Annotated in this window: 58 protein-coding genes and 1 tRNA gene (1 of these 59 cut by a window edge); 40 read left to right on the forward strand and 19 right to left on the reverse strand. The window is 68.0% G+C overall.

Annotated features, from left to right (window positions below):
- The 3 genes from A5696_RS11210 to A5696_RS11220 all read right to left on the reverse strand — a co-directional run.
- The coding region (locus A5696_RS11210) for a sigma-70 family RNA polymerase sigma factor (protein WP_156738343.1) at positions 1-538 on the reverse strand (538 nt) is incomplete at its 3' end.
- Positions 535-1,140 carry a carboxymuconolactone decarboxylase family protein gene (locus tag A5696_RS11215; protein ID WP_067877917.1) on the reverse strand — a complete coding sequence of 202 codons (606 nt, stop codon included), beginning with the start codon at positions 1,138-1,140 and terminating at the stop codon, positions 535-537. The genes A5696_RS11210 and A5696_RS11215, both read right to left, overlap by 4 nt.
- Positions 1,141-1,356: 216 nt before the next feature.
- Positions 1,357-1,671 (reverse strand): type II toxin-antitoxin system VapB family antitoxin, encoded by a 315-nt coding sequence (locus tag A5696_RS11220; protein WP_067877919.1) that lies wholly within the window; start codon positions 1,669-1,671, stop codon positions 1,357-1,359.
- A gap of 153 nt (positions 1,672-1,824) precedes the next feature.
- On the opposite strand from A5696_RS11220, the gene hrcA reads away from it, so the two are divergent.
- From hrcA to A5696_RS11235, 3 genes are read left to right on the forward strand one after another with little or no spacing between them, the layout of a single operon-like run.
- Positions 1,825-2,868, forward strand: coding sequence for a heat-inducible transcriptional repressor HrcA (gene hrcA / locus A5696_RS11225; RefSeq protein WP_067877920.1), 1,044 nt, complete (start codon positions 1,825-1,827; stop codon positions 2,866-2,868).
- Between the two features lie 58 nt (positions 2,869-2,926).
- Positions 2,927-4,072 (forward strand): molecular chaperone DnaJ, encoded by a 1,146-nt coding sequence (gene dnaJ, locus A5696_RS11230; protein ID WP_067877922.1) that lies wholly within the window; start codon positions 2,927-2,929, stop codon positions 4,070-4,072.
- A gap of 15 nt (positions 4,073-4,087) precedes the next feature.
- Positions 4,088-4,858 (forward strand): 16S rRNA (uracil(1498)-N(3))-methyltransferase, encoded by a 771-nt coding sequence (locus tag A5696_RS11235; protein ID WP_067877924.1) that lies wholly within the window; start codon positions 4,088-4,090, stop codon positions 4,856-4,858.
- A gap of 15 nt (positions 4,859-4,873) precedes the next feature.
- Here A5696_RS11235 and A5696_RS11240 read toward each other — a convergent pair whose 3' ends face one another.
- Entirely contained in the window at positions 4,874-5,617 is a 744-nt protein-coding gene (locus A5696_RS11240) for a maleylpyruvate isomerase family mycothiol-dependent enzyme (protein WP_082968993.1), read from the reverse strand.
- 105 nt (positions 5,618-5,722) lie between these two features.
- On the opposite strand from A5696_RS11240, the gene A5696_RS11245 reads away from it, so the two are divergent.
- From A5696_RS11245 to A5696_RS27970, 6 genes are all read left to right on the forward strand, one after another.
- Positions 5,723-6,337, forward strand: coding sequence for a TetR/AcrR family transcriptional regulator (locus A5696_RS11245; RefSeq protein ID WP_067877929.1), 615 nt, complete (start codon positions 5,723-5,725; stop codon positions 6,335-6,337).
- 86 nt (positions 6,338-6,423) lie between these two features.
- The gene (locus A5696_RS11250) at positions 6,424-7,473 is read left to right on the forward strand and encodes a PhoH family protein (protein ID WP_067877932.1); all 1,050 of its coding nucleotides are present in this window, start codon (positions 6,424-6,426) and stop codon (positions 7,471-7,473) included.
- The gene (ybeY, locus tag A5696_RS11255; RefSeq protein WP_067877935.1) at positions 7,470-8,003 is read left to right on the forward strand and encodes an rRNA maturation RNase YbeY; all 534 of its coding nucleotides are present in this window, start codon (positions 7,470-7,472) and stop codon (positions 8,001-8,003) included. Before A5696_RS11250 ends, ybeY begins: the two co-directional genes overlap by 4 nt.
- Positions 8,000-9,298: a hemolysin family protein gene (locus A5696_RS11260; protein ID WP_067877938.1), complete on the forward strand. Its 1,299-nt coding sequence runs from the start codon at positions 8,000-8,002 to the stop codon at positions 9,296-9,298. The genes ybeY and A5696_RS11260 overlap by 4 nt, the downstream gene beginning before the upstream one ends.
- A gap of 72 nt (positions 9,299-9,370) precedes the next feature.
- Positions 9,371-10,270 (forward strand): GTPase Era, encoded by a 900-nt coding sequence (gene era, locus A5696_RS11265; protein ID WP_067877941.1) that lies wholly within the window; start codon positions 9,371-9,373, stop codon positions 10,268-10,270.
- Positions 10,271-10,308: 38 nt separating this feature from the next.
- Positions 10,309-10,575 (forward strand): SDR family NAD(P)-dependent oxidoreductase, encoded by a 267-nt coding sequence (locus A5696_RS27970; RefSeq protein ID WP_197516949.1) that lies wholly within the window; start codon positions 10,309-10,311, stop codon positions 10,573-10,575.
- Positions 10,576-10,615: 40 nt separating this feature from the next.
- Here the strand turns inward: A5696_RS27970 and A5696_RS11270 are convergent, their stop codons facing one another.
- Positions 10,616-12,073 carry an aminotransferase class I/II-fold pyridoxal phosphate-dependent enzyme gene (locus A5696_RS11270; protein WP_067877943.1) on the reverse strand — a complete coding sequence of 486 codons (1,458 nt, stop codon included), beginning with the start codon at positions 12,071-12,073 and terminating at the stop codon, positions 10,616-10,618.
- Between the two features lie 59 nt (positions 12,074-12,132).
- A complete protein-coding gene (locus A5696_RS11275) occupies positions 12,133-13,629 on the reverse strand; it encodes an amidase (RefSeq protein ID WP_067877947.1) in 1,497 nt (498 codons plus the stop codon).
- A 61-nt stretch (positions 13,630-13,690) separates the two neighbouring features.
- Here A5696_RS11275 and recO point away from each other — a divergent pair, with 61 nt between their 5' ends.
- Genes recO through A5696_RS11290 form a run of 3 tightly spaced genes read left to right on the forward strand, consistent with a single transcriptional unit; the run spans position 13,691 to position 15,793 of the window.
- On the forward strand, positions 13,691-14,488 hold the full coding sequence (gene recO, locus A5696_RS11280; protein WP_067877949.1) for a DNA repair protein RecO: 798 nt from the start codon (positions 13,691-13,693) through the stop codon (positions 14,486-14,488).
- The gene (locus A5696_RS11285; protein WP_067877952.1) at positions 14,481-15,365 is read left to right on the forward strand and encodes a decaprenyl diphosphate synthase; all 885 of its coding nucleotides are present in this window, start codon (positions 14,481-14,483) and stop codon (positions 15,363-15,365) included. The genes recO and A5696_RS11285 overlap by 8 nt, the downstream gene beginning before the upstream one ends.
- A complete protein-coding gene (locus A5696_RS11290) occupies positions 15,365-15,793 on the forward strand; it encodes a hypothetical protein (RefSeq protein ID WP_067877955.1) in 429 nt (142 codons plus the stop codon). The genes A5696_RS11285 and A5696_RS11290 overlap by 1 nt, the downstream gene beginning before the upstream one ends.
- A 76-nt stretch (positions 15,794-15,869) precedes the next feature.
- Here the strand turns inward: A5696_RS11290 and A5696_RS11295 are convergent, their stop codons facing one another.
- The 3 genes from A5696_RS11295 to A5696_RS11305 all read right to left on the reverse strand — a co-directional run bounded on the left by A5696_RS11295 (position 15,870) and on the right by A5696_RS11305 (position 17,886).
- Entirely contained in the window at positions 15,870-16,862 is a 993-nt protein-coding gene (locus tag A5696_RS11295; protein ID WP_067877958.1) for an alpha/beta fold hydrolase, read from the reverse strand.
- Between the two features lie 136 nt (positions 16,863-16,998).
- The gene (locus A5696_RS11300; RefSeq protein WP_067877961.1) at positions 16,999-17,391 is read right to left on the reverse strand and encodes a Fur family transcriptional regulator; all 393 of its coding nucleotides are present in this window, start codon (positions 17,389-17,391) and stop codon (positions 16,999-17,001) included.
- 60 nt (positions 17,392-17,451) lie between these two features.
- Positions 17,452-17,886: a helix-turn-helix transcriptional regulator gene (locus tag A5696_RS11305; RefSeq protein ID WP_231964296.1), complete on the reverse strand. Its 435-nt coding sequence runs from the start codon at positions 17,884-17,886 to the stop codon at positions 17,452-17,454.
- Positions 17,887-18,074: 188 nt separating this feature from the next.
- Here A5696_RS11305 and A5696_RS11310 point away from each other — a divergent pair, with 188 nt between their 5' ends.
- The 8 genes from A5696_RS11310 (at position 18,075) to A5696_RS11345 (ending at position 24,584) form a co-directional block, all read left to right on the forward strand.
- Positions 18,075-19,472, forward strand: a complete 1,398-nt coding sequence (locus tag A5696_RS11310) for a glycine--tRNA ligase (protein ID WP_197516950.1) — start codon at positions 18,075-18,077, stop codon at positions 19,470-19,472.
- A gap of 509 nt (positions 19,473-19,981) precedes the next feature.
- Positions 19,982-21,178, forward strand: coding sequence for a PPE family protein (locus A5696_RS11315; protein WP_067878083.1), 1,197 nt, complete (start codon positions 19,982-19,984; stop codon positions 21,176-21,178).
- A gap of 86 nt (positions 21,179-21,264) precedes the next feature.
- Complete coding sequence (locus tag A5696_RS11320) at positions 21,265-21,561, forward strand: WXG100 family type VII secretion target (RefSeq protein WP_067877969.1); 297 nt, start codon at positions 21,265-21,267, stop codon at positions 21,559-21,561.
- A gap of 31 nt (positions 21,562-21,592) precedes the next feature.
- Entirely contained in the window at positions 21,593-21,877 is a 285-nt protein-coding gene (locus tag A5696_RS11325) for a WXG100 family type VII secretion target (RefSeq protein ID WP_067877972.1), read from the forward strand.
- A gap of 239 nt (positions 21,878-22,116) precedes the next feature.
- Complete coding sequence (locus A5696_RS11330) at positions 22,117-23,325, forward strand: PPE family protein (protein WP_067877975.1); 1,209 nt, start codon at positions 22,117-22,119, stop codon at positions 23,323-23,325.
- Between the two features lie 293 nt (positions 23,326-23,618).
- Complete coding sequence (locus tag A5696_RS11335; RefSeq protein ID WP_067877978.1) at positions 23,619-23,879, forward strand: hypothetical protein; 261 nt, start codon at positions 23,619-23,621, stop codon at positions 23,877-23,879.
- Between the two features lie 73 nt (positions 23,880-23,952).
- Positions 23,953-24,249: a WXG100 family type VII secretion target gene (locus tag A5696_RS11340; protein ID WP_066914021.1), complete on the forward strand. Its 297-nt coding sequence runs from the start codon at positions 23,953-23,955 to the stop codon at positions 24,247-24,249.
- Positions 24,250-24,299: 50 nt separating this feature from the next.
- A complete protein-coding gene (locus tag A5696_RS11345) occupies positions 24,300-24,584 on the forward strand; it encodes a WXG100 family type VII secretion target (RefSeq protein WP_067877972.1) in 285 nt (94 codons plus the stop codon).
- A gap of 104 nt (positions 24,585-24,688) precedes the next feature.
- Here the strand turns inward: A5696_RS11345 and A5696_RS11350 are convergent, their stop codons facing one another.
- Positions 24,689-26,671 (reverse strand): TPM domain-containing protein, encoded by a 1,983-nt coding sequence (locus A5696_RS11350; protein ID WP_067877981.1) that lies wholly within the window; start codon positions 26,669-26,671, stop codon positions 24,689-24,691.
- A gap of 43 nt (positions 26,672-26,714) precedes the next feature.
- Between A5696_RS11350 and A5696_RS11355 the strand changes: the two genes are divergently transcribed.
- The 3 genes from A5696_RS11355 to dnaG are packed head-to-tail and all read left to right on the forward strand — an operon-like array spanning position 26,715 to position 30,566.
- Positions 26,715-28,007, forward strand: coding sequence for a deoxyguanosinetriphosphate triphosphohydrolase (locus A5696_RS11355; RefSeq protein ID WP_369803325.1), 1,293 nt, complete (start codon positions 26,715-26,717; stop codon positions 28,005-28,007).
- A 9-nt stretch (positions 28,008-28,016) separates the two neighbouring features.
- Positions 28,017-28,619, forward strand: a complete 603-nt coding sequence (locus A5696_RS11360) for a superoxide dismutase family protein (protein WP_082968994.1) — start codon at positions 28,017-28,019, stop codon at positions 28,617-28,619.
- 27 nt (positions 28,620-28,646) lie between these two features.
- Positions 28,647-30,566: a DNA primase gene (gene dnaG / locus A5696_RS11365; protein ID WP_067877985.1), complete on the forward strand. Its 1,920-nt coding sequence runs from the start codon at positions 28,647-28,649 to the stop codon at positions 30,564-30,566.
- Here dnaG and A5696_RS11370 read toward each other — a convergent pair.
- Complete coding sequence (locus tag A5696_RS11370; protein WP_067877988.1) at positions 30,541-30,819, reverse strand: hypothetical protein; 279 nt, start codon at positions 30,817-30,819, stop codon at positions 30,541-30,543. The genes dnaG and A5696_RS11370 overlap by 26 nt on opposite strands.
- A gap of 171 nt (positions 30,820-30,990) precedes the next feature.
- Here A5696_RS11370 and A5696_RS11375 point away from each other — a divergent pair.
- Positions 30,991-31,063, forward strand: a tRNA-Asn gene (locus A5696_RS11375).
- 184 nt (positions 31,064-31,247) lie between these two features.
- Complete coding sequence (locus A5696_RS11380) at positions 31,248-31,862, forward strand: muconolactone Delta-isomerase family protein (protein WP_067877990.1); 615 nt, start codon at positions 31,248-31,250, stop codon at positions 31,860-31,862.
- Positions 31,863-31,993: 131 nt separating this feature from the next.
- On the opposite strand, the gene A5696_RS11385 is transcribed toward A5696_RS11380, so the two are convergent.
- Together A5696_RS11385 and A5696_RS11390 are read right to left on the reverse strand one after the other, a co-directional pair.
- Positions 31,994-33,637, reverse strand: coding sequence for an NAD-dependent malic enzyme (locus A5696_RS11385; RefSeq protein WP_067877992.1), 1,644 nt, complete (start codon positions 33,635-33,637; stop codon positions 31,994-31,996).
- 94 nt (positions 33,638-33,731) lie between these two features.
- The gene (locus tag A5696_RS11390; protein ID WP_082956370.1) at positions 33,732-34,391 is read right to left on the reverse strand and encodes a TetR/AcrR family transcriptional regulator; all 660 of its coding nucleotides are present in this window, start codon (positions 34,389-34,391) and stop codon (positions 33,732-33,734) included.
- Positions 34,392-34,484: 93 nt separating this feature from the next.
- Between A5696_RS11390 and A5696_RS11395 the strand changes: the two genes are divergently transcribed.
- The 5 genes from A5696_RS11395 to A5696_RS11415 are packed head-to-tail and all read left to right on the forward strand — an operon-like array spanning position 34,485 to position 38,788.
- Positions 34,485-35,018: a DUF4242 domain-containing protein gene (locus tag A5696_RS11395; RefSeq protein ID WP_067877998.1), complete on the forward strand. Its 534-nt coding sequence runs from the start codon at positions 34,485-34,487 to the stop codon at positions 35,016-35,018.
- Positions 35,015-36,064: an acyl-CoA dehydrogenase gene (locus A5696_RS11400; RefSeq protein ID WP_067878000.1), complete on the forward strand. Its 1,050-nt coding sequence runs from the start codon at positions 35,015-35,017 to the stop codon at positions 36,062-36,064. Before A5696_RS11395 ends, A5696_RS11400 begins: the two co-directional genes overlap by 4 nt.
- Complete coding sequence (locus A5696_RS11405; protein WP_067878003.1) at positions 36,040-36,768, forward strand: ABC transporter ATP-binding protein; 729 nt, start codon at positions 36,040-36,042, stop codon at positions 36,766-36,768. Before A5696_RS11400 ends, A5696_RS11405 begins: the two co-directional genes overlap by 25 nt.
- Positions 36,765-37,934: an ABC transporter substrate-binding protein gene (locus A5696_RS11410; protein WP_067878006.1), complete on the forward strand. Its 1,170-nt coding sequence runs from the start codon at positions 36,765-36,767 to the stop codon at positions 37,932-37,934. Before A5696_RS11405 ends, A5696_RS11410 begins: the two co-directional genes overlap by 4 nt.
- Positions 37,931-38,788: an ABC transporter permease gene (locus A5696_RS11415; RefSeq protein ID WP_082956369.1), complete on the forward strand. Its 858-nt coding sequence runs from the start codon at positions 37,931-37,933 to the stop codon at positions 38,786-38,788. The genes A5696_RS11410 and A5696_RS11415 overlap by 4 nt, the downstream gene beginning before the upstream one ends.
- Before the next feature lie 62 nt (positions 38,789-38,850).
- On the opposite strand, the gene A5696_RS11420 is transcribed toward A5696_RS11415, so the two are convergent.
- From A5696_RS11420 to A5696_RS29155, 6 genes are all read right to left on the reverse strand, one after another.
- Positions 38,851-39,303: a DUF4395 domain-containing protein gene (locus tag A5696_RS11420; protein ID WP_067878010.1), complete on the reverse strand. Its 453-nt coding sequence runs from the start codon at positions 39,301-39,303 to the stop codon at positions 38,851-38,853.
- Between the two features lie 14 nt (positions 39,304-39,317).
- Complete coding sequence (locus tag A5696_RS11425; protein WP_067878013.1) at positions 39,318-39,737, reverse strand: thioredoxin family protein; 420 nt, start codon at positions 39,735-39,737, stop codon at positions 39,318-39,320.
- A 26-nt stretch (positions 39,738-39,763) separates the two neighbouring features.
- Positions 39,764-40,447, reverse strand: a complete 684-nt coding sequence (gene cysE / locus A5696_RS11430; protein WP_067878015.1) for a serine O-acetyltransferase — start codon at positions 40,445-40,447, stop codon at positions 39,764-39,766.
- A 2-nt stretch (positions 40,448-40,449) separates the two neighbouring features.
- Positions 40,450-41,382, reverse strand: coding sequence for a cysteine synthase A (gene cysK / locus A5696_RS11435; protein ID WP_067878018.1), 933 nt, complete (start codon positions 41,380-41,382; stop codon positions 40,450-40,452).
- 9 nt (positions 41,383-41,391) lie between these two features.
- On the reverse strand, positions 41,392-42,660 hold the full coding sequence (locus tag A5696_RS11440; protein WP_067878021.1) for a thioester domain-containing protein: 1,269 nt from the start codon (positions 42,658-42,660) through the stop codon (positions 41,392-41,394).
- Between the two features lie 132 nt (positions 42,661-42,792).
- A complete protein-coding gene (locus A5696_RS29155; RefSeq protein WP_369803326.1) occupies positions 42,793-42,870 on the reverse strand; it encodes an Rv2334A family Cys-rich leader peptide in 78 nt (25 codons plus the stop codon).
- Positions 42,871-43,063: 193 nt separating this feature from the next.
- On the opposite strand from A5696_RS29155, the gene A5696_RS11445 reads away from it, so the two are divergent.
- From A5696_RS11445 to A5696_RS11490, 10 genes are all read left to right on the forward strand, one after another.
- Positions 43,064-43,987, forward strand: coding sequence for a family 2A encapsulin nanocompartment shell protein (locus A5696_RS11445; protein ID WP_067878024.1), 924 nt, complete (start codon positions 43,064-43,066; stop codon positions 43,985-43,987).
- Positions 43,974-45,992 (forward strand): family 2A encapsulin nanocompartment cargo protein cysteine desulfurase, encoded by a 2,019-nt coding sequence (locus tag A5696_RS11450; protein ID WP_067878028.1) that lies wholly within the window; start codon positions 43,974-43,976, stop codon positions 45,990-45,992. The genes A5696_RS11445 and A5696_RS11450 overlap by 14 nt, the downstream gene beginning before the upstream one ends.
- 586 nt (positions 45,993-46,578) lie before the next feature.
- Positions 46,579-47,346 (forward strand): ABC transporter permease, encoded by a 768-nt coding sequence (locus tag A5696_RS11455; protein ID WP_067878031.1) that lies wholly within the window; start codon positions 46,579-46,581, stop codon positions 47,344-47,346.
- Positions 47,343-48,191 (forward strand): ABC transporter permease, encoded by an 849-nt coding sequence (locus A5696_RS11460; protein ID WP_067878033.1) that lies wholly within the window; start codon positions 47,343-47,345, stop codon positions 48,189-48,191. Before A5696_RS11455 ends, A5696_RS11460 begins: the two co-directional genes overlap by 4 nt.
- Positions 48,192-48,195: 4 nt before the next feature.
- Positions 48,196-49,464 (forward strand): MCE family protein, encoded by a 1,269-nt coding sequence (locus tag A5696_RS11465; protein WP_067878035.1) that lies wholly within the window; start codon positions 48,196-48,198, stop codon positions 49,462-49,464.
- The gene (locus A5696_RS11470; RefSeq protein ID WP_067878038.1) at positions 49,461-50,489 is read left to right on the forward strand and encodes an MCE family protein; all 1,029 of its coding nucleotides are present in this window, start codon (positions 49,461-49,463) and stop codon (positions 50,487-50,489) included. Before A5696_RS11465 ends, A5696_RS11470 begins: the two co-directional genes overlap by 4 nt.
- Entirely contained in the window at positions 50,486-51,661 is a 1,176-nt protein-coding gene (locus A5696_RS11475) for an MCE family protein (protein ID WP_067878041.1), read from the forward strand. The genes A5696_RS11470 and A5696_RS11475 overlap by 4 nt, the downstream gene beginning before the upstream one ends.
- On the forward strand, positions 51,658-52,992 hold the full coding sequence (locus A5696_RS11480) for an MCE family protein (protein ID WP_067878045.1): 1,335 nt from the start codon (positions 51,658-51,660) through the stop codon (positions 52,990-52,992). The genes A5696_RS11475 and A5696_RS11480 overlap by 4 nt, the downstream gene beginning before the upstream one ends.
- Complete coding sequence (locus A5696_RS11485) at positions 52,989-54,110, forward strand: MCE family protein (RefSeq protein WP_067878048.1); 1,122 nt, start codon at positions 52,989-52,991, stop codon at positions 54,108-54,110. The genes A5696_RS11480 and A5696_RS11485 overlap by 4 nt, the downstream gene beginning before the upstream one ends.
- A protein-coding gene (locus tag A5696_RS11490; RefSeq protein ID WP_067878050.1) for an MCE family protein crosses the window boundary here: on the forward strand, positions 54,111-55,546 show its 5' portion. It continues 34 nt past the right edge of the window; the window shows 1,436 of its 1,470 coding nt (coding positions 1-1,436); the start codon lies at positions 54,111-54,113; its stop codon lies off the right edge, out of view. It abuts the gene before it with no gap.

Consider the following 55,546-nt stretch of genomic DNA (forward strand, 5'->3'; position numbering starts at 1 on the left):
GCTGCGCGGCGACGCCACCCTCGGGTGCCGGGTGTGCCTGCTCGATGCGCCGGCGGGCCCGGCTGGCCAGCTTGCGCGTCGCCTCCGGGGTGCGGTCGACGATGGGCGCGATCTCGTCGAACGGGACGGCGAACACGTCGTGCAGCACGAAGGCCAACCGCTCGGCCGGCGGCAACGTGTCCAACACCACGAACAAGGCCAACCCCACGGCGTCGGCCAGCATCGCCCGGTGTTCGGGATCGAATTCGCCCTCGACGTCGACGATCGGATCCGGCAGGTGCCCGACCGGCTCCTCGCGCCCGCCGCCGTGGCGGTCGCGCAGGGTGTTCAGGCAGATGCGGGCCACCACGGTGGTCAGCCACGCGTCGAGGTTGGCGATGTCCTGATCGGTGCGGCCGAGCCGCAGCCAGGCCTCCTGCACGGCGTCCTGGGCGTCGTCGATCGAGCCGAGCATGCGATAGGCGATGGCACCCAGCCGTGGCCGCGCCGCCTCGAAACGCGCCGCCAGCGCGGCATCCGACGCGTCCGCCGTCGTCACGCGCGACCCTGCTCGGAAACGGCGCAGACGCGGTGACCGGAGAAGCCCGACGATCCGATGTCGAGCGCGATGTTGAACCGGGCGCGCAGGTTGCCCAGCGTGATGACGTGGGTGAGCGCGACCAGCTGGGCGGTGTCGAAGTGTGCGCGCAGCGCGTCGAAGAGCCGATCGCTGACCTCGACCGGGGTGCGGCTGATCGCGGTGGCGTACTCCAGGATCAGCCTGTCGAGCTCGGAGAAGCACGAGGCGTTCCGGTAATCCGACATGCCCAGCAGTTCCTCGTCGGTGATTCCCCACTGGCGCGCGATCTGCGAACCCAGGTCGATGCAGTACTCGCAGCCGACGGTGGTCGCCGACTTCAGCTCGGCCAGCGCGCGGTGGCGGGGACTGAGGACGTCCAGCTTCGACTCGGCCTGCTCGAGCCTGCCGTAGGCGTTGAGCAGCCGGGGGATGTGCGCATACATCCGCAGCGGTTCGAGCATCCCCGCGGTCGCCACGTCTTTTAAGCCCGTCATCCGGGCCAGCTTGCGTCGGGTGAAGAAGAAGGCGATCTTGGCGCCGAGACCGGCGTCGCGGTCGGAGACTCCTTGAAGGCGAGGCATGGCGGTCCTCCTTGAACGTGGTCCTTTCTACGTCGACACCCGGCGACGCAGAAGTGTGACCGCGCGCAAGCGCTTGCCCGGCTACGCCGCGCTTGCGATTGCCACTATGTCTGCCGGTGGCAACCCGCTGCGCCCGGCTACGCCGCGCTTGCGATTGCCACCGGGTCCGACGGTGGCAACCCGCTGCGCCCGGCTACGCCGCGCTTGCGATTGCCACTATGTCTGCCGGCTCAGCGGCATGTCCATGTCGAACACCCGCGCGTGCAAGACGGTGCGGTTCCGCAGCGCGGCGCGCACCGCACGGTGCAGGCCGTCCTCGAGGTAGGTGATGCCCCGCCATCGCACCGCGTGCGGGAAAAGATCGCCGTAGAAGGTGGAGTCCTCCGACAGCAGCCGGTCGAGCGCCAGCACGGTCGTGGTTGTGACCAATTCGTCGAGCCGGATCTGCTGCGGGGGTATCTGGGACCAGTCCTTGTAGGACAGGCCGTGCTCGGGGTAAGGCTTGCCGTCGCGCACGCCCTTGAAAATCATTGGCGGATCGTCTCTGACGCATCCCCCGGGCCCGACGAGTACATGGTGGACAGGCTAGTCCGCAACGTGCCCGCGGTCGCCGCGAGACGCCGCGAATGGCGGTGAGGCCCTCGTGACACCGTAAAATGGACGCGATTGAGGAGGTGGGAGCCGATGGGAAGCGCCGAGGAGCGTCGCTTCGAGGTATTGCGCGCCATCGTCGCCGATTTCGTCGCCACCAAGGAACCGATCGGTTCCAAGTCGTTGGTCGAGCGTCACAACCTCGGCGTGTCGTCGGCCACCGTCCGCAATGACATGGCGGTGCTGGAGGCCGAGGGTTACATAGCCCAGCCGCACACCAGCTCCGGCCGGGTGCCCACCGAAAAGGGCTACCGCGAGTTCGTGGATCGGCTCGCCGAGGTCAAGCCGCTGTCGTCGGCCGAGCGGAGCGCGATTCAAAGTTTCCTGGAGTCCGGAGTCGACCTCGACGACGTGCTGCGGCGCGCGGTGCGGCTGTTGGCCCAGCTGACCCGCCAGGTCGCGGTGGTGCAGTACCCGACGCTGTCGGCGTCGACGGTGCGCCACCTCGAGGTGATCGGCCTGACGCCCGCCCGGCTGTTGATGGTCGTCATCACCGACTCCGGCCGGGTGGACCAGCGCATCGTCGAACTCGGCGACGTGATCGACGACCATCAGCTGTCCCAGTTGCGCGAGATGCTGGGCCAGGCCCTGGTCGGCAAGAAACTCGCCGCGGCGTCCACCGCCGTGGCCGACCTGGCCGGCGAGCTGCACGGGCGCAGCGGGCTGGCCACCAACCTCAGCGATGCCGTCGGCCGCTCCGCGACGGTGCTGCTCGAGTCGCTGGTGGAGCACACCGAGGAGCGCCTGCTGATGGGCGGCACCGCCAACCTGACCCGCAACGCCGCGGACTTCGGGGGTTCGCTGCGGTCCATCCTGGAGGCCCTCGAGGAGCAGGTGGTGGTACTCCGGTTGCTGGCGGCCCAGCAGGAGGCCGGCAAGGTGACGGTTCGCATCGGGCACGAGACGGCGGCCGAGCAGATGGCGGGCACCTCGATGGTGTCCACCGCCTACGGCACCTCGGATACCGTGTACGGCGGTATGGGTGTGCTGGGCCCCACCCGGATGGACTATCCGGGAACTATCGCCAGCGTGGCAGCGGTTGCTCTTTATATCGGCGAAGTTCTGGGTGCCCGATGACCGCGCACCCTGGTGTTTGTTGACGGCCGCATAACGGCGGCACAAGGAAGGTCAGGGCGTGGCACGCGACTATTACGGGCTGCTCGGCGTGAGCAGAAACGCCAGCGATGCGGAGATCAAGCGCGCGTATCGCAAATTGGCGCGCGAGCTGCATCCCGACGTCAATCCGGACGAGGCCGCGCAGGCGAAGTTCAAGGAGATCAGCGTCGCCTACGAGGTGCTGAGCGACCCGGAGAAGCGCCGGATCGTCGACCTGGGCGGTGATCCGCTGGAGAACGCCGCAGCGGCCGGCGGGGGATTCGGTGGCTTCGGCAACCTCGGCGACGTGTTCGAGGCGTTCTTCGGCGGCGGCTTCAACGCGGGTTCGGCCTCCCGGGGCCCGATCGGCCGGGTCCGGCCCGGTGCGGACTCGCTGCTGCGGATGCGGCTCGACCTCGAGGAGTGCGCGACCGGCGTGACCAAGCAGGTCACCGTCGACACCGCGGTGCTGTGCGACCGGTGCCAGGGCAAGGGCACCAACGGCGATTCGGTGCCCGTGCCCTGCGACACCTGCGGTGGCCGCGGGGAGGTCCAGACGGTGCAGCGCTCGCTGCTGGGCCAGGTGATGACGTCGCGGCCGTGCCCCACCTGCCGCGGCGTCGGGGTCGTCATCCCCGACCCGTGCCACCAGTGCATGGGCGACGGCCGGGTGCGGGCCCGCCGGGAGATCAGCGTCAAGATTCCCGCCGGCGTCGGCGACGGCATGCGGGTGCGCCTGGCCGCGCAGGGCGAGGTCGGGCCCGGCGGCGGCCCGGCCGGCGACCTCTACGTCGAGGTGCACGAGCAGCCCCACGACATCTTCGTCCGCGAGGGCGACGACCTGCACTGCACGGTGTCGGTCCCGATGATCGATGCGGCGCTGGGCGCCACGGTGACCATCGACGCCATCCTGGACGGTCAGAGCGAGATCACCATTCCGCCTGGCACGCAACCGGGTTCGATCATCACGCTGCGCGGCCACGGGATGCCGCACCTGCGTTCCGGGGTGCGCGGCAACCTGCACGTCCACGTCGAGGTGGTGGTGCCCACCCGGCTGGATCACCACGACACCGAACTGCTGCGGGAGCTCAAGAACCGCCGCAGCCGCGACGTCCCCGAGGTTCGTTCCACCCACGCCGGCGGGGGGCTGTTCAGCCGGCTGCGCGAGACCTTCACCGGGCGCTGAGTCCCTGGGCCCCGCATGGTGGCGACGCTGTTCTACGTTGACGCACTGCCCGACACAGGCGCGCTGGCCGTCGTCGACGGCGACGAGGGTTTCCACGCCGCCACGGTGCGCCGCATCCGGCCCGGCGAGCAACTGGTGCTCGGCGACGGCGCCGGTGGCCTCGCCCGGTGCGAGGTCGAGCATGCCGGGCGCGACGGGGTGCGCGCCCGGGTGCTGGGGCGCTGGAGCGTCGAACCCGGCCGCCCGGCGGTGACCGTCGTGCAGGCGCTGCCCAAGTCCGACCGCTCGGAACTGGCGATCGAGTTGGCCACCGAGGCCGGCGCGGACGCGTTCCTGGCCTGGCGGGCGGCCCGCTGCGTGGCCAGCTGGGACGGGCCACGGGTCGACAAGGGGCTGCGCCGGTGGCGTGCCGTCGCCCGCTCGGCGGCCCGGCAGTCGCGCCGGGCACACATCCCGCCCGTCGACGGGGTGCTGTCCACCGCGGCGCTGACGGGGCGGGTGCGCGACGAGGTGGCGGCCGGCTCGGCGGTGCTGGCCTTGCACGAGTCGGCGGCCGACCGGCTGTCGGAAGCCCATGTCGGCCAAGCGGATTCGGTGCTCCTGGTGGTCGGCCCCGAGGGCGGCATCGCGCCGGACGAGATAGCCGCGCTGACCGAGGCGGGCGCGGTGGCGGTCCGGCTCGGCCCCCAGGTGCTACGGACGTCGACCGCCGCGGCGGTGGCGCTGGGCGCGCTGGGCGTGCTCACGCCACGATGGGACTCTGCGGGCTTGGACGGCGGTGACTGAGGCCTCGGCGCCGCTTCAGAAAACGCTGAGCTGACGCACGATCTCGAGGTTCGCGCGGTCTCCTTCCGCTTGCACCCCGAGGGCTTCCCAGTTTCCGCGTTGACTGATCCACCGCACGAATGCGTCGGCGTCGGAGGTGATTTGGGCGGTCACGTCCCCCTCGCCGAAGCGCAGCGTGCGCGCGCAACCTCCGGTCAGGCGGATCTCGACCGCGTCGTCGATGCGCCCGAGCAGGGCAGCGTTCTGCTGGGGCAGTGCTGCCTCGATCCAGTCGACGGTTGGCTCGAGCCGCAATCCGTCGCAGGCCGGGGGCTCCGCCTGCAGCGGGCCATGCGGCTGCAATAGGTCATGTCTGATGTGCACGTAATGCTCGAAGGCGAACGCGGTGGGAATCACCGACGCGGGATAGGTCCCGACATCCCCCAGCGGCACCTCGAAGTCTTGGCCCTCCGCGGCGGCGAGGACCTCGAGGCCCTTCGAGCTGACTGATTCGTAATCGTCGACGATTTCCCGGGAGGTCATGGAGCGGCGCGACTCGACGTACAGGTCCGCTGCCCGCTCGGCGGGCAGGCCGCCGGGATCGGGCAGGTGCGACGGGTCGACGGCCAGCCAGAAACTGCACGCCATGTGCGACACGACGTCCCGCACCGACCAGCCCGGGCACCCGCTCGCCCGGGCCCAGTCGGAGTCGTGCAGCTCGGACAAGATCTTCAGCAGCGCCGCCCGGTCCGCCTCGACCGCCTGTATCGCTGAGCTCATCTCACGTGTCCCTTTCCGTGGTTCGGCCGTCCCGCTGCTATCTTGAGAGCGAGATTCATACAGTATGTATGAACCTACATACAGTATGTATGAAAGGCAACCGCTTTGAACGACGATCGCCGCACCCAGGCGGAGCGCTCCGCCGAGACACGGGAGGCACTGGTGGCAGCGGCACGGCCGTTGTTCGCGGCCAACGGTTTCGCGGAGGTCGCTCTGGAGGCGATCGTGCGATCGGCGGGCGTGACCCGCGGAGCGCTCTACCATCACTTCGCCGACAAGACCGAGCTGTTCGCGACCGTGTTCGAGCAAGTCGAGGCGGAGGTCGCCGCCCGGATGGCCGAGGCCATCGCGGCGGCAGGCGAAACCGACGCCATAGAGGTCATGCGATTGGGCGCCGCGTTCTGGTTGGACGCCTGCTCCGATCCCGAAATTCAGCGCATCGCGTTGGTGGACGCGCCGGCGGTGCTCGGTTGGACGCGGTGGACCGAGATCGGCAACCGCTACAACATCGGGCTGGTGCGGGCGCTGCTCTCCAGCGCCATCGAGACCGGCCGCATCCCGCCACAACCGATCGACGCGACCGCGCTGACGATGCTGGGCGCCATGCGCGAGGCCACCCTTTTCGTCGCGAGGGCCGACGATCATGACACTGCACGGCGGGAAGCCGGCGCGGTCATCGACCGGTTGATCCGGGCCCTCACCGCAAGCGACGGTGACTAGAAGGCTGACCATCGGGAGCCCCCGGCGTAGACTGAGTCAGCTGAGCAAACCCCTGACAAGCCGAGGAAGCAGGTATCGGAAACCACGTGACGCCCCGCGAAACCAGCGCTGTCGGCGCATCTTCGGGCTCTGCTCGAGTTCGCAGCAGCATCAACGTTCCGCCCGACCTCGTTGTGGGCCTGCTCGGCTCCGCAGACGAAAACCTGCGCGCCCTCGAACGCACCCTGAGCGCCGACCTGCACGTGCGCGGCAATGCCGTCACGATCTCCGGCGAGCCGGCCGACGTCGCGCTGGCCGAGCGGGCGGTCTCGGAGCTCATCGCGATCGTGGCCGGCGGCCAGCCGTTGACGCCGGAGGTGGTGCGCCACAGCGTCGCCATGCTGGTCGGCACCGGCAACGAGTCACCGGCCGAGGTGCTCACCCTGGACGTGTTGTCCTGGCGCGGCAACACGATCAGGCCCAAGACGCTGAACCAGAAGCGCTATGTCGACGCCATCGACGCCCACACCATCGTCTTCGGCGTCGGCCCCGCCGGCACCGGCAAGACGTACCTGGCCATGGCCAAGGCCGTCCACGCGTTGCAGACCAAGCAGGTGAGCCGGATCATCCTGACCCGGCCGGCCGTGGAAGCCGGTGAGCGCCTTGGGTTTCTGCCGGGCACGCTGAGCGAGAAGATCGATCCGTACCTGCGGCCACTGTATGACGCGCTGTACGACATGATGGACGCCGAGCTGATCCCGAAGCTGATGTCGGCCGGGGTCATCGAGGTGGCGCCGCTGGCATACATGCGTGGGAGAAGTTTGAATTCCGCGTTCATCGTCCTCGACGAAGCCCAGAACACCACCGCCGAACAAATGAAGATGTTCCTTACCCGGCTGGGCTTCGGGTCAAAGATGGTGGTCACCGGTGACATGACGCAGATCGACCTGCCCGGCGGCGCACGATCGGGCCTGCGCTCTGCGATCGACATCCTCGACAGTGTCGACGACATCTGCATCGCGGAGCTGACCAGCGTGGATGTGGTGCGCCACCGGCTGGTTTCGGAGATCGTCGACGCCTACGCCCGCTACGAGGAGCCCGGCTCCGGGATGAACCGGGCGGCCCGGCGGGCGTCGGGTGCCCGTAGCCGCCGATGAGCATCGAGGTCTCCAACGAGTCGGGCATCGACGTGTCCGAGGTCGAATTGGTCAGCGTCGCGAAGTTCGTGATCGCGCGGATGGACGTCAACCCGAGCGCCGAGCTGTCGATGGTGCTGCTGGACACCGCGGCGATGGCCGACCTGCACATGCGCTGGATGGACCTGCCCGGGCCGACCGACGTGATGAGCTTCCCGATGGACGAGCTCGAGCCCGGCGGTCGCCCTGATGCGCCCGAGCCGGGACCTGCGATGCTCGGCGACATCGTGCTGTGCCCCGAATTCGCCGCCGAACAGGCGGCCGCGGCCGGCCACAGCCTCGGACATGAGTTGGCGCTGTTGACCATTCACGGTGTGCTGCACCTGCTCGGCTACGATCACGGCGAGCCGGCCGAGGAAAAAGAGATGTTCGCGCTGCAGGACCGGTTGCTCGAAGAATGGGTCGCCGAACAGGTCGAGGCCTACCGGCAGGACCGCCAAGAGGAACGTGACCGCCGATTGCTGGACAAGTCAAGGTATTTCGACAATTGACCGGCGTTTCCCAGCTGCTGGGCGCGATCGCGTTGATCGCTCTGGGCGGCCTTTTCGCGGCGATCGACGCCGCCATCAGCACGGTGTCACTCGCGCGCGTGCAGGAACTGGTGCGCGAGGAGCGACCCGGCGCGGTGTCGCTGTTCCAGGTGATGAGCGAGCGGCCGCGCTACATCAACCTGATGGTGCTGCTGCGCATCATCTGCGAGATCACCGCGACCGTCTTGTTGGTGGTGTTCCTCTACGACAACTGGGGCATCAAGTGGGGGTTGTTCGGCGCGGCCGCCATCATGGTGGTGACCAGCTTCGTCGTCATCGGAGTCGGCCCCCGCACCCTCGGCCGCCAGCACGCCTATTCCATTGCCCTGGCGGCAGCCCTTCCGCTGCGGGTGATTTCGTGGTTGCTGATGCCGCTGAGCCGGTTGCTGGTGGTGCTGGGCAACGCGCTCACACCCGGCCGGGGGTTGCGCAACGGGCCGTTCGCCTCCGAGATCGAACTGCGCGAGGTCGTCGACCTGGCCCAGCAGCGCGGCGTCGTCGCCGCCGACGAGCGCCGGATGATCGAGTCGGTCTTCGAGCTCGGTGACACCCCGGCGCGCGAGGTGATGGTGCCACGCACCGAGATGATCTGGATCGAAAGCGACAAGTCCGCCAGCCAGGCGACAAACCTCGCCGTGCGCAGCGGGCACTCGCGCATCCCGGTGATCGGCGAGAACGTCGACGACATCGTCGGTGTGGTGTACCTGAAAGACCTTGTGCAACAGATGGTCCTGTCGCCCGACGGCGGCCGCGAGATCAAGGTGTCGCAAGTCATGCGCCCGGCGGTCTTCGTGCCGGACTCCAAGCCGCTGGACGCGTTGCTGCGCGAGATGCAGCGCGACCGCAACCACATGGCCCTGCTCGTCGACGAGTACGGGGCGATCGCCGGCCTGGTCAGCATCGAGGACGTGCTGGAAGAGATCGTCGGGGAGATCGCCGACGAGTACGACCAGGCGGAGACGGCCCCGATAGAAGATCTGGGCGACAAAAGGTTTCGGGTGTCGGCGCGACTGCCGATCGAAGACGTCGGCGAACTGTACGACGTGGAATTCGACGACGACCTCGACGTGGACACGGTGGGCGGCCTGGTGGCTCTGGAGTTGGGCCGGGTGCCGCTGCCCGGCGCCGAGGTCGTGTCGCATGGCTTGCGCCTGCGCGCCGAGGGCGGCCCCGATCACCGGGGCCGGGTGCGGATCAACACCGTCCTGCTGAGCCCGGCGGAATCCAACGGTTCGGCGGACGGGGCACTGCCATGACGCCGAACGTGCACTCACGGCGAAAAATTGCGGAAAAACGCGCCCTGAGTTCACGCTCGGCGATGGGTTGCCATGACTGAATTCCGTTCGGGTTTCGTATGTCTGGTGGGGCGGCCGAATACCGGCAAGTCGACGCTGACCAACGCGCTGGTCGGCGCGAAGGTGGCGATCACCTCGACGCGGCCGCAGACCACCCGGCACACCATCCGCGGGATCGTGCACCGGGAAGACTTCCAGATCATCCTGGTCGACACCCCCGGCCTGCACCGGCCGCGGACGCTGCTGGGCAAGCGGCTCAACGAACTGGTCCGCGACACCTACGCCGAGGTCGACGTGATCGGGTTGTGCATCCCGGCCGACGAGCCGATCGGCCCGGGCGACAGGTGGATCGTCGAGCAGATTCGCACCGTCGCTCCCAAGACCGCGCTGGTCGCCGTCGTCACGAAAATCGACAAGGTGCCCAAGGACCGGGTGGCGGCCCAGCTGGTCGCCGTCAGCGAGCTGGTCGGCGACTCGGCCGAAATCGTCCCGGTGTCGGCGGTGACGGGCGAGCAGGTGGACGTGCTGATCGACGTGCTGGCCGCGGCGCTGCCCGCCGGGCCGGCCTACTACCCCGACGGTGAGCTGACCGACGAGCCCGAGGAGGTGCTGATGGCCGAGCTCATCCGCGAGGCCGCGCTCGAGGGGGTCCGCGACGAGCTCCCGCACTCCTTGGCGGTGGTGATCGACGAGGTCAACCCGCGGGAGGGGCGGGACGATCTCATCGATGTACACGCGATCCTCTACGTCGAGCGGGACAGCCAGAAGGGCATCGTGATCGGCAAGGGCGGCGCGCGGTTGCGGGAAGTCGGCACAGGCGCGCGCGCCCAGATCGAGAAGCTGCTGGGCACCAAGGTCTACCTCGACCTGCGGGTCAAGGTCGCCAAGAACTGGCAGAGCGACCCTAAACAGCTTGGACGGCTTGGTTTTTAAAGAGGTTTGACCGCGGGTGGCACGGGTAGCCGTCGCGTATGACGCAACCACAGTCAGCCCTGGTGACCGGCGCGTCCAGCGGCATTGGGCTGGAGCTGGCCAAGCAATTCGCCCAACACGGCTATGACCTCGTCGTGGCCGCCCATGACGACGCCATCAGAGACGTCCCCGAAAAGCTGTCTCAATGGAGCTCGGCCGTACAGGCGGTGCAGGTGGACCTGCGCACCGGGATCAGAAGGTCGTGGCCGGCTCGGTCCTGGTCAAAGCCATGGGCATGGCGAACCGCGTGCTGCCCGACCGGGTGAAAGCCGTTGGCAACAGGGTGATGTCGATGCCGCGCGCCGGCTAGGCGAGCACCCGGATCGTCCGCATCGACGGATCGGCCGCGTCCGGGACGTTCATCCCCGCCCGCACACCGGAACACAAGTAGTCGAGCACGGCGTCGTTGAGGCACTCGCCGGGCACGACGGCGGGAATGCCCGGGGGATACGGCGTGATCTGTTCGGCGCAGACCCGTCCGGCGGCACGGTCGGTGGGCACCGCCTCGACCCGCCCGAAGAACGCGTCGCGCGGCGGGCACACGTTGTCCAATTGCAATTCCTCGGGTGAGGGCAGGTCGATCCGCTGCGGCGGGTCGAAATCACTTGCTGCCCTGCGCCATTCGGCCAGGGCGTGGGTGAGACGGCCGGCGGTGGTCTTGTCGTCGGCGAAGGACAGGGTCGCCAGAATGCGGCGGTGATCGCTCATCCCGATGTCGATGTGAGCGTGTGAGCGCAGCCAGTCGGCGGCCTGATATCCGGAGGTGCCGGTCTCCGACACGTCCATCATCACCTGCAATCGGTCGAGGTCGTGGGACGCCTGCACCCCCAGCAACTCGTCGTCGAGCACCCGCACGTCCGGAATCAGCTCGATGTCCTGACGCACCTCGTGGGCCAATTCCAGCGCGGCTCCGAGCAACTCGTGGCCGTGCTCGACCATCTGCCGCCGCCATCCGTCCATCGCGGCATAGACCAGGACGTTGGGGCTGGTGGTCATCAGCAGATCCGCGCACGCCGAAAGGCGATCTTGGTCGATGCGGTCGCCCTGCAGGTGAAACACCGAGCCTTGCTCGAAACCCGCGCCCATCTTGTGCACGCTGACCACGCAGAGGTCCGCGTCGGCATCCATCGCCCAGGTCGGCAGGTCCTCGTGGAACGGCAGATGCGCGCCCCACGCCTCGTCGATGATCAACGGCTTGCCGCGGGCGTGGCACACGTCGGCGATGCCGGCGATGTCGGCACACGTGCCGTACGGGCTGGGGCTCACGACGAGCGCACCGGCGGCGTCAGGATACTTCTCCCAGGTCTCCTCGACCTGCTCCGGTGACGGCGGGTGCGAGAAGTGGTGCTCGGCGTCCCAGCGGGGGGTGATCCAACGGGGTTGCACGCCGGAGAAGATCAGGCCCGCCACGATGGATTTGTGGCTGTCCCGGCTCACCAGCAGGCTGCCGTCGCCGCCGGCGACGGCCATCATCGCGGCCTTCACCGACAGGGAGCTGCCGCAGGTGGAAAACCATGCGACGTCGGCCCCGACCGCGTCGGCCATCAGGTCCTCGGCGTGTTTGAGGTATCCGTTACCGGTCCGGCGATCGTCCAGCCCGCCGCTGGCAAGCACGTCGTCGGCGAACGGTTCGTGGCCCAGCACGGCCAGCACCCGGTTGTCGGCGCCGCGGCCCTGCCGGTGCCCCGGTGGGGTGAACCCGTACCGGTTCTTTTCCCGGTAGTCGGCCAGGGCGTTCAGCAGTGGAGCGTCGGATTGATCCATGCGCTGGGGGATACCCGCGTTGCCGCGAGCTAAGAGCGCGGCCTCGGATCAGCGGCGGCTCATCGGCGCGATGGCGGCGCCCCGGCGGGCGGCGTGTCGGCGCCGGCGTGCCACCACACCGGTGGCTGCTTGGTCGACCAGCCGCAGACGGCCTCCAGCTCGGCGGCCAGCGAGATCAGCATGCCCTCGCTGTTTGCCGGACCCATCAGCTGCACCCCGATCGGCAAACCCTCCGAGGTGAAGCCGGCCGGCACGTTGATGGACGGCCACCCGAGCAGGTTCCATGGCCACGTCAGCGGGCACGCGGCGATCATGGCGCGGTCGGTGCCGAAGCCACCCAACCGGTCGAAGGCACGCGCCAACGGCGGTGGCTGGGCGGTCGTCGGTGCCAGCACCACGTCGACGATGTCGAAGATCGAGCCGACCCGACGCTGGTCGGCCGCCTCGTGGCGGCGCGCGCTGCGCAGGATCGCCTGCCCGAGCACGTGGCCCATGCGCAGGTTGGCCAGGGTGCGGGGGTCCCAGACGACGCCGTCGCCCAGGCGTTCCTCCCATTCGAGCAGGCCGGCGGTCGAGCGGGCCAGGAAGTTCCACGACAACCGCAGGCCGTAGTCCGGGTTGCCGGGCACCACGGTGTGGCCGAGCAGCTCGAGCTGCCTGCCCACCGCCCGCGTCGCGGCCAGTATCTCGGGATGCAGCTTGGCCCGAAAACCGGTGTACGGGAACCGGGTTGACAGCGCGATGTTCAGCGGGCCGGGCGCCTTGCCGACATAGTCGGACGCGGTGATCGGGGGCGGTTTGTGCCGATCGCCCTCGACGTTGCCCGACGCGGCGTCGAGCACCAGCGCCGCGTCGGCCACCGTGCGGGCCAGCACGCCGTTGACCGTGATGCCGTTGAATGCCTCCGCCAGCGGCCAGGTGGAGATGCGGCCGCGCTGCGGCTTGATGCCCACCAGGTGCGTCCATGCGGCGGGGATGCGGACGCTGCCGGCGCCGTCGGAGCCGATCGCGGCGGTGACCAGGCCCGCGGCCACGGCGGCCGCGCTGCCACCCGACGATCCACCCGGGGTGTGCCGCCGCGACCACGGGTTGCGGGTGTGGCCGAAACCGGGTCCGCTGGTGAACGGCCACTGGCCCAGCTCGCAGGTGTTCGTCTTGCCGACGATCACGGCACCGGCGGCCTTCAGGCGGCGCACCACCTCGGCGTCCTGGGTCGCGGGCGCGACATATCCCTCGGTGCCGAAGGCGGTGGGCACGCCGGCGATGTCGACGTCGTCTTTGACCGCGATGGGGATGCCCAGCAGCGGCGCGGTGTCACCCGCCGCCCGGCGCCGGTCGGCCTTCGCCGCGTCGGCCAGCGCCGACTCGGTGAGCACCACCCGGAAGGCGTTCAGCGTCGGCTGACTGGAATGGATGGCGTGCAGGGAACGGCTCACCAGTGTGGTGGACGTCACTGCGCGGCTGGCCAGCTGATACAGCAGGTCAGTCAGCGTGGGCAGGCGCTGGTTGCCGGATCCGGAGATGGACCCGGTGCCCGCCCCGGAAGCGCCGATCACGGGGTACGAGACTAACGGCGCGGATACCCGCATTGTCGCGGCGGGGTGCAAAACTATTGTGATGCGGCTATATCGAGACCGAGCTGTGGTGTTGCGCCAGCACAAGCTCGGCGAAGCCGACCGGATCGTCACCCTGCTGACCCGCGACCACGGGCTGGTCCGCGCGGTGGCCAAGGGCGTACGCCGCACCCGCAGCAAATTCGGGGCGCGGCTGGAGCCGTTTGCCCACATCGACGCGCAACTGCACCCCGGCCGCAACCTCGACATCGTCACCCAGGTCGTCGCCATCGACGCGTTCGCCACCGACATCGTCAGCGACTACGGCCGGTACACCTGCGGGTGCGCGATGCTGGAAACCGCCGAACGCCTCGCCGGCGAGGAGCGGGCGCCCGCCCCGGCGCTGCACCGGCTCACGGTGGGCGCGCTGCGCGCGGTGGCCGACGGGCGCCGGCCCCGCGACCTGCTGCTGGACGCCTATCTGCTGCGAGCCATGGGCATCGCCGGATGGGCGCCGGCGCTCACCGAATGCGCCCGGTGCGCCACACCCGGTCCGCATCGGGCGTTTCACGTCGCCGCCGGGGGCAGCGTCTGCCCACACTGCCGACCGGCCGGCTCGACCACCCCGCCGCCGGGTGTGCTGGATCTGATGGCCGCGCTGCACGACGGGGACTGGGAGGCGGCCGAGGCGTCGCCGCAATCGCACCGCAGCTATGTCAGCGGCCTGGTGGCCGCGCACCTGCAATGGCATCTGGAACGGCAGCTCAAAACGTTGCCGCTGGTAGAGCGGACCTATCAGGCTGACCGCACCATCGCCGAGCGGCGCGCAGCGCTGATCGGGCAGGATACGGCCTGTGGCTGAGCGCAAGCCGAAGTCGACCGACTTCCCGCAACTGCCCCCCGCGCCCGACGACTACCCCGTCTTTCCCGACAAGTCCACCTGGCCGGTCGTCTTCCCGGAGCTGCCGCCGTCCCCCGCAGGTGGCCCGCGCCGCCCGCCGCAGCACACTTCCAAGGCGGCCGCGCCGCGCATCCCTGCGGACCGATTGCCCAATCATGTGGCCATCGTGATGGACGGCAACGGCCGCTGGGCCACCCAGCGCGGCCTCAGCCGGACCGACGGCCATCGCGCCGGCGAGGCGGTCGTCATCGACATCGTCTGCGGCGCAATCGAAATCGGAATCAAGTGGTTGAGCCTCTACGCCTTCTCCACCGAGAACTGGAAGCGTTCGCCCGAGGAGGTCCGCTTCCTGATGGGTTTCAACCGCGACGTGGTGCGCATGCGCCGGGTGAACCTCAACGCGATCGGGGTCCGGATCCGCTGGGTTGGTTCGCGGCCCCGCCTGTGGCGCAGCGTGATCAAAGAATTGGCGATCGCGGAGGCCATGACCGCCGACAACGACGTGATCACGGTCAATTACTGCGTCAACTACGGCGGCCGTGCCGAGATCACCGAAGCCACAAGGGAAATCGCCCGTTTGGTGGAGGTGGGACGACTCAGCCCGGAGCGGATCACCGAGTCGACGATCTCCCGCCACCTGCAACGGCCCGACATTCCCGACGTGGACCTCTTCCTGCGGACCTCGGGGGAGCAGCGGTCAAGCAACTTCATGTTGTGGCAGGCGGCCTACGCCGAGTTCATCTTTCAAGACAAGTTGTGGCCCGACTACGATCGCCGCGACCTGTGGGCGGCCTGCGAGGAATACGCCGACCGCAATCGACGGTTCGGGAGCGCCTAGTGCCATCACTGCAGGAACGCCTGGCGTCGATACTGCGCGACGTCCTGCCCGTCGAGGAGGAAGCCGACGGCGCCCTGACGCTGCGCCACAACGGCACGCTGGCGTCCTTGCGGGTCGTGAACATCGCCGAGGGCCTGGACCTGGTGTCGCTGACCCAGATCCTGGCCTGGGATCTGCCCCTGACGAAGAAGGTCAGCGACCAGATCGCCAAGCAGGCGCGCGACAGCAACTTCGGCAGCGTGACGCTGGTCGAGAAGGTGAACCAGAAAGCGGTGCAACGCAATTCCGGCAAGGGCTCGGCCAAGACCGCGGACGTGATGCTGCGCTACAACTTTCCCGGCGGCGGCCTGACCGACGACGCCCTGCGCACCCTGGTCCTGCTGGTGCTCGACACGGGCGCGCAGATCCGTGCTTCGCTGACCGGCTAGGGGCGATCGCAAGCGCGGCGTTGGGGGGTGGCCCGCGAAGCTGGGGGACCGGGCGCTGCGGGTCGCCACCATCGGGTTAGGACACCGCGGCTTCCGGGGCGGCCCCCGGCGCGGTGTCTTCGCGGCCGCCCGTCCGCAGCAGCGCGGGCATGACGTCCGGGTCGTAAGCGGCGGGCCGGGTCGCGTCGACGAACCGTTCGACGACCTCGACGAAGCGGTCGGGGTGGTCGTGGAAGGGCATGTGCCCGGAGTCGGTGAAGATCTCCATGCGCGAACCGGGCATCGCCGCGTGCGCGGTGTGCGCGTGGTCCACCGGGATGATCAAGTCGTCCTCGCCCCAGATGATCTGCACCGGAACGGATTTCACGAGATAGCTGCGGTCCAGCATGGTGACGTATTGGCCGCGCGCATCCACCACCGAACGCAAGGTGCGCGCAAACGCCGCCAGCCCGGCGGGGTCCAGGAAGCCCTCGAGCAGGTCGACGACGTCAGCGGCGTCGCGACCGAACTTGGTGGAGCCCAGCGTCGTCTGCACGGCGCGGCCGACGAGCCGGATCGCGGGCATCACGCCCGGCGCGCGGAGCACACCCAGCGCCTCGGCGCCCATCGGCATCGCCGCCAGCCGCAGCGCCATGCTGACGTCCTTGTCGACGCCGCCGGCGCTCACCAGCACGATGCGCTCGACCAGCTGCGGGTACTGGTAGGCGAATTGCATCGCGACGCCGCCCCCGAACGAATGCCCGACGACGGTCACCCGCTCGATGCCGAGCACGGCGAGCAGATCACGCATGCCGTTCGCGAAGGCCGGCAACGAGTAGTCGGCGTGCGGCTTGTCGGACTCGCCGTGACCCAGCAGGTCCGGCGCGATGACCGTGAACCGCTGCGCAAGCTTGGCGTGCACCGGTTCCCACGACTTGGAGTTGTCGCCGACGCCGTGGATCAGCAGCAGGGCCGGTCCCGACCCCGCGATGCGGAAGGCGCGGCGGTAGCCGTGGATCGTCCGGAATTGCAGTGACGGGGCCTCGATCTCGCGTACCGGCCGCAGGTGGGGCGACAGTTCGTTCCGCATCGTCTTCTCGCTTCCCTTGAGGGTGTTGTCTCGGCCCGTGGGCCACTCATGGGTAGGAGCACGCGGCGGACGCGTGTCGGACACTTTTTCAGAAAATCTTTTTCACGGAGTGCCGCGGCTGAGACGGGTCAGCGGCCTAGGAACGGCACTGGGCGCAGGTGCCGAAGATCTCGATGGTGTGGCTGACGTCGGAGTAGCCGTGCTTGGCCGCCACCTCGGCCGCCCACTGCTCGACCTCGTGGTCGCCCACCTCGATGGTCGAGCCGCAGCACCGGCACACCAGGTGGTGGTGATGATGTTCCGAGCACCGGCGGTAGACCGACTCGCCGGTGTCGGTGCGCAGCGTGTCGACCAGTCCGGCCGACGCCATGGACTGCAGCGTCCGGTACACGGTGGTCAGGCCGATGTTCTCGCCGCGGCGCCGCAGCTCGTCGTGTAGTTCCTGGGCCGAGCGGAATTCGTCGAGCGTCTCGAGCAGCGCGGCGATCGCGGCTCGCTGGCGGGTCGAGCGCACGCTCGCGTTAGTCATTTGCACCGCTTCTCTCCCCCGCAAGTGGGTGGTACCCCCACGGCGTCGTCGCGGCGCGCGTCATACGGTGTCCTCGCTCGCGTGAGCGACGGCGTCGACGACGATGTGCGCGAGGTGGTGGTCGGCCAGCCGGTACAGCACCTCGCGGCCGGACCGCTCCCCGGCCACCACGCCCGCGGCCTTGAGGATCTTCAGGTGCTGGCTGACCAGCGGCTGCGGCACACCCAGGGCGTCGACCAGTTCGTGCACGCAGCGGTGCGATTCGCGCAACTGCAGCACGATGGCGATCCGCACGGGCGCGGCCAGCGCGCGCAACAGCTCACCCGCGGCGTCGAGGATCTCCCGCGGCGGCGGGACGGGATATTCGGGAAACTCCGCGTGTTCGCCCGATACGGCCGCGCCATGCTCGTGGGCCGCGGCGTCGAGGCCGGATCCCGTGGCGCCGTCGGCCGCCGGCTGCGCCGAAGACTTCGACAAGGGCATCGGGGAGGACATCGCCATGGGAACGTCATCACCTCGAAGCGCCGGGTAGGGGGAGTGCCGCCGGGGAATCGCGGTCGGCGCTTTCCACTGTCACATGCATGATGACGCATGTCAAAGATCGCCGCGCCGGTCGATACCATGGCTGATGTTTTGCGAGGGGCGGTTCCCGCCGTCCCGTTTGTATCGACCTTCGAGAGGGAGTGCACAGCCCCGTGGCGTCCGTCATCGACACCGTAGTCAACCTGGCCAAACGGCGGGGCTTCGTCTTTCCCTCCGGCGAGATCTACGGGGGCACCAAATCGGCGTGGGATTACGGCCCGCTGGGCGTCGAGCTCAAGGAGAACATCAAGCGTCAGTGGTGGCGCGCGGTGGTCACCGGACGCGACGACGTGGTCGGCATCGACTCGTCGATCATCCTGCCCCGGCAGGTATGGGTGGCCTCCGGCCACGTCGAGGTCTTCCACGACCCGCTGGTCGAGTGCCTGAACTGCCACCACAGGCACCGCCAGGACCACATGCAGGAGGCCTATGCGGCGAAGAAGGGCGTCGCCGACCCCGATTCGGTCCCGATGACCGAGATCGTCTGCCCCGACTGCGGCACCAAGGGGCAATGGACCGAGCCGCGCGAGTTCAACATGATGCTCAAGACCTACCTCGGGCCGATCGAGACAGAGGAGGGGCTGCACTATCTGCGTCCGGAGACCGCGCAGGGCATCTTCGTCAACTTCGCCAACGTGGTGACGACCGCGCGCCGCAAGCCGCCGTTCGGGATCGGGCAGATCGGCAAGAGCTTCCGCAACGAGATCACCCCCGGCAACTTCATCTTCCGGACCCGGGAGTTCGAGCAGATGGAGATGGAATTCTTCGTCGAACCGTCGACGGCCAAGGAATGGCACCAGTACTGGATCGACACCCGGCTGCAGTGGTATGTCGACCTGGGCATCGATCCGCAGAACCTCCGGCTGTATGAACACCCCAAAGAGAAGCTGTCGCATTACTCGGACCGCACCGTCGACATCGAGTACAAGTTCGGTTTCGTCGGCAATCCGTGGGGCGAGCTGGAGGGCGTCGCCAATCGAACCGACTTCGACCTGTCCACGCACGCAAAGCATTCCGGCGCCGACCTGTCGTTCTACGACCAGGTGACCGACACCCGCTACACGCCCTACGTCATCGAACCGGCGGCAGGGCTGACGCGCTCGTTCATGTCGTTCCTCATCGATGCCTACAGCGAGGACGAAGCACCCAACGCCAAGGGCGCCATGGAGAAGCGGACGGTGCTTCGCCTCGACCCGCGCCTGGCGCCCGTCAAGGCCGCGGTGTTGCCGTTGTCGCGGCACGCCGACCTGAGCCCCAAGGCCCGCGACCTGGCGGCGGAATTGCGCAAGAGCTGGAACATCGATTTCGACGACGCCGGCGCCATCGGTCGTCGCTACCGGCGGCAGGACGAGGTGGGTACGCCGTTCTGCGTGACGGTCGATTTCGACTCATTGGAAGACGACGCCGTGACCGTGCGTGAGCGCGACGCCATGACGCAGGACCGGGTCGCGATCGGCGCCGTCTCCGATTACCTGGCCGCGCGTCTGAAGGGCTGCTAGCCGCCACGGCTCGCCTAAAGGTCTTGGTGGCGGGCGGACGCCCGGGCCGCCAACGACCGACGGGCGGCTTTCACGCCTGTTCTCAGCCGTGGCGTCCCTGCCCAATTACCGCTATTCCGGTCCTCGGATATTCGGCTTTCATTGGCCGGGCGATTTCGCAAATCAATTGCACCCATATATTATTTTCACTATTGAATGCCTTCCGCGATCAAATTCGAATCCGGTCCGATTATTCGCTCGGTATTGACCCGAACACATACCATCCCCCGACGTCGTTGGCGCTTTACGGCCCATTGTCCGGTCCTCGTGCGGACGCTGCAGGACAAGTCGTTTTCGGATTGAATCAAGTTTGCTTTGTTGATTCGATCAAGTTTACGTTCCCGGATCGACTCAAGTTTAGGGAGAACTGCGGCTTTTTGGCGATTCTTGCCTTACGATCCGGTCGTGGTGTCTATTGATTTTCGGGGTGCGACGCGGCCGTTGGAGCGGCGCGCAGGGTGGTGGTTGTGATGGTCCTCGACTTTTCGTGGCTGCCTCCTGAGATCAATTCGGCTCGGATATTCGCCGGTGCGGGGTCGGGGCCCTTGTTCGTGACCGCGGAGGCCTGGGACGCCCTGGCGTCCGACCTGTCGGCCGCGGCATCGTCGTTTCACTCCGTCGTCACCGGACTGACCAACGGGGCGTGGACGGGTCCGTCGTCGGCGGCCATGGCGGAGGCCGCGACTCCCTACGTGGGCTGGCTGAACGCGGCGGCGGCGCAAGCGAATTCGGCGGGCGCCGGGGCCCGCGCCGCGGCGACGGCGTTCGAGTCGGCGTTGGCGGCCACCGTGCCCCCGGCGGCGATCACGGCGAACCGCGAGCAGCTGCTGGCGTTGATCTCCGCGAACATCCTGGGGCAGAACACCCCGGCGATCTTCATGACCGAGTTCGAGTACATGGAGATGTGGGCGCAAGACGTGGCCGCGATGCTGGGCTATCACGGCGGGGCTATGGCGGCGGCCGCGGCGTTGCCGGCGTTCAGCCTGCCGGCGCTGAACCTGGCGGGGCTGTTGACCGCGCCGTTGGCCGGTGTGACGTCGGCTGTCGCCGGGTTGGCGTCGTCGGCAGGGGGCGCATTGGCGGCTCCGCTGACGTCGGTGACGGCGGTGGCCGGGTCCTCGATAGCGCAGGCATCGACGTTGGCGTCGTCGCTGCCGGTGTCCGGGCTGTCGACGCTCGCCCAGGCCGGGATGATGCCCGTGAGCATGATGATGTCGCCGATCATGATGGCGGCCCAGGCCGGCATGAGCGCGAATCCGGCGGCGCTGGCGGGTGCCACGAATCTGGCCGCCGACGCGCCGAAGTTCGTCAGCGAAGCCGCTCCCCTCGGGAAGGGGCTCGGCGGCGCCGGCGGGCTGGGCGCAGCGTCGGCGGAACTGGGCAAATCGCGCCTGGTCGGGGCGATGTCGGTGCCGCCGACGTGGCAGGGGTCGACGCCCGCCCGAATGGTCAGTGCCGCGATGTCGGGTCTGGGCAGCGAGGTGCCCGGCGCGGCCGCGGCGGCCGCGGGGGCGCCGGCGGGCGGCGGGATGCCGTTCATGCCGATGCCGATGGGTGGTATGGGCGCCGGCGGCGGCATGCCCGGCGGAATGATGGGCCGCGGCGGAGCGAGCCCCCATGTCGTGCAGTCGCGGCCCAGTGTGGTGCCGCGGGTCGGAGTTGGTTAGGGCGGGGGTGATAGGTCGGGACTGCGCGTTGGGCGCCATGGCGGCGCCTAACTGAAACATTTGTTTGTAAGGAAAGGAGCAGTGTGGTGGCTACACGGTTTATGACCGATCCGCATGCGATGCGGGCGATGGCAGGTCGTTTCGACGTGCATGCGCAGACGGTTTCGGACGAGGCGCGCCGGATGTGGGCCTCATCCCAAAGCATTTCTGGCGCTGGTTGGAGTGGCGCGGCTGAGGCGACGTCCTACAGCACGATGGGACAGATGAATCAGGCGTTTCACAACATTGTGAACATGCTGCAGGGCGTTCGTGACGGGCTGATCCGCGACGCGAACAACTACGAGCAGCAAGAGCAGGCTTCGCAGCAAATTTTGAGCAGCTAGTTGCTCCACGAGACTTTAGGAGGGTTGTGCGATGACGATTAATTACCAGTTCGGAGATGTGGACGCCCACGGCGCGACGATTCGCGCCCAGGCGGCGTCGTTGGAGGCCGAGCACCAGTCCATCGTTCGCGATGTGCTGGCCGCTGGTGACTTCTGGGGTGGCGCCGGTTCGGTGGCCTGCCAGGAGTTCATCACCCAGTTGGGTCGTAACTTCCAGGTGATTTACGAGCAGGCCAACGCCCACGGCCAGAAGGTGCAGAGCGCCGGTAGCAACATGGCCAGCACCGACAGCGCCGTCGGGTCGAGCTGGGCCTAGCCGGCTACCCAAGGGCGCGGGTAACACCGCGGTGTTACCCGCGCCTGCGGCGCTGCCCCACACCCATACGCCTGCGCGGGTAACGAGAACCGGTCTCCGATGCGAATTCACCGTCACGACGGGCTGGACTGTTTGGTGAAACCCCGGACTTTTCACGGGCGATGGCCTTACTATCAGGCAGTGGTGTCTGTCGATCGTTGGACTGTGCCGTTCATGCGGCTGGCTGGCTTGGGGGTGTGATGGTTCCCGCTTTTACGTTCTTCCCGCCGGAGATCAATTCGGCGTTGATGTTCGCCGGGGCGGGTTCGGGGCCCTTGTTCATGGCGGCCGCCGCATGGGACTCCCTGGCGTCTGACCTTTCGGGGGCGGCGGCGTCGTTTCAAACGGTGGTCTCCGGGCTGACCGACGGGCCCTGGTCGGGTCCGGCGTCGATGTCCATGGCGGCGGCGGCGACGCCCTACGTCGGGTGGTTGAGTGCGGCGGCCGCACAGGCCGAATCGGCCGGGCTGCAGGCCCGAACGGCGGCCTCGGCGTTCGAGACCGCGTTGGCCGCGACCGTACCCACGCCCGCGATCGCGGCGAATCGTGCCCAGTTGATGGCGCTGATCGCCACGAACATCCTGGGCCAGAACACGCCGGCGATCTTCATGACCGAGTTCGAGTACATGGAGATGTGGGCCCAGGACGTGGCCGCGATGGTGGGCTATCACGGCGGCGCGATGGGAGTGGCCGCGGCGCTGCCGGCGTTCAGCGTGCCGCCGGTGAACCTGGCGGGCTTGGCCGGGGTGCTGTCGGCGCCGCTGACGGGCTTGGCGTCACCGCTGGGCAACGTGGCGTCGTCGGTGACGAGCGCGGTTTCCGGTTTGGGCGTGACCGCGATGGCCGGGTCCGCGGTGGCGCAGGTGTCCTCGCTGGCTTCGTCGGTGCCGGTGTCCGGGCTGTCGACGGTCGCGCAGGTCGGGATGATGCCGGTGAGCATGATGATGTCGCCGATCATGATGGCGGCCCAAGCGGGAATGAGCGCGAATCCGGCGGCGCTGGCCGGGGCCACGGGTGCGGCCGGCGCCCTCGACCCGGCGAAGTTCGTCAGCAGCGCCGTGCCCGACGCGAAAGGGCTCGGCGGTGCCGGGCTGGGCGGCTTGGGCGGCGCCTCGGCCGGCCTGGGCAAGGCGCGCCTGGTCGGGGCGATGTCGGTGCCCCCGACCTGGCAGGGATCGGCGCCGTCTCGGATGGTCAGCGCAGCGATGTCGGGTGTGGGCCCCGAGATGCCTGCCGCGGCGGCGGCCGGAGCGCCGGCGGGCGGCGGGATGCCGATGATGCCGATGCCCATGGGTGGCATGGGCGCCGGGGCGGGCATGCCCGGCGGGATGTTGGGGCGCGGCGGGGCCAGCCCGAATCATGTGGTGCAGCAGCGGCCCAGCGTGGTGCCGCGGACCGGAGTTGGGTAGGTCGTCGGAAAGGGCAGGTGATTACGTCGGGGTTGCGGCTGGCGGCCCCACGGGGCACGGGTTTGATCACGGGTTTTGCCCCGGATCGCGCACTGTTTCGCAACGAAGCGAAATCGGTCAATCCCGGATATTGTCCTCAGGAGTGACTTAGGATACGAAGCGCCTGGTGGTGATGAGTTCGCCATCGTGTGCTCAACGTGAACGAGACGGCTGTGGAAGGGGGCAACGTGCTTTTGCCTCTAGGTTCGCCGCTGCCGGACGATTCGGTGGCGGCAAAGCGTGGTGAGTCGGGGATGCTCGGCGGTCTATCGGTTCCGCTGAAGTGGGGGGTCGCGGTTCCCCCGGACGACTACGACCACTGGGCACCGGAGCCGGAAGAGGGCGCCGATGCCAAGGAGCAAGCCAGCGACGGGTTGAACCCCGAGGCGGGCGCCGACGGCACGGACGAATGGAACGAGTGGGACGAATGGGCCGCCTGGGAGGGCGAGGCCGAACCCCGCTTCGACATGCCGCGAACGACGAGCGTGATACCGAATTCTCCGGCGGCGGGTTGATCGAGAAGCCCCGGATACCAAGACCAACCGTATGAGAAATCCGAGAAGTTAAATCCAGAAGGAGAAAGGCAACATGGCAACACGTTTTATGACCGACCCGCACGAGATGCGGGCGATGGCGGGCCGTTTCGAGGTCCACGCGCAGACCGTTGAGGACGAGGCCCGCAAGATGTGGGCGTCGTCGATGAACATCGCCGGTGCCGGCTGGAGTGGCCAGGCGCAGGCGACCTCCTACGACACCATGGGTCAGATGAATCAGGCCTTCCGCAACATCGTGAACATGCTGCACGGTGTGCGTGACGGGCTGATCCGCGACGCCAACAACTACGAGCAGCAAGAGCAGGCTTCCCAGCAGATCCTCGGCAGCTAGCCCAACGGCGCTGTCGTCCAACAACTTCCAAGACTTGAAAGGACGTAAACATGACCATCAATTACCAGTTTGGCGACGTCGACGCCCACGGCGCGACGATTCGCGCCCAGGCCGCGTCGTTGGAGGCCGAGCACCAGTCCATCGTTCGCGATGTGCTGGCTGCTGGTGACTTCTGGGGTGGCGCCGGTTCGGTGGCCTGCCAGGAGTTCATCACCCAGTTGGGTCGTAACTTCCAGGTGATTTACGAGCAGGCCAACGCCCACGGCCAGAAGGTGCAGAGCGCCGGTAGCAACATGGCGAGCACCGACAGCGCCGTCGGCTCGAGCTGGGCCTGACGAAGACCGGTTGACGGCGGCACTCCGCCGTCACCGCTGAGTAGTGCAAGACCGACCCCCGGGCACTGGGTGCCCGGGGGTCGGTTCGTCTGCGCGTGACAAGCTCAGAATCGGCCGCCGCCGCCCATGAGACCGCCCCCCGACGGGCTTCCGGAGGGGCCGAACGACGTCGGGCTCCAGCCGCCGAACCCGCCGCGCATCGACCCGCCGAGCAGATCGCCGATGATGAGCCCGCCGATCATGGCGCCGGTGTCGCCGCCGCCGCGGCGGGCGTAGAGGCGCTGCGCCTGCTGTACGTCGGCATTCGCCAATGCCTGCGCCTGCGCGGCCAGCGTCGAGGCCGCGTTGGCGTGCGCGATCGCCTCGGCCACGTTGGTCGACCGCTTGTCCTGCGCGGCCTGCACGTGTCGCTTGGCTTCGGCGAGCCGCGTCCGGGCCTCCGCCCCGATGCTGCCGCGGCGGGTGTCGATGTATTCGGAGACGCCGCGGACCCGCGTCTGGGCCGTGAACAGCGCCTGCTCGAAGGAACGGTTGAGCCGCTCGGCGTCCGCCTGCTCCTGGGCCACGGTCGCCAGGACGCGGTCGAGGTCGGCGCCGGCCTTGGTGAGCCGGGCGAATGCGCCGAGCGGGTCGGCGGACCCACCACCGGTGTGGCGCGAGTAGTCGAGGGCCCCGGTCGCCGCGTCGCGGGCCGCGGTCAGCTCCGCGGCGTGGCCCGATCCGGTCTTGCGCAACTGCTCGTCGGCGCGCGCGATGACGGCCTGGATGTCGTCGGCGAGCGACGGCAGTGTGGCGATCGCGTGCCTGATGTCCTCGCCCGCGTTGTCGATCGCATCCAACAGCGCACGGGCTTGCCCGAGCGCGGACTCGGCCGCATGGTAGGCGTCCACCAAGCCCGCCTGCTTACCGCTCTCGGCGTGGCCGGCCCGATCCCGGGCCGTCCCGATGTTGCGGTCCGCGAACGCGAGCCGCTCCTTCGCGCCAGCGACGTTGCCGGCCACCGAAGTCAGTGCGGCGGGGTCGAATTCGTTGCGCAGCTCGGCCAGCCGCTGTTCCGCGGGGGCGATGCGGCTGGTGAGTTCGACATACTGCTGGGTCAGGGCGTCCAGCCGCGACGCGGCGTTGAGCACCAAATCCCGCAGCTTTTCGAACGCCTCCTGCTGTGATTCCAGTTCGCGGTCGGCGCGCGCCGCCGAGACGATCACCCGGGTCAACAACTCGCGGCGTTGCGCCGGCGTCTCGGGCGTGCTGTCGTCGAGCTGATGACGGACCGTAAAGGCTTGCGACAGAGCCGCTTTGGCGTTGTCGACCGCCCGGGTGAAGGGTTCGGTCCGCTGCTGACCGAACTCGTCGACCGCCAGCGCCAGCTCGTTGGTGCTGGTGCGCACCGCGTTGTCGACGTCCACCACCATCGAGCGCGACAGGTCGTCGAGGGCCTCCAGCGGCACGGCGGCCAGCGCGTCGGCGTCGGTGGGGTCGAGGCGCCGCGCCGCGTCCAGTGCCGCGGCGAGCCGCCGTCGCCGGCGATAGCGCATCACCACCAGCAGGGCGGCGGCGGCGACGGCGATGGCGATGAGCGCGACGAGCAGGACGACCCGGCCCGACGAAGGCGGCGCGGTGTTCAGCCCGTTGGCCGCCGCGATCGCGGCGCCGCTCCAGTCGCCGTTGTGCAGCGCGGGTTCGATCTTGGTGCGGCGCAGTTGATCCACCTGGCCGGCTTTGACGCTCTTGATCGCCGACGGGACGAGGAAGGCGTACGCCCTTCCGGTGGTGGCTACCGCCAGCAGCGCGTCGTAGTCGCCCAGGTCGCTGAGGCTTCTGGTCCGCAGTGCCCAGTTCTCCGCGGTCTGCCCGGAGAAGTCGTCGACGTAGACCACCCACAGCCGGATGTGGCGAGCGGCGTACAGCTTGTCGGTGGCCGACGTCACCGCGGCGCGGCCGGAATCCGACAGGACGTGCGCGCCGTCGGTGACCTGATCCGGCAGCGGGAACGGCGGTTGCGCGGCCGCCGTCGGCGCCGGCAGCAGCCCCCCGCACAGCCCCATGAGGATCGCCAGCATCACGCCGATCAACCGAGCGGTGCGCATAGGTCAATGTAGCCCGCGTTCCCTGGCAGACTGTGCCTCGGTGATGAACACGGTGACCACGAATCAACAAGACCCCTACGACGACTTCGACCGGAAGCGGCGGGTGCGCGAGGCGCCGAAGACCGCGGGTCTGCCGGGCACGGAAGGCCAGCATCGCACCGATTTCGCGCGCGACCGGGCCCGGGTGCTGCACAGCGCCGCGCTGCGCCGCCTGGCCGACAAGACTCAGGTCGTCGGGCCCCGCGAAGGCGACACCCCACGCACCCGGTTGACCCACTCCCTGGAGGTGGCCCAGATCGGGCGGGGCATGGCGGTCGGGCTGGGCTGCGACCTCGACCTCGTCGAGCTCGCCGGGCTGGCCCACGACATCGGGCATCCGCCCTACGGGCACAACGGCGAGCGCGCGCTCGACGAGTTCGCCGCGACGTGCGGCGGCTTCGAGGGCAACGCGCAGAACTTCCGGATCCTGACCAGCCTCGAGCCCAAAGTGCTTGACGAGCAAGGAAATAGCGCCGGGCTCAACCTCACTCGGGCCGCCCTGGACGCCGTCACCAAGTACCCGTGGACCCGCCGCGAGGGTCTGGGGAAGGGGAGGACCAAGTTCGGCTTCTACGACGAGGACCGCGAACCGGCGGCGTGGGTTCGTGCCTCGGCGCCGGTGCACCGGTCGTGCCTGGAGGCCCAGGTGATGGATTGGGCCGACGACGTCGCCTATTCGGTGCACGACGTCGAGGACGGCGTCGTATCGCAGCGCATCGACCTGCGCGTGCTCGCCGACGACGACGAGGCGGCCACACTGGCCGAGCTGGGCGCGAGCGAATATCCCCGGGTCAGCGCCGACGATTTCATGGCGGCCGCCCGACGGCTGTCGAGCCTGCCCGTGGTCGCCGCGGTCGGCAAGTACGACGCCACGCTGGCGGCGTCCGTCGCGCTCAAGCGATTGACCAGTGAATTGGTGGGCCGGTTCGCCTCGGCCGCCATCGCGACCACCCGCGCGGCCGCCGGACCCGGCCCCCTGGTGCGCTATGCGGCCGACCTGCAGGTGCCCGACCTGGTGCGCGCCGAGGTCGCGCTGCTGAAAATCCTGGCGCTGCAGTTCATCATGTCCGACCCCCGGCACCTGGCAACCCAGGCCCGGCAGCGCGAACGCATCCACCGGGTGGCGCAATGGCTGTACGCCGGGGCGCCCGGAACGCTCGACCCCGGCTACGCCGCGACGTTCACCGCAGCGGCCGACGACCGGGCCCGGCTGCGGGTCGTCGTCGACCAGATCGCCTCGTACACCGAGGGCCGGCTGGAGCGCATCGATACCAGCCCGCCGACCGGCGCGCGTTAGGCTCCCGTCATGACCAAACTCGCCGTCGCCGCCGCCTTGCTGTCGCTTCCCGTCGTCGCGGTGAGCGCCTGCAGTTCGCCCCAGCACGCGACCAGCCAGACGGGCACCACGCCGCCGGTCCAAACCGCGTCCCCCGCCCCGTCGGCGACGTCGAGCCCGGCGCCCGCCGCGGGATCGCTCACCGCGAACCTCAAGACGGCCGACGGAAAGGAAGTCGCCACCGCCACCTTCGATTTCAGCAACGGCTATGCGACCGTGACGGTCAAGACGGTGGCCGGCGGCATGCTGGCGCCCGGCTTCCACGACATGCACGTCCATCAGATCGGCAAATGTGAGCCCAACTCGGTCGCTCCGACCGGGGGCCCGCCCGGGAACTTCCTGTCGGCCGGCGGTCACTTCCAGGCGCCCGGGCACACCGGGATGCCCGAGAGCGGCGACCTGACGATGCTCGAAGTGCGCCAGGACGGTTCGGCGTACCTGGTGACCACCACCGACGCGTTCACCCGGGACCAGCTGCTGGCCGGCGACAAGACCGCCCTGATGATCCACGGCGCGCAAGACACCCCCAACGCGATGGATCGAATCGCGTGTGGGGTGATCGGGACCGGCTAGCCCGCACGGTCGTTTTAGACTGGGCCGATGGCCGGCCGGATCTCTGATCGCGATATCGCCGCCATCCGCGAAAAAGCCCGCATCGAGGACGTCGTCGGCGACTACGTGCAATTGCGGCGCGCCGGCGCCGATTCCCTCAAGGGGCTGTGCCCGTTCCACGACGAGAAGTCGCCGTCGTTCCACGTCCGCCCCAACCACGGCCACTTCCACTGCTTCGGCTGCGGCGAGGGCGGCGACGTGTACGCGTTCATCCAGAAGATCGAACACGTCAGCTTCGTCGAGGCGGTCGAACTGCTGGCCGACCGGGTCGGCCACACCATCAGCTACACGGGGCCGGCCACCAGCGTGCAGCGCGACCGCGGTAGCCGCAGCCGGCTCGTCGCGGCCAACGCGGCCGCCGCCGAGTTCTACGCCGCGGCGCTGGAGTCCGACGAGGCGGCACCGGCCCGCCAGTACCTGGCGGAGCGGAACTTCGACGCCGAGGCGGCGCGCCATTTCGGCTGCGGATTCGCCCCGTCGGGCTGGGACTCGCTGACAAAACACTTGCAGCGCAAGGGTTTCGAGTTCAAGGAGCTGGAGGCGGCGGGGCTGTCGCGGGAGGGACGCCGCGGCCCGATGGACCGCTTCCACCGGCGGCTGCTGTGGCCCATCCGCACCGCGGCCGGCGAGGTGATCGGGTTCGGGGCCCGCCGGCTGTTCGACGACGACCCCATGGAAGCCAAATACATCAACACGCCCGAGACCGTGCTCTACAAGAAGTCGGCGGTGATGTTCGGCATCGACCTGGCCAAGCGCGACATCGCCAAGGGGCACCAGGCCGTCGTCGTCGAGGGCTACACCGACGTGATGGCGATGCACCTGGCCGGGGTCACCACCGCCGTCGCCTCCTGCGGCACCGCGTTCGGCGACGAGCACCTGGCCATGCTGCGCCGGCTGATGATGGACGACAGCTTCTTTCGCGGCGAGCTGATCTACGTGTTCGACGGCGACGCGGCCGGGCGGGCCGCCGCCCTGAAGGCGTTCGGCGGCGAGCAGAACCTGGCCGGGCAGTCCTTCGTCGCCGTCGCCCCGGACGGCATGGACCCGTGCGACCTGCGGCTCAAGGCCGGTGACGTCGCGTTGCGCGACCTGGTCGCGCGGCGAACCCCGTTGTTCGAGTTCGCCATTCGCACCACGCTGGCCGAGGTGGACCTGGACAGCGCCGAGGGCAGGGTCGCCGCGCTGCGCCGTTGCGTACCGATGGTGAGCCAGATCAAGGACCCCACCCTGCGCGACGAGTACGCCCGCCAGCTCGCCGGCTGGGTCGGCTGGGACGACGTCGCGCAGGTCATCGAGCGCGTCCGGACCGAGGCCAAAAAGTCCCGGGTCCCGGACCGGCGTGGCCAGGCAGCCGAGCCGCCCCGCCGGGCCGAGCAGCGGCCCGCCGCGGTGCGCGCCGAGCCGGCCGCGGCCCGTCCCGACCCCCGCGACCCGATCCTGTGGGCCCAGCGGGAGGCGCTCAAGTCGGCGCTGCAGTATCCGGCGCTGGCCGGGCCGGTGTTCGACACCCTGACCGTCGAGAGCTTCACCCATCCCGGGTACGCGGCCGTCCGCGCGGCCATCGAGGCCGCCGGCGGCACCTCCACCGGTATCACGGGGGCGGAATGGATCGAGGCGGTGCGGCACCGGACCACGTCGGCTTTGACCGCGAGCCTGATCAGCGAGCTGGGGGTGGAGGCCGTCGCGGTCGACGACGAGAAGCTACCGCGCTACATCGCCGGGGTGCTGGCCCGGCTGCAGGAGGTCTGGATGGGCCGGCAGATCGCCGAGGTCAAGTCCAAGCTGCAGCGCATGTCGCCCATCGAGCAGGGCGACGAGTACCACGCGCTGTTCGGCGACCTGGTCGCCATGGAGGCCTATCGGCGCAGTCTGTTGGAGCAGGCTAGCGGCGACGATCTGACGGTGTGAGGGCCGGCTCGGCCGGCCGCTCCTGGACCCGGTCCACGACCGCCGTCTGGTCGTCGATCTCGGCCAGCGTCACGAACCCGGCGTCGGGGGAGATCCGGTTGGCGATCTTGCGGCGCCCCCCTTCGATCACCGACTTGGCCATGGGACTGCTGGTCAGCGCGCGATACGTGCCGACGATCTGCTCGTATCGGCGACGCCCGGCCTTCGAGCCCAGCACGTAACCCAGTCCGAGCACCACGACATACCGGATCAAAGCGTTCCTCCCGACGATCGATGGCTCCATCCTGCCTCACTCGGCCGGGTGCGTGCGCGGTTGATCCGCTTGGCGACGGCGCCGACCGCTGATTGCCGGACGAAAATGCCGGTCCCTGCCAGTTGGGCGCGGTTATGCCAGTACGCTAGAGTCGTCCCGCGATCGTGTTGATCCCCTGTAGCTCAATTGGCAGAGCGTTCGGCTGTTAACCGATAGGTTCCTGGTTCGAGTCCAGGCGGGGGAGCAAAGTCAAGCTCTCGTCACTTCCATTCCAGCCCCTTCATGGGTGAATACCGGGCTGTGGCGCATGCGTTCAGGGCGGAAAGGTCGCCGGGATTCGGCCGCCGCACCCTCGAGGTCTGGGATTCACCGTCGAAGCCGCCCGTGGCGCCGTGAACTACTGTGAGCACGACCCATGAGGAGGGTTGATGGAATTCCTCGTCACCATGACCACCCATGTCCCCGAGGGAACGCCGCCGGAGGCCGTCGACGAAGTGCGGGCCCGGGAGGCCAAGCATTCCCGCGGGCTGGCCGAGCGGGGCAGTCTGTTGCGCCTGTGGCGACCGCCGCTGCGGCCGGGCGAATGGCGCACCCTCGGCCTGTTCGCGGCCGACGAGGAGGACCAGCTCGAGGAGGTGCTGGCCTCGATGCCGCTGCGGGTCTGGCGCACCGACGAGGTGACAGCGCTGACGGCGCACCCGAACGATCCGGCCGGCCGGGCGGAGCAGGGCCCCGGCCGGGCCGCGGAATTCCTGACGACGACCACCGTCGACGTCCCGAAGGGGGTACGGCGCGAGGTCGTCGATGATGCGGTGTCGCGGCAGGCCGAGCGCGCGCGTGAGCTCGCCGAGCACGGGCACCTCGAGCGACTGTGGATGCTGTTGGCTGAGCCCCGCGGGCCCCGCGCGCTGGGGCTGTGGCGCGCCCCGGACGTCGAGGGCATGACGGCGATCCTGGAATCACTGCCCCTGCACCCGTGGATGAGCGTGACGACCACGCCGCTGACGCCACATCCCAACGACCCGGCCTGCAACGGGGATTAGCGGCGGGTCGCCGCCGTCGGGTTAGCGGCGATCGCGAGCGCGGCGTAGCCGGGTGAAGCGGGTCGCCGCCCTTGGGTTAGCGGTGATCGCGAGCGCGGCGTAGCCGGGTGAAGCGGGTCGCCGCCCTTGGGTTAGTCGTAGACGGGCCGCCACATGGTGTCGTGGACGGCCTGCCGGACGTCGCCGTGCGTCCTGGTGGCCACTCCGTCGTCGACGGCGGCGTGATAGACCGCCTCGGCGACGGCGGCGGAAATCTCGCGCAGGTTCTGCACGTCCGGCAGCAGCGAGTCGCCGGGATTCGTCGGATTTGCCTGGTGCACAATGGCTTTCGCCGCCGCCTGCAGCATGCCCCGGGTAACCAGCCGGGCGCGAGCGACGATGATGCCCAGCCCGATGCCCGGGAACACCAGCACGTTGTTGGCCTGGCCGATGGTGTAGGTGGTGCCCTCGTACTCAATGGGGGCGACGGGGGTGCCGGTGGTGATCAGCGCTCTGCCCTCCGACCACCGCAGCACGTCGGCCGGCATGGCCTCCATCCGCGAGGTGGGGTTGGACAGCGGGAAGATCATCGGCCGTTCGCAGGATGCGGTCATCGCCTCGACGACCTTCTGGTCGAACGCGCCGAACACCGTCGACGAGCCCAGCAGGATGGTGGGCGATGCGAGCTTTATCGCGTCCACCAGGCCCACCCGATCCCGGCCCACGCCGAGCCGTTGGCGGTCCTTGGCGTAAGGCAGCTGGAAGTCGCGCAGGTCGTCCATGTCGTCGAAGAGCAGGCCCTGCCTGTCGATCGGCCAGATCTGCGACGCGGCCTGTTCGGCGGTGGCGCCGTCGGCGACCATCGCGTCACGGATCTGGTCGGCCACACCGATCCCGGCGGTCCCGGCGCCGAAGACGATCACTTTCTGGTCGCGCAGCGGGATCCCGCTGACGTGGCACCCGCCGTACACCGCCGCCACGACCACCGCGCCGGTGCCCTGGATGTCGTCGTTGAACACGCAGTAGTGGTCGCCGTAGGTCTGCAGGATCTTGCGCGCATTGAGCGGCCCGAAGTCCTCGAAATGCAGGATCGCGTGCGGAAACATCTGGTGGGCGGTCTCGATGTAGCGCCTGATGAATTCGTCGTACTCCTCGCCGCGGCGACGGGCGTGGCGATTGCCGAGATAGAACGGGTCGGCCAGGAGCTGTTCGTTGTCGGTGCCGACATCGAGGGACACCGCGATGCACCGGCGCGGGTCGATGCCCCCGCCGGCGGTGTAGAGCGCCAATTTTCCCACGGCAATCTGGATTCCGCCCACGCCCCAGTCGCCGATCCCCAAGATGGCTTCGGCGTCGGTGCATACGATCAGGTCGACTTCCTCGGGCCCCAGACCGAAGGTGCGGAAGGCCTCGGCGATCTCGTCCGGCTCGTCGATGCTCAGGAAAAGCCCACGCTGCCCGCGGTATTCGTCGGAGAAGCGTTGAATGGCCTCCCCGACCGTCGGCGTGTAGACCACCGGCATCAGTTCGGTCAGGTGGTCGGTCAGCACCTTGTAGTACAGGATTTCGTGGCGGTAGTGCAGCTGCTCGAGAAGCAGGTTGCGGCCCAGATCCGTTGCCAGGCTCTGCAATTGATGCCATACCCGGTCGGCTTGTTCGTCGAGGGTGAGCACCGCCGACGGAAGACGTCCCGTGAGCCCCAGCCGGCGCCGTTGCTCGTGCGTGAAGCCCACCCCGCGATTCAGGCTCGGCGCGGCCAGCGCGGGGGGGATCCGCGGCGTGCAGGGATCGCTCATCTCAGCCTCCAGGGAGTTGGCCCGTTAGGCCACCGTAGCGCCGATCGCGGTTAACGCATCTTGAAGAGCACTTGACGTTCGATGATGGGTTAATTCAGCGGGAAGCCGTGGCCCCGGTGGGCGGAGGGCGGGAGTCCCGGCCGGTGGCCGTCGCCGGACCGCCGGCCCGGCGTATCGCCTCTGCGGCCAGCCGCCGGCCCAGCCTGATCGGGGCGACCGACCGCTCCATCTTGGAGCCGGCCAGGGCGCCGTCGTAGAGGAGCTGGATTTCGCGCGCCGGGCGCGAGGCCCGGGTGATCCCCGCGGCGACGAGCAGCGCGGTCAACGTCGAATGCATCCACCGGCGATGAGCTCGCACCGGAGCGAGCTCGACACCGGGGTACTCGACCGCGGCGTTGGCGTACAAACAGCCCCGATAGCCGCGCTTGGGTGCGCGCGCGATCGCGAGGTCGAAAAACGCGAAGACCTTCTCTGTCGGCTCTTCCAATGCACAAACCGCCTCGTTCCACCGCTTGCGATCCGCCTGATCCAAATCGTTGAGGTAGGCCAGCACCAGCGCGTCCTTGGAGCCATACCAGGTGTAGAGGCTCGCCTTGGCAACCCCGGCGTCGCGCAGGATCTGATCGATCCCTACGGCTCTAATACCATGCGTCGCAAAGAGATCCGACGCGACGTTCAACAGACGCTCCGACGGTCGGGACACCCGCGGGTTATCAATCGCCGAGGGGCGGAGCGGGGCCGGAATTGCCTTCATGGCAGCAGCCTAACTCACGGAGGCTTCATAGACAGATCGGTCTGTCTATGACAGCGTCGCTGTCGTATCCGCAATCCATGAGGGGATCTTCACGTGAGCCTGTACCTGTATGAGATCGCAGCGGACGGGGCCGAACGCGCCGACGCCACGCACCTGATCAAAGAGCTGGACGCGCGCCTCTATGCCGCCGGTGGCGAACTGATCGAAGCCCAGGTGACCCGTCACCCGCACCGCATTTTCGCGGTGACCGAATTCCCGGCAGCCCCGCCGCCCCGGCTCGACGCGGCCTCCTTCGGGGTCGAGGACATCAGCGGTCCCGACGAGGTACGCCTGGTCGGCGCCGACCTCGATGAGCTGAAGGCGATCCGTCCGGCCGCGGGATACCTGGTGGAGTGGGATCTGCCGGCGGGCTTGGACATGCAGACCTACCTGGACCGCAAGAAGGCCAAAGCCCCGCGTTATGCCGACGTGCCCGAGGTCAGCTTCCTGCGCACCTACGTGCGCGCCGACATGTACAAATGCCTGTGTTTCTACGACGCACCCGACGAATCGGCGGTCCGTCGCGCCCGAGAGGCCGTCGACACTCCGGTCGATCGGTTGCACGGACTAGAGGGCCCACTGCGATGACCGCGGTGCTTGACCGCGCCGCCGACGCCGCGCTGGCGCAGGTGACCGCCGCTGTTGCTGCCCGGGCCAGGGCCTTGGACGACCAGACCACCGATGTACGCGCCGATCTCGCGGCGCTTGGCGCGGCGAGGCTGTTCGATCTCGGTCTCGGCGGCAGTGGACTCGACCGCATGGTGCGAGTCATCGAGGAGGTGTCTGGGCACAGCCTGGCGGTCGGTTTCTCCGCGTGGGCTCACCGCATGACGATCGAATACCTGAGTTACGCTCCCGCCCCGTTGTGGGACCAACACGCGGACCCGCTGCGCCGCGGCGCGCGTCCGGGTGTCACGGCGATGGCCTCGGCGTTCAAACAGCTTGCCGGGCTGGGCCAGATACCGCTGGTCGCCCGCCCGGCCGCTGGCGGGTTGCGGATCAGTGGTCCGATCTCGTGGGCTTCCAACCTGTTCGAGGGCGCAGTGATCGTGGCACCTGCGCAGGACACCCACGGCCGCACGTATGTGGTCGTCGTCGACGCCGACACGATCGGTGTCGATATCCATTCCGCACCCCGGCTGATGGCCCTGGGCGCCACCGCGTCGACGTCACTGCACTTCGACGATGTTGCGGTGCCTGACGGCAACGTCCTGAGCACCGACCTTCGGGCGTTCGTGGCGCGGGTGCGGCCGCCGTTTCTGCTGCTGCAGAGCGCCTTCTGCGTCGGCGTTGCGCGCGCCGCGTTGTCGGGGGCCGGGAAAACGCGCGACCAGACCGCCGCGCTTTTCGCCCCCGAGGCGGCCGCGCTGGCGGAGGAAAGCGAAGAGTTGCGCGAACGGCTTTATCGCTTTGCCGCCGATCCATCAACTCCGCGAGTGCCGGAGCTGATCAGGTTGCGCCTGTCCGCCGCCGCTTTGGCCGTCGCGTCGACCCGGCTGGAAGCCGCGCTGAGCGGGGGTGCCGGCTATGCGATGAGCAGCGCGGCGAATAGGCGGTTTCGCGAGGCCGCGTTCCTGCCGATCCAGTCGCCCTCGGAAGGACACCTGCGGTGGGAACTCCAGCAGTACGAATAGTCAATGGGCACAAGAAATTCGGTGGGACGGCAGTGCTCGCCGACATCGACCTGACGGTGTGCACGGGAGAAGTCGTCGCGATCGTCGGGCGCAGTGGCTCCGGCAAGTCGACATTACTGCGGCTAATTGCCGGCCTGGACGAGCTGAGCTCCGGCTCGATCACCTGGCCCGCGGACGGGTCGCGGCCGCAGACGGGCGTGGTATTTCAGCAACCGCTGCTCATGCCCTGGCTTACGGCCGCCGAAAACGTCGTCTTTGCCCGACGATTCGCCGCGCACCGCAAGACCTTCGACGCTGGCTACGCCGCCCACTTGATCACGCGGTTCGGTCTCGACGGTCTCGCCGACCGGTATCCCGAGCAGCTGTCAGGGGGGCAGGCGCAACGCGTCGCGGTCCTGCGTGCGGTGGCCACCCGGCCGCGGCTGCTGCTGCTCGACGAGCCGTTCAGCGCACTCGATCCAGCGACCCGCGACGAGCTACAGCTCTGGTTGGCCGATTTGGCGGCCGAATTGGGGGTGACCGTCGTGCTGGTCACCCACGACGTCGACGAGGCGTTGGCGCTGGCGCAGCGAGTCGTGCTGCTGGGCGAAGACGGACGTATCCGCCGGCAATGGCTTCTCGACGAGCTGCCCTCGATCGACCGCACAACGCTGCGTGAAGAGGTCCTCGAGAACTATCGGCTCGGCGCGACGGTATCGCCGTGAGCCGCCCGGTCGTGTCGCGGCGGCAGTTGCTGGCGGGAGCAGTTGGGTTGGCCGGCGCCGGCGGACTGCTCGGCCTGGCCGATCTGGCGCGTGCCGCGGCCACCGATCCCACCAACGGCACGGGCCGGTTGCGGGTGGGCTATCTACCCATCACTGACGCGGCACCGCTGCTGATAGCCCATGCTGCCGGCCTGTACCCCAGGGGTGTGGTCAGCTCGGCGAGGCCGGTGCTGTTCCGCAGCTGGGCGTCGCTGGCCGAGGCGTTCGTCAGCCGCCAGATCGACGTCGCCCATCTGCTCATGCCGATGGCCGTGCAGCTGCGCTACGGACTGGGCAGCGGCGTGCGGGTGCTGGGGTGGAACCACACCAACGGCTCGGCGCTGACCGTAGCGGCGCACATCGTTGACATCGAGGACCTGGCCGGCACCCAGGTGGCCATCCCGTTCTGGTGGTCGATCCACAACGTCGTCCTGCAGGAACTTCTGCGGGCACACGGTCTGCGCCCGGTGTTGCGGCGCAGCGCCTCTCGTGCGGATCGCACCGTCGAGTTGATCGTGATGAGCCCGTCTGACATGGTGCCGGCCTTGGCCAACAGATCAATCGCCGGGTACGTGGTCGCCGATCCGTTCAATGCCGTCGCGGAGCTGAAGAAGATCGGGCGCATCCACACCTTCCTCGGCGACGTGTGGCGTGACCACGCTTGCTGCGTGCTGATCACCCGCGACGACATCATCGAGAGCCGGCCCGAGGCGGTGCAGTCGCTGACCGACGCGGTGGTCGCGGCCCAACTGCTCATCGACCTCGACCGCCGCGCGGCCGCGGCCGCGCTGGCAGGCGGCAAGTACCTGCCGCAACCCGAAGCGGCGGTGCGGCTCGCCCTGACCTACCCGTCGCCGCCCTACCGGTTCGTCCATCCGGACTGGGCGCCACAGCGTGTGGGTTTTCAGCCGTTTCCGTTCCCCAGCTTCACGCAGCGGCTCATCGAGGCGATGGCCCAGACCGTGGTGGACGGCGATCGGCGCTTCCTCCGCCGCCTCGAGCCGGGCCGGGTGCACGACGAACTCGTCGACGGCACATTCGTGCGGAAATCCCTTGAGAGTCATGGCGGTCCGCAGGCCTTCGGTCTTGCCGCCCTCACCCGAACCGAACAGGTGCAACCACTATGACCAGCATCGATGACATCGCCGCCCCTGCGGCGCCATCCGGCAGTGCCGCCGCGAACGGTGCCCGGCCGCATGGCATCCGGCGCTGGGTCTTGACCCAGGCTCTGCCGCCCGCAGCCGCGGCCGCAGCCGCTATCGCGATATGGTGGCTGACCACTGCGGTGCTGTCAGAATCCCATTCGCTGCTGCGGCAGACCGCTCCGCAGAAAGTGGCGCCCGCGCTGGCCGACCTGTTCAGCCGCGGCGTGCTGACGGCCGACATCGGGATCAGCTTGTGGCGCTTGCTGATTGGTTTACTCGCCGCAGCGGTGCTCGGGATTCCTGCGGGATTGCTGCTGGGACTGAGTGCGACGATCGATCGCGCCGCGCTGCCCCTCGTGCAGTTCGTGCGGATGATCTCCCCGCTGTCCTGGGCGCCGATCGCGGTGGCAGTGTTCGGCATCGGCAACCAACCGGTGATCTTCCTCATCATTGTGGCCGCCGTCTTTCCGATCCTGCTCAACACCGCCGCGGGCGTGCACGCTATCGAACCGGGTTACTTGCACGTCGCGCGGTCCTTTCACGCCACCCGCGTGGAGTTGCTGACCGCGGTGGTGTTGCCGGCCGTGCGCGGGCACGTGCTGACGGGACTCCGCACCGCATTGGGCATCGCCTGGGTGGTACTGGTTCCGGCCGAGATGCTCGGCGTGCGTTCGGGACTGGGCTACCAGATTCTCAACGCCCGCGATCAGCTCGCCTACGACCAGGTCGTTGCCGTGATCGTCGTGATCGGGATACTGGGATTCGCAATGGATTTCACCGCGCGGCGGGTCCTGGCGCCGCGCCGTACCGACCGTGCGCCGCGCGTCAACGCCTGATCCTGCACGTCCAGCACCAGTTTGGATATGTTGAATCCCAACAGAGTGGGGAAGTCCGTTGATCAGGCCGCGGGTGCTCGACGGAGCCGCGCAACGAACGGGTACAGCTGGCAGCCCAGGCAGATACCGAAGGCGGCGTTGAGGAAGGAGGCGAACAGCGCGAACGCCGTCGCGATCACGCCGAGAAGTGGTATCGCGGCGGCAAACCCGATGACCCCGACGACGGCGAACGTAAGGCCGACCAATTGGGCAAATTTCAACGGTGGCACCGGCTCCCGCTCCCGCACCGCTCCTAGGCGCGGTGCAACGAGTTTGGCGAATAGCGCCCCGTAGGGGCTGTTGCGCGGGCCGCGCAGCGCGCTGATCGCGAAAACGACTGCCTGGGCTCCCAGAATCGCCGCTGCGACAGATTGGCTGAACGCGGACACCACCAACGTGACCACAAGAACCGTGGTGGTGATCCACGCGGCGAAGCGCGGACCCCGCACGTCTACTTGACCGGTGTCAGTCGACATAATTCAACTCCTCCTCAAGCCACGAGAGGTTGTACCAGCCTGCGCAGGTCAGCAACCTTCGGCACCCCAGCGCTGCGGTACCGCTGCTGCCCGTCGGCATCGAAAATAAACGTGGTCGGCAGTGACAACACCGACAACTGCTTGGCGGCCACGGGGTCAGCGTCAATGTCGATTTCCACGTGTGACACCTCCGGGAGGGCGGTACACACTTGGTCGACCACGCGACGCACCGACGCGCACGGGCCGCACCAAGCAGCACTGAAGTGCACGATGGTGGGCCCCGTTCGGGACAAACCGAGTTCCGATGTGTCTTGCCGGAGTTCGGGGCTTGCTTGACGCAATACGCCCGACCGTCGGTTGATCACCGCGCCCAGCACGGTGGCGGTTGCCAGCGCCGCGATTGTCGCCGTCATGGCGGTCAACAGTGTGCTCATCAGGCCCCACAACTAAATTGGTGTCTTCAGATCGAGAAGTCTTCGCCATGCCATACACCGGCCTCGGGGGGCCGGATCACCCTGCCGGTCTGCTGCCCGTCGCTGGACGCCTCCAGCTTTGCCACCCGGGTGAGCAGAGATTGCAGGCTGACGCCCACGAGGTCGGGCATCATCGAGTCGTCGGGGGTGCCGCGCCCGGCCCGGCTGATGACCTGGCCCGGGACGCCGACGACCACGGCGCTCGACGGAACCTCTTTGACCACTACGGCGTTGGCGCCGATCCGGCTGTCGTCGCCGACTTTGATCGCGCCGAGGACCTTCGCGCCGGCGCCGATGATCACGCGGTCTCCGATTGTCGGGTGGCGTTTCCCTGTGTCGCTGCCGCTGCCCCCGAGCGTGACGCCGTGGTAAATCGTCACGTCGTGGCCCACCTCGGCGGTTTCGCCAATCACTACGCCGGTCGCGTGGTCGATGAACAGGCCCGGGCCCAGGACGGCACCGGGGTGGATCTCCACGCCGGTGAAAATGCGGGTGATTTCGGCGAACACGCGGGCTGCCAACCGGGCGCCGTGCCGCCACAGCCAATGGCTGACCCGATGGCCCCAGATCGCATGGACGCCGGGGTAGGCGAATATGACCTGCAGCGTGGTGGGCCTGGCCGGATCTCGCTCCCTGGCTGCCCGGATGTCCTGCCGCATTGTCGCGAGCACGGCTAGTCCGCCAGGTCGGCGAAGAGCGGTGTGCTCAGGTAGCGCTCACCGAAGCTGGGCAGGACGACCACCACGAGCTTGCCGGCGTTGGCCGGTCGCTGGGCCAGCTGCAGGGCGGCCACCACGGCCGCGCCGGATGAGATGCCGGACAGCAATCCCTCCTCCCGCGCCAACCGCCGGGCCATGACGAGCGACTCCTCGTTGCCGACCGCGATGACCTCGTCCACCAAGTCCATATCCAGCACCCCCGGGACAAACCCGGCGCCGATTCCCTGAATCGGGTGAGGCCCCTTCTGTCCACCGGACAGCACCGGGGAGGCTGCCGGCTCGACGGCCACAAATTGGACCGACGGGTTGCGTTCCTTGATGACTTGGGCGACCCCGGTGATGGTGCCGCCGGTGCCGACCCCGGCGACGAATATGTCGACCTTCCCGTCGGTGTCGCGCCACACCTCCTCGGCGGTGGTCGCGCGGTGGATGGCCGGGTTGGCCGGGTTCTCGAACTGTTGGGGCACGAAATACCGTTGGTCGGTCTTTGCCAGTTCCTCGGCCTTGGCGATGGCGCCCGGCATGCCTTCCGCGCCGGGCGTCAGCACGAGTTCTGCGCCGTAGGCACGCAGCAGTATGCGCCTCTCGATGCTCATGGTGTCGGGCATTGTCAGCACGCATCTGTAACCGCGTGCCGCGCACACCATCGCCAACGCGATGCCGGTGTTCCCGCTGGTCGGCTCAAGGATGATCGTGTCGGGTTTGATCAGGCCGGCTTTTTCGGCCGCGTCCAGCATGGCGACCCCGATGCGGTCCTTCACGCTGTTTGCCGGGTTGAAGGATTCCAGCTTGGCGACGACGTCGGCGACCGCGCCTTCGGTGACCCGGCGCAGCCGGACCAGCGGCGTGTTTCCGATCAGCTGCGTGACGTCCTCGGCGATACTCATGAAACTCCCTTAGGCGATGTCGGTACAGGGCTCGTCGGCCTGCCAGGTGATGTCGAATTCGATGGCGACGTCTATTGGAACGATAAGCGCAACGGGCGTGAATCGCTGTGACGCCCCCGCAAAAGCCTCACCGGTCAGTACGCGCCCGGAGCAGTTCTGCGATGTCGTTGCGGTCATTGTCATTGCGGTTGTACCCCGTGCGGGACGCACATAAAAGTCCGTTCCCGGCCAAACGATGTCATCGATAACCGAACCGTCGGCGCCGACGAGCGTGTGTCCGTCAGCGGCACTGAGACTCAAGGGGATTCGCACTTGGAACGGTCCAATGAGTTCGGATTCGGCGGTTGCGTGAGTATCGACCAGTCGAAGCTCGTCGCAGTTTTGCAGGGCACTGCCCGCCCCGGCGAGTAGGTAATTGTAGAGGTGCACCACGCGATCGGCATTGCGGTAGTGGCGAGTACCCGTCAGCCAGAAGCGAACGTCGCCGATTGTCGCGCCGTCGGTCGCGACGAGCCGGTAGTAACGGTAACCGCGCCCACCGCCGCCGTGGCTACTCGCCGAAAGCGTGCTGCCAATGCCAAGGGTGCGCCGATGCCGTCCCCGGCCGGGTTTGATGGTCAGCTGTGAACCCGAAACGTCTTGCCAATCAACCCCATTGGCTGACTTCTGCAGTTTCACGCCAATGCTGGTTTCGGAGGCCGTCCGTACGGAGTAGCCGCCCAGCTGTGGCTGCCCATCGAATTCGAAGGTGATCACCGGCCCAGGTGCCTCGTGTACGGCGACGGGCTCGTTCAGGGGCTGTGTGTCCAACGCCAAACCGTTGGTGAAGTGCCAGATTGCGGCCTGGGTTGCCGCGATGGCTTCATGTTCGCTGAGGTTGGCCGGTCCCAGCGGGTAGCCGGCAGCGCGCAATCGTTGGCTGAGCTCCGCGATGGGGTACGCCGGAAACGAGTGCCGCAGGATCCAGTCGACTTCGGCTTCGCGGCCGCGGGTGCGCAGGTGGGGCACGGCGGACCAGGAGCCAACCTGATAGCGCGATGGCAGGTGGGGCGCAACGCCGCTGAAGTCCAGCGAGTATGCCGACAGGTTGGGGTTCAGCCGGATCAGATCCGTACGTGCCCAGCTGCCGTCGGTGAAGCAGATTCTGTCGACGGTGTGGGAGTAGGTTCCGCCTCGGTAACGCGTCATGCGGGTGATGTCGGTGGCCGGCCGGACCACGAAGCGCCGGCGGGTCGCCACCCGCGCCACGGCGCGGTTGGGCATGGACAAGACGGTCATGGATGGTGATCTTCCTGAAAGAATTTGACGTGAATATGGCTGGGCGCAGCTCACGCCGCCGGGTAGACCGCGGGTCCAACCCACTGCGGGGAAAGCGCGAGGATTTCTACAGCGTCAGAGGGCGTCAGGAAATCAACAGCAGCGACAACAACAACAGTCCACGGCGGGGCGGCGCGAAGGTACGAAGCGCAGCTGAACGGCCTGTTGCATGCGCCCCACTATAGGGCCCGGCAAGGTGACTGTCAGATTTCGGGCCCGTTTCGCCGGTTTCACTCAGCGCCGGTGTAAACCTTCTCACTCCGCTGCGCATTCGCCTACGCTCGGCGCGCACGCCAGCCTAGGGTGGGCGATCATGAAGCTGCCGCGCGCGCCGCGGCACTGAACCGAGTTCGAAAGGATCCCGATGACGTCGGCTCAAAGTGAGTCTCAGGCGCTTGGTGATCTTGGCGCCCGCCAGCTTGCCAATGCGACGAAGACCGTCCCCCAACTCTCGACCATCACGCCGCGGTGGTTGCTCCATTTGCTCAGCTGGGTCCCGGTGGAAGCGGGACTTTACCGGGTCAACCGGGTGATCAATCCCGATGCCGTCGCGGTGAAGGCCGAAGAGGGCGCCGGCACCGAAGAACCGCTGCCGGAGACCTACGTCGACTACGAGACCAGCCCCCGGGAATACACGCTGCGTTCGATTTCGACCCTGGTCGACATCCACACCCGCGTTTCCGACCTCTACTCGAGTCCCCACGACCAGATCGCGCAGCAGCTGCGGTTGACCATCGAAACGATCAAGGAACGCCAAGAGCTCGAGCTGATCAACAGCCCCGAGTACGGGCTGTTGGCGCAGGTGACCCCCGAGCAGACGATCCAGACGCTGGCCGGTGCCCCGACGCCCGACGACCTGGACGCGCTGATCACGAAGGTCTGGAAGACGCCGAGCTTTTTCCTGACGCACCCGCTGGGAGTCGCCGCGTTCGGGCGTGAGGCCACCTACCGTGGGGTGCCACCGGTGGTCGTGAGCCTGTTCGGGGCTCAGTTCATCACCTGGCGCGGCATCCCGCTGATCCCGTCGGACAAGGTGCCGGTCGAAGACGGAAAGACGAAGTTCATCCTGGTGCGCACGGGCGAGGAACGCCAGGGCGTGGTGGGCCTGTTCCAGCCGGGCCTGGTCGGCGAGCAGGCGCCGGGCCTGTCGGTGCGGTTCACCGGCATCAACCAGTCGGCCATCGCGACCTACCTGGTCACCCTCTACACGTCCTTGGCCGTCCTCACCGACGACGCGCTCGCCGTGCTCGACGACGTCGCCGTGGACCAGTTCCATGAGTACAAGTGAGTACCGAGCGGTAGACGCCGAAAGCGACCTGCCCGTCAGCGCCGCCGAGCTCGCGGCGCTGGCCAGCCAGCTGTATGCGGCCAGCATCCGGCCCGGTCCGGACAGCCCACCGCAGTCGGCGCCGGTCGCCCCGCGCGGCACCGTGCCGGACGCGACGGCCGCCACCTCGGCAGGGCAAGCCGCGGCCCGCGCCGCGGACGTGTATCCGACGCCGGTCCCGCTGCTCGGCGGCACCGACATCTACGTCCGGGCTCCCACGTCCCCCGAGCCCGAGCCCCCGCCGCAGACCGTGCCCGTCGCCCCGCGGGGGAACGTGCCCGACACCACGGCTGGCGCCTCGGCCGGGCAGGCCGCCGGCACCGCTGATGTGTATCCCGCGCCGGTCCCGTTGGTCGGTGTGCGGGACATCTACCTTCCGGCTCCCACCTCGCCGGAACCCGAGCCGCCCCCGCAGACGGTGCCCGTCGCCCCGCGCGGCGGCGTGCCGGACACCACCACGGCACCATCGGCCGGCCTCGCGGCGCAGCCCGGCGTCGGGGACCTCACCGGTTTCGCGGTGCCCAGCCACGGCATCGTCCCGACCGTTCCCGGTGTGTTGGCGGGGGCGCCCCCGGCGGTTCCGGCGGCCTCCCGCGGTTTGTCGCGTTCCTGGCCGGCCGGGGCGCCCTCGGTTGCCGAGTTGGGCTGGTCGGACGCCGTAACCGCACCGGCCGGCGATGAGCACAACTACTACTTCCTGACGGCGGAGCCGGTACCTCAGTTGCCGGACGAACACGAGGTGTTCGACGTCAACGCGATTCGCGCGGATTTTCCGATCCTGAAGGAGACGGTCAACGGGAAGCCGCTGATCTGGTTCGACAACGCGGCGACCACCCAGAAGCCGCAGGCGGTGATCGACCGGCTGTCGCACTTCTACGCCCACGAGAACTCCAACATTCACCGCGCCGCGCACGAACTGGCGGCCCGGGCCACCGACGCCTACGAAGAGGCCCGCGACACCGTCCGTCGATTCATCGGCGCGGCCAAGAGCGAAGAGATCATCTTCGTGCGCGGCACCACGGAAGCCATCAACCTGGTGGCGTATGCCTGGGGCGGCAAGCATTTGCTACCCGGCGACGAGATCCTCATCACTCATCTCGAACACCACGCCAACATCGTTCCGTGGCAACTGCTTTCGCAGAAAACCGGCGCCGTTCTGAAAGTTGCACCGGTCGACGACGCGGGCAACCTGCTGATGTCGGAATTCGAGGATTTGTTGGGGCCCAAGACGAAACTCGTCGCCGCCACACAGGTGTCCAATGCGCTGGGCACGGTGACGCCGGTCGAGCAGATCGTCGACTTGGGCCACCGCTACGGCGCGCGGGTCCTGATCGACGGTGCCCAGTCCATTCAGCACATACCGGTCGATGTCTCCGAGCTCGGCGTCGACTTCTTCGTATTCTCGGGGCATAAGATCTACGGCCCCACCGGAATCGGCGTGCTCTATGGGACCGACGAGGCGCTGGCCGAGACGCCGCCATGGCAGGGCGGTGGCAACATGATCGCCGACGTGACCCTGGAGCGATCGCTGTATCAGGGGCCCCCGAGCAAGTTCGAGGCCGGAACCGGCAACATCGCCGATGCCGTCGGGCTGGGTGAGGCGCTGCGTTACGTCGAGCGCTTGGGTGTGGACCGCATTGCGTCCTACGAGCACGCGTTGCTGGACTATGCCACCCCGCGCCTGGCCGACATCCCCGGTGTGCGCCTGGTGGGCACCGCCACCGAGAAGGCGAGCGTGCTGTCGTTCGTGCTGGCCGGCCACGACCCGCTCGAGGTGGGCAAGGCGCTCAATGCCGAGGGCATCGCCGTGCGTGCAGGCCATCACTGCGCGCAGCCGATTCTGAGGCGCCTCGGGTTGGAGGCCACCGTTCGCCCGTCGTTTGCGTTCTACAACAAGTTCGAGGAGATCGACGTCTTCCTCAGGGCGGTGCGCCGTATCGCCGAGGGTGGCGCGAACGTCGGCTGAGTTTCATCGGGGCAATCCGAGGCGAATTGCGCTCACCCTGAACCCAAGCCTTGTATTTCGCTCGAGCAATCCGAACTGTTGCGTGCAGCGGTGACAGCCGGAATCAGAATCCGGCGGCCCCGAATAGTCGAGCGGATTTCGGCATGGGTGAGATGCATTCGCGACGTGGCGAATCCCGGCGCGGCATCGGTGTGGGCGAACCGCGGGTCGCCGCGGTCCGCGCCGGCGTGGGGTCCTCGCGCGTGCGCTGGCCGGGACTGTGGCGCGGACCACCCTGGCTGGTTGCCCTTCGGTCCAGCCGACGTTCACTTGACCCAGGTCAGGGGCTATGAATCGCCCTGTGGAGTTCGTCGGCGCAGCAAATTTCGCGCCTGGGCATATTTCTTCTAGGTGATTGCAACCCTGACGCCGGGCATAGCTTTGCCAATAAATTCCTCGCGTGGTCTATGCGCGCAACGAGACATCGCGGTCGTTTGTAAACAGCGCTGCTCACCTTCGGACCAGCTAATTACAAACGGATTAATGGTGTTACGAAAATGGGGAACGCGTTGAGGCAAAGGGACGTGCGTCGCGTTGAGCGCGCGTTATGAACGGCACCACCATTGCCAAGCCCATGAACGCGCTGGGCGGATTCTTCCTGTTCACCGCCGAGGCGCTGTTCACGGTGGTGCGGCGACCGTGGGCCTGGCGGGAAATCCTCGAGCAGATCTGGTTCGTCGCCCGCGTGTCGATCTTCCCGACGATCATGCTGTCGATCCCCTACACGGTGCTCATCGTGTTCGTCCTCAACATCCTGCTGGTCGAGATCGGCGCCGGTGACCTTTCTGGCGCGGGCGCGGGACTGGCGTCGGTGACCCAGGTGGGGCCGGTCGTCACGGCGATGGTGGTTTCGGGCGCCGGGTCGACTGCGATGTGTGCCGACCTGGGCGCGCGCACCATCCGCGAGGAAATCGACGCGATGAAGGTGATCGGCGTCAACCCGATCCAGGCGCTGGTGGTGCCGCGCATCCTCGCCGCGATTTTCGTCGCGGTGTTGCTGTACTCGGTGGTCGCCGTCACCGGATTGGTCGGCAGCTACGTCTTCGTCGTCTTCGTCCAGCACGTCACCCCCGGCGCCTTCATCGCGGGCATGACTCTGGTCACCGGGCTGCCGCAGGTCGTGATCTCGCTCATCAAGGCCACGCTTTTCGGACTGTCGGCGGGCCTGATCGCCTGCTACAAGGGCCTGTCGGTGGGCGGCGGCCCCACCGGCGTCGGCAACGCGGTGAACGAGACCGTGGTGTTCTCGTTCATGGCGCTGTTCTTCATCAACATCTTGAGCACCGCACTCGGAGTGAAGGTGACCGCCAAATGAGCGACGCCGCCCGCGAGCAGTCCTGGCTGGCCGAGTTCGGCCCGAGGCTGGTGGAGGCCACCCGCAAGCTCGGCGAACAGACCGCGTTCTACGGAAGGTCCCTGGCTAACATCGGCGACGCGGTCCGCCGCTATCCGGGCGAGCTGCTGCGCCTGATCGCCGAGATGGGCATGGGCACCGGTGCGCTGGCGGTGATCGGGGGAACCGTAGGCATCATCGGGTTCCTCACCCTGACCACCGGCGCGCTGGTCGCGGTGCAGGGCTACGACACCCTGTCCAACATCGGTGTGGAAGCGCTGACCGGTTTTCTGTCGGCGTTCCTGAACGTCCGCATGATCGCGCCGTGCACGGCCGGCCTGGCGTTGTCGGCGACGATCGGGGCCGGGGCGACCGCCCAGCTGGGCGCCATGCGGATCAACGAGGAGATCGACGCGCTGGAGGTCATGGGCATCCGCGCGATCACCTACCTGGCGTCGACGCGGATCATCGCCGGCGTCCTGGTGGTGATCCCGCTCTACGCCGTCGCGGTGCTGATGTCGTTCGTCGCGGCGAAGTCGCTCACCATCTACGTCTACGGGCAGTCCCGCGGCGTCTACGAGCACTACTTCTCCACGTTTCTGCGCCCCAACGACCTGCTGTGGTCGTTCGTGGCGGCGCTGAGCATGGCGACCGGTGTGATGGTCGTGCACACGTACTACGGCTTCAACGCGACCGGTGGTCCCGCCGGGGTGGGTGAGGCTGTGGGCCGCTCGGTGCGGACGTCGATGATCATCACCGCCTTTGTCTGCCTGATGATTTCGCTGTCCGTCTACGGCCAGCACGGCAATTTCAATCTGTCGGGGTGATCGCATGACCAACCACATCAGCGGTGTCCCCGGCAGGAGAAACAGGGTTCGCTCCAGCAAGATCGACCCGATCTGGCTCGCGCCGACGTTGTTCGTTCTCATCGGGGGTCTCGTCGCGCTGACGGCCGCGTCGTTCTCGGGGAAATTCGAGGACTTCGTCCCGCTGACGCTGGTGTCGAACCGGGCGGGCCTGGTGATGGAAACCGGGGCGAAGGTCAAGCTTCGCGGCGTGGAGGTGGGACAGGTCGCGTCCATCGGCACAGATGTGAAAGCGGCTGAGCTCCAATTGAAGTTGCAGCCGAACGCGTTCAAGTACCTGCCGAGCAACCTCGAGGCCGAGATAAAGTCGACCACCGCTTTCGGGTCAAAGTACGTCGACCTCATCGTGCCCGAGCACCCCAGCCCCACACCGCTGAAACCCGGCGCGGTGCTGCACTCCCGCAATGTCACCGTCGAAGTCAACACCGTCTTCGAGAACCTGCAGTCCGTGGTGCAGGCCATCGACCCGGCGAAGATGAACTCGATCCTGTCGGCGTTCGCCCAGTCCGTGCGCGGCAAGGGCGAACGGATCGGGCAGGCGATCGTCGACGCCAACGACATCCTGCTGACCGTCAATCCCCGCATGGACACGATCCACCGTGACTGGCGGTTGTTCGGCAAGACGGCGGCCATCTATTCCGATGCGGCACAAGACATCCTGTCGATCCTCGACTCGGCGACGACAACCAGCGCCACCCTCACCGAAAACCAGCGGTCGCTCGACGCGCTGCTGTTGTCCGCGGCGGGCTTCAGTCAGGCGGGGATCAGCGTCATCGGCCGCAACGAGACCAACATCGTTCGCTCGGTCAACCTGCTCGATCCGACCACGGCGCTGCTCAACAAGTACTCGCCGACGTTCACCTGCCTGTTCACGGGAGCGCAGTGGTACGTGGACCACGGCGGCCGGGACATGCTGGGTGGCAACGGCTATTCGTTCATCATGGATGCCGGGCTGCTCTTCGGCGACGACCCGTACCGGTACCCGAAGCACCTGCCCAAGGTGAACGCCACCGGCGGCCCTGGCGGCAGGCCCAGCTGTGGCTCGCTGCCCGACCCGAGCGCCAACTTCCCGGTGCGCGCGCTGGTCACCGACACCGGGTGGGGCGCCGCTCCGAACGAGATCCGCACGAACGTCGCCGCGGGCAACCCCTGGTGGTCGAACTACTTCCCGACCACGAAGAACCCGCCCGAGGCGCCCCGCTACTTCTTCCGCGGGGGTCAGCCGCCCCCATGAGAAAGAACCTTTCCGGGATCATCGCGCGCGTCGCGCTCTTCACGACGGTCTGCCTCGTGTTCACGTTCACCCTCATCGCGGTGTTCGGTCAGTTGCGCTTCGAGGATCGCACCGGCTATCAGGCCGTCTTCACCAACATCTCCGGTCTGAAGTCCGGCAACTTCGTCCGCATCGCCGGGGTGGAGGTCGGCAAGGTCGGCGACCTTGCCCTGCATCGGGACGGCACGGTCACCGTCGGTTTCTCGGTCGACAACGGGGTCCGCCTCACCGAGGGCACGAAAGCGGTTGTGCGCTACGAGAACCTGATCGGCGATCGCTATCTCGCCCTCGAGGAGGGGCCGGGGCCGCCGCACCGCCTGGCGCCCGGCGCGACGATTCCGCTGGCGCGGACGTCGCCCGCGCTGGACATCGACGCGCTGATCGGGGGCTTCCGCCCGCTGTTCCGGGCGCTGGACCCCGACCAGGTCAACGCGTTGTCCGGGGAACTGCTGCGGATCTTCCAGGGGCAGGGCGGCACCCTCGCCTCCGTGCTGGCACAGACCTCGACGCTGACTTCCACCCTCGCGGGGCGGAGCGAGCTGATCGGTGAGCTGATCAAGAACCTGAACACCGTGCTGCACACCTTCGCAGCGCGCGACCACGAGTTCTCCGACGGGCTGGATAAACTGTCCGCGCTCGTCGACGGCCTGGCGCAGCGCAAGGACGACATCTCGACCGGACTGGCCTACATCAACGCGGCCGCGGGCTCGGTCACCGATCTGCTGGTGCAGGCACGGCAGCCGATCAAGGACGTTGTGCACGAGACGGACCGGATGTCGGCCCAGGTCCTGGCCGACCGGGAGTACGTCGACAACCTGCTCAAGCAGCTTCCCGACACCTACCAGGTGCTGGCCCGGCAGGGGCTCAACGGCGACTACTTCGGCTTCTACTTCTGCGAGGTGTTGCTGAAGCTGAACGGCAAGGGGGGCAATCCGATTTACGTCAAGCTGCTCGGTCAGCCGAGCGGGCGGTGCACGCCGCAATGAGGTTGCCGAAGCTCAAGTCGCTCAGCGCGCGAAGCCCGATCACGATCGGCGTGATAGGCACCGCGATCGTGCTCTGCGTCACCGTGGCCGCCTTCCAGTACGACAAGTTGCCGTTCGTCAAGAACACCAGGGACTATGCGGCGTACTTCTCCGAGGCCGGTGGCATCAAGGTGGGTAACACGGTGCGGGTTTCCGGCATGGGCGTGGGCAGGGTCCGCGACATCAGGTTGGAGGGCACCAAGGTTCGGGTGGGCTTCACCGTCCGCAAGCGGATCCAGCTCGGTGACCGCACGGAAGCGGCGATCAAGACCGAGACGATTCTGGGCAGCAAGATGCTGGAACTGACGTCGCGCGGTGAAGGCGAGCTGAAGGGCGTCATCCCGTTGGAGCGCACCACCTCGCCCTACGACCTTCCGGTCGCGCTGGGCGACCTGACGACCACCATCAGTGGCCTCGACACCAACCAATTGTCATCGGCGCTGACCACTTTGGCCGAGACCTTCAAGGAGACGCCGACGGACCTCAGGCCCGCGCTGCAGGGCGTGGCCCGATTCTCGCAGACCCTCAACAACCGCGACGAGCAACTGCGCAGCCTGCTCGGCAACGCCAACAAGGTGTCGGGCGTGCTGGGCCGGCGCAGCCAGCAGATCGCGGGCCTGGTGGCGAACTCCAACGCGTTACTGGCGGCGCTGCTGGACGAACGGGATTCGATCGACGCGCTGATGAACAACCTCACCGCGGTGTCGCATCAGATCTCGGGGCTGGTGAACGACAACCGAACCCAGCTCAAGCCGGCCCTCGACAAGCTCAACGGCGTGCTCGAGATCCTGGACAACCGCAAGGAAGACCTGCAGCAGACGCTGCCGAAGTTCAAGCGTTACGCGATGTCGTTCGGTGAGGTCCTGGGCTCGGGGCCGTTCTTCAAGGCATACGTCGCCAACCTGATCCCCGGTCAGCTGGGCGGCCCTACCCTCGACGCGAGGATGTACGACCGGCCACTGGACCCCAACCAGAAGCTGCCGTCGGAGGCGGTCGACCCGCCGACCGGGAGCCCGCCCGTGCCGCCGGAGGATGCGCCGCACCCGATCTGGTCACAGCCGCCCTCGCCGGGGCCCGCGCCCGGCCCGGCTCCGGAGCCGAGCCCGGCACCGGCGGAAGGTGGCGGGCAATGACGCGAAGAACCCTGAGCCGGGTCACAGCCGTAAGCCTGGCCGTGACGTTGGTCGCCGCGTCGTTCCTGGTGGCGAGGAAACTCTGGAACGACGTCGAAAAGAACACGTACTCGGCGTATTTCACGGAGGCCAACGGCTTGTTCGTCGGCGACGAGATCCGCATCCTCGGCGTCGCGGTCGGCGTGGTGGACAAGATCGAGCCGCAGCCGGCGAGCTCCAAGGTGACGTTCTCCGTGGACAAGCAGTACGCCGTGCCGGCCGGCGCGCGCGCCGCAATCTTGTCGCCGTCGTTGGTCACCCCCCGCGCGATCCAGCTCGTTCCGGCCTACTCCGGCGGCCCCAAACTGACTCCCGGGGCGTCGATTCCCTTGAACCGCACGGCGGTTCCGGTGGAATGGGACGACTTCCGCAAGCAGCTGGAGAAGCTGACCGATGCCCTGCAGCCGACGACGCCCGGGGGTGTGAATACGGCGGGCGAATTCATCAACTCGGCCGCGGACAACCTGCGCGGACAGGGCGATACCGCCCGTGACACGATCATCAAGCTGTCGCAGGCGATTTCGGCGCTCGGCGACCACGCGGACGACATCTTCAGCACCGTGCGCAATCTCCAGTTGCTGGTCTCGGCGCTGTACTCGAGCAGCGACCTGCTGGCCTCCTTCAACCAGAACCTGGCCAGCGTGACGACAATACTGACGAACAGCCCCAACGAAGTCGCGAACGCGGTGCAGGGCCTCGACGGGGCGCTCGCCGACCTGCGCGAATTCCTCGCCGAGAACCGGGAGTCCGTGGGCGTCACGTTCGACAGGCTGAGCTCCATCACCACCGCCCTCAACGACAGCCGCGCCGACATCAAGCAAATCCTGCATGTCGTCCCGACGGTGTTCCAGAACTTCATGAACATCTACCAGCCCGCGCAGAGCGCGATGACGGGCATCCTGGCGCTGAACAACTTCGCCGACATCCCGCAGTGGATCTGCAGCTCGATCGAGGCGGCCGCCCGGGCGCGCTTGGACCGCGTTTCGAAGCTGTGCCTGCAGTATGTGAACCCGATCATCAAAAACCGCATCTACAACTACATTCCGGCCGGGATCAACCCGTTCGTCGGCACGCAGGCCCGGCCCAACGAGATCACCTACAGCGAAGACTCGCTTCGCCCCGGTTACACGCCGCCCCCACCGCCGGAGGCGCCGCAAACGCCGGAGGCGCCGCCGCCCGCGGTGCTCGACAACCAGCCGCAGCCGACGCAGGCGCCGCCCCCGCCGCCGGAGAACAACGTGAGCTCGACCCAGGTCCTGCAGAACCTCATGCTGCCGACGGGGGCGTCATGAGACGCGCGCTGGCCGCCGCGCTCGGCCTCGCCTGCGTGGCCGCACTGTCGGGATGCGAATGGCGCGGCATCAACTCGTTCAAGCTGCCCGGCACCGCCGGCGGGGGGCCGGACGCCTACACGATCCAGGCGCAACTGCCTGACGTGGTCACCATCCAGCAGAACACCCGGGTGCGCGTCGACGACGTCAACGTCGGCGACGTCACCAAGATCGAGCTCCAGGACTGGCATGCCCTGGTGACGATGCGCATCAACGGGGATGTCCACCTGCCGGCCAATTCGACGGCCAAGCTCGGGCAGACCAGCCTGCTGGGGTCGATGCACATCGAACTCGCACCGCCCAAGGACGAGCCGCCGGTCGGTGAGCTCAAGAACGGGTCGGTGATCCCGTTGTCGCGCGCGAGCATGTATCCGACCACCGAACAGACGCTCGCCTCGGTGTCAATCCTGTTGAACGGCGGCGGCATCGGACAGCTGCAGGAGATCAACCAGGCGATCGCCAAGGCATTCGGCGGCCGGGAGAACGAGATGCGCAGCCTGCTCGGACAGCTCGACGAGTTCATCAAAGGCACCAATGCGCAGACCGACGACATCATCGCCGCGGCCGAGAACCTCAACTCGCTCGCCGGGCAATTCGCCTCCAAGGACCCCGTGGTGGACAAGGCGCTGATGACGGTGCCGAAAGCCTTGGCGATCCTCGCCGAGGAACGCACCAAGATCGCCGATGCGATCGATCAACTCGGCAAGTTCAGTGCGATCGCCGCCGACACCATCCACCAGAGCAAGGAATCGCTGGTGAACAACCTGCGCGACATCGCCCCGGTGCTGCGGTCGCTCGCCGACGCCGGACCGGCGCTCACCAAGGGCCTGGACGGCCTAGCCACCTACCCGTGGCCGACATCCACCGTCAAGAACTGGTTCCGCGGCGACTACGCCAACCTCACGATGATCGTCGACCTGACGCTGAGCCGCATCGACACCTCGCTTTTCACCGGGTCCCGCTGGGAGGGCAACCTCACCGAACTCGAGATGCAGTGGGGACGCACGATCGGAATGCAGCCGAGCCCGGTGACCGGGGGCAATCCGCTCACCTTCCCCTACCACAACGGGGGGTACTGAATGCTGCGCCTGAACCGCCGGACCTGGATTCAGCTGGCCGTGCTGTCTTTGGTCACCGTCGTCTCCTGTGGCGCAATGGCATTCAACTTCATGAAGTTGCCGCAAACCCTGTTCGGGATCGGTGAGTACACCGTCACCGTGGACCTGCCCTCCTCGGGCGGGCTCTACACGACCTCTGTCGTCACCTATCGCGGCACCGACATCGGCCAGGTCAAGTCGGTCGACGTCACCGCGACGGGCGTGCGCGCCGTGCTCGCCTTGCGGTCGGGCGTCAAAGTGCCCTCCGATGTCCAGGCCTCGGTGCACAGCCGCTCGGCGATCGGCGAGCAGTACATCGATCTGACCCCGCCGCCGGGCAAGGAGGGGGAACAGTCCCGGCCGCTGCGTGCGGGCGATGTCATCCCGGCCGGCCGGGTCGACGTTCCGGTTGACATCGGGCACCTCCTCGATTTGACCAACCGTGCGCTGCAAGCGATCCCGCGAGACAACCTGCGCACCGTCATCGACGAGACGGATCGCGCCGTCAGCGGACTCGGACCCGAGCTGTCCCGGATCGTCGACGGGTCCACCGCGCTGGCCACCGCGGGAGGACGCACCGCCGACCCACTCGCCGCCCTGATCGACCAGTCGCCCGCGGTACTCAATTCGCAGGTGCAGACCTCCGACGCGATCGGGACGTGGGCCAATCGCACCTCGGCCATCATGGCGCAGTTCAAGGCGCAGAACGCGGCGGTGCGAGACCTGTTGACCCAAGGCAGTTCCGGGCTGGAGGAAGGGCGCGCGCTGTTCGATCGGGTGGCACCGGCCGTGCCGGTGCTGATGGCCAACCTCGTCAGCCTCGGCGACATCGCCGTGGTGTACCGCCACGACATCGAGCAGATTCTTGTGCTCCTTCCACAGGGCATCGCGGTGATGTCGGCGGCCCTGGTGCCCAACTTGTACAGCAAGCAGGAATACAAGGGCTTCTACCTCGATTTCAACCTCAACCTGAACCTGCCGCCGCCATGCACGACGGGCTTCCTGCCGCCCACCCAGCGCCGCTCACCGGCCGACGTCGACGCACCGGACCGGCCGGCCGCGGAGCTGTACTGCCGCGTCCCGCAGGACTCCGAGCTCAATGTGCGTGGAGCGCGCAACATTCCGTGCGAGACCAAGCCGTGGAAGCGCGCGCCGACGGTCGAGTTGTGTGAGAGCGACGAAGACTACGTGCCGCTCAACGACGGCTACAACTGGAAGGGCGACCCCAACGCCACCTACAGCGGCCAGGGCGTTCCGCAGTACCCGCCGGGCCAGGATCCGCGGCTGCCACCGCCGCGGGGGATCGCACCGCCACCCGCGCCGTTGGCGGTCGCGACGTACGACCCGGCCACCGGCGACTACACCGGGCCGGACGGGCACCGCTACACCGAGTCCGACCTGTCGCACCCCCGTGCCAA

Source organism: Mycobacterium sp. E2699 (assembly GCF_001666745.1).
Classification (GTDB): domain Bacteria; phylum Actinomycetota; class Actinomycetes; order Mycobacteriales; family Mycobacteriaceae; genus Mycobacterium.

Excerpts from the sequence above, each read along its gene's own strand:
- A5696_RS11215 (WP_067877917.1), bottom strand. The coding sequence starts at position 1,140 with ATGCCTCGCCTTCAAGGAGTCTCCGACCGCGACGCCGGTCTCGGCGCC.
- A5696_RS11220 (WP_067877919.1), bottom strand. The coding sequence starts at position 1,671 with ATGATTTTCAAGGGCGTGCGCGACGGCAAGCCTTACCCCGAGCACGGC.
- hrcA (WP_067877920.1), top strand. The coding sequence starts at position 1,825 with ATGGGAAGCGCCGAGGAGCGTCGCTTCGAGGTATTGCGCGCCATCGTC.
- A5696_RS11235 (WP_067877924.1), top strand. The coding sequence starts at position 4,088 with ATGGTGGCGACGCTGTTCTACGTTGACGCACTGCCCGACACAGGCGCG.
- A5696_RS11240 (WP_082968993.1), bottom strand. The coding sequence starts at position 5,617 with ATGAGCTCAGCGATACAGGCGGTCGAGGCGGACCGGGCGGCGCTGCTG.
- ybeY (WP_067877935.1), top strand. The coding sequence starts at position 7,470 with ATGAGCATCGAGGTCTCCAACGAGTCGGGCATCGACGTGTCCGAGGTC.
- era (WP_067877941.1), top strand. The coding sequence starts at position 9,371 with ATGACTGAATTCCGTTCGGGTTTCGTATGTCTGGTGGGGCGGCCGAAT.
- A5696_RS27970 (WP_197516949.1), top strand. The coding sequence starts at position 10,309 with ATGACGCAACCACAGTCAGCCCTGGTGACCGGCGCGTCCAGCGGCATT.
- A5696_RS11270 (WP_067877943.1), bottom strand. The coding sequence starts at position 12,073 with ATGGATCAATCCGACGCTCCACTGCTGAACGCCCTGGCCGACTACCGG.
- recO (WP_067877949.1), top strand. The coding sequence starts at position 13,691 with ATGCGGCTATATCGAGACCGAGCTGTGGTGTTGCGCCAGCACAAGCTC.
- A5696_RS11295 (WP_067877958.1), bottom strand. The coding sequence starts at position 16,862 with ATGCGGAACGAACTGTCGCCCCACCTGCGGCCGGTACGCGAGATCGAG.
- A5696_RS11300 (WP_067877961.1), bottom strand. The coding sequence starts at position 17,391 with ATGACTAACGCGAGCGTGCGCTCGACCCGCCAGCGAGCCGCGATCGCC.
- A5696_RS11305 (WP_231964296.1), bottom strand. The coding sequence starts at position 17,886 with ATGTCCTCCCCGATGCCCTTGTCGAAGTCTTCGGCGCAGCCGGCGGCC.
- A5696_RS11315 (WP_067878083.1), top strand. The coding sequence starts at position 19,982 with ATGGTCCTCGACTTTTCGTGGCTGCCTCCTGAGATCAATTCGGCTCGG.
- A5696_RS11325 (WP_067877972.1), top strand. The coding sequence starts at position 21,593 with ATGACGATTAATTACCAGTTCGGAGATGTGGACGCCCACGGCGCGACG.
- A5696_RS11330 (WP_067877975.1), top strand. The coding sequence starts at position 22,117 with ATGGTTCCCGCTTTTACGTTCTTCCCGCCGGAGATCAATTCGGCGTTG.
- A5696_RS11335 (WP_067877978.1), top strand. The coding sequence starts at position 23,619 with ATGCTCGGCGGTCTATCGGTTCCGCTGAAGTGGGGGGTCGCGGTTCCC.
- A5696_RS11340 (WP_066914021.1), top strand. The coding sequence starts at position 23,953 with ATGGCAACACGTTTTATGACCGACCCGCACGAGATGCGGGCGATGGCG.
- A5696_RS11345 (WP_067877972.1), top strand. The coding sequence starts at position 24,300 with ATGACCATCAATTACCAGTTTGGCGACGTCGACGCCCACGGCGCGACG.
- A5696_RS11350 (WP_067877981.1), bottom strand. The coding sequence starts at position 26,671 with ATGCGCACCGCTCGGTTGATCGGCGTGATGCTGGCGATCCTCATGGGG.
- A5696_RS11355 (WP_369803325.1), top strand. The coding sequence starts at position 26,715 with ATGAACACGGTGACCACGAATCAACAAGACCCCTACGACGACTTCGAC.
- A5696_RS11360 (WP_082968994.1), top strand. The coding sequence starts at position 28,017 with ATGACCAAACTCGCCGTCGCCGCCGCCTTGCTGTCGCTTCCCGTCGTC.
- dnaG (WP_067877985.1), top strand. The coding sequence starts at position 28,647 with ATGGCCGGCCGGATCTCTGATCGCGATATCGCCGCCATCCGCGAAAAA.
- A5696_RS11380 (WP_067877990.1), top strand. The coding sequence starts at position 31,248 with ATGGAATTCCTCGTCACCATGACCACCCATGTCCCCGAGGGAACGCCG.
- A5696_RS11385 (WP_067877992.1), bottom strand. The coding sequence starts at position 33,637 with ATGAGCGATCCCTGCACGCCGCGGATCCCCCCCGCGCTGGCCGCGCCG.
- A5696_RS11390 (WP_082956370.1), bottom strand. The coding sequence starts at position 34,391 with ATGAAGGCAATTCCGGCCCCGCTCCGCCCCTCGGCGATTGATAACCCG.
- A5696_RS11400 (WP_067878000.1), top strand. The coding sequence starts at position 35,015 with ATGACCGCGGTGCTTGACCGCGCCGCCGACGCCGCGCTGGCGCAGGTG.
- A5696_RS11415 (WP_082956369.1), top strand. The coding sequence starts at position 37,931 with ATGACCAGCATCGATGACATCGCCGCCCCTGCGGCGCCATCCGGCAGT.
- A5696_RS11420 (WP_067878010.1), bottom strand. The coding sequence starts at position 39,303 with ATGTCGACTGACACCGGTCAAGTAGACGTGCGGGGTCCGCGCTTCGCC.
- A5696_RS11425 (WP_067878013.1), bottom strand. The coding sequence starts at position 39,737 with ATGAGCACACTGTTGACCGCCATGACGGCGACAATCGCGGCGCTGGCA.
- cysK (WP_067878018.1), bottom strand. The coding sequence starts at position 41,382 with ATGAGTATCGCCGAGGACGTCACGCAGCTGATCGGAAACACGCCGCTG.
- A5696_RS11440 (WP_067878021.1), bottom strand. The coding sequence starts at position 42,660 with ATGACCGTCTTGTCCATGCCCAACCGCGCCGTGGCGCGGGTGGCGACC.
- A5696_RS29155 (WP_369803326.1), bottom strand. The coding sequence starts at position 42,870 with ATGCAACAGGCCGTTCAGCTGCGCTTCGTACCTTCGCGCCGCCCCGCC.
- A5696_RS11445 (WP_067878024.1), top strand. The coding sequence starts at position 43,064 with ATGACGTCGGCTCAAAGTGAGTCTCAGGCGCTTGGTGATCTTGGCGCC.
- A5696_RS11450 (WP_067878028.1), top strand. The coding sequence starts at position 43,974 with ATGAGTACAAGTGAGTACCGAGCGGTAGACGCCGAAAGCGACCTGCCC.
- A5696_RS11455 (WP_067878031.1), top strand. The coding sequence starts at position 46,579 with ATGAACGGCACCACCATTGCCAAGCCCATGAACGCGCTGGGCGGATTC.
- A5696_RS11460 (WP_067878033.1), top strand. The coding sequence starts at position 47,343 with ATGAGCGACGCCGCCCGCGAGCAGTCCTGGCTGGCCGAGTTCGGCCCG.
- A5696_RS11465 (WP_067878035.1), top strand. The coding sequence starts at position 48,196 with ATGACCAACCACATCAGCGGTGTCCCCGGCAGGAGAAACAGGGTTCGC.
- A5696_RS11470 (WP_067878038.1), top strand. The coding sequence starts at position 49,461 with ATGAGAAAGAACCTTTCCGGGATCATCGCGCGCGTCGCGCTCTTCACG.
- A5696_RS11475 (WP_067878041.1), top strand. The coding sequence starts at position 50,486 with ATGAGGTTGCCGAAGCTCAAGTCGCTCAGCGCGCGAAGCCCGATCACG.
- A5696_RS11480 (WP_067878045.1), top strand. The coding sequence starts at position 51,658 with ATGACGCGAAGAACCCTGAGCCGGGTCACAGCCGTAAGCCTGGCCGTG.
- A5696_RS11485 (WP_067878048.1), top strand. The coding sequence starts at position 52,989 with ATGAGACGCGCGCTGGCCGCCGCGCTCGGCCTCGCCTGCGTGGCCGCA.